Source organism: Bradyrhizobium forestalis (assembly GCF_002795245.1).
In the GTDB taxonomy this organism is placed as follows: domain Bacteria; phylum Pseudomonadota; class Alphaproteobacteria; order Rhizobiales; family Xanthobacteraceae; genus Bradyrhizobium; species Bradyrhizobium forestalis.
This window is the reverse complement of sequence record NZ_PGVG01000009.1, coordinates 1-55,986: the sequence shown is the minus strand read 5'-3', so window position 1 is coordinate 55,986 and position 55,986 is coordinate 1. Positions and strand designations below refer to the sequence as shown.

At 65.0% G+C, this 55,986-nt stretch carries 55 protein-coding genes (1 of these 55 only partly in view); 38 read left to right on the top strand and 17 right to left on the bottom strand.

Annotated elements, in window-relative coordinates; all coding sequences use genetic code 11:
• Positions 1-397: the 3' portion of an acyl-CoA dehydrogenase gene (locus tag CVM73_RS13200; RefSeq protein ID WP_100232570.1), read on the top strand. Its footprint begins 848 nt before the window's first position; 397 of the gene's 1,245 nt are visible here — the last part of the coding sequence; its start codon lies beyond the left edge, outside the window; the stop codon is at positions 395-397.
• 131 nt (positions 398-528) lie between these two features.
• On the top strand, positions 529-1,242 hold the full coding sequence (locus CVM73_RS13195) for a nitroreductase (protein ID WP_100232419.1): 714 nt from the start codon (positions 529-531) through the stop codon (positions 1,240-1,242).
• 91 nt (positions 1,243-1,333) lie between these two features.
• Here CVM73_RS13195 and CVM73_RS13190 read toward each other — a convergent pair whose 3' ends face one another.
• Entirely contained in the window at positions 1,334-1,882 is a 549-nt protein-coding gene (locus CVM73_RS13190) for a sigma-70 family RNA polymerase sigma factor (RefSeq protein ID WP_018316216.1), read from the bottom strand.
• The gene (locus CVM73_RS13185) at positions 1,882-2,115 is read right to left on the bottom strand and encodes a NepR family anti-sigma factor (RefSeq protein ID WP_024337325.1); all 234 of its coding nucleotides are present in this window, start codon (positions 2,113-2,115) and stop codon (positions 1,882-1,884) included. Before CVM73_RS13185 ends, CVM73_RS13190 begins: the two co-directional genes overlap by 1 nt.
• A gap of 212 nt (positions 2,116-2,327) precedes the next feature.
• Between CVM73_RS13185 and CVM73_RS13180 the strand changes: the two genes are divergently transcribed.
• The 13 genes from CVM73_RS13180 to CVM73_RS13120 all read left to right on the top strand — a co-directional run bounded on the left by CVM73_RS13180 (position 2,328) and on the right by CVM73_RS13120 (position 15,838).
• Positions 2,328-3,134 (top strand): response regulator, encoded by an 807-nt coding sequence (locus CVM73_RS13180; protein WP_100232418.1) that lies wholly within the window; start codon positions 2,328-2,330, stop codon positions 3,132-3,134.
• A gap of 140 nt (positions 3,135-3,274) precedes the next feature.
• Positions 3,275-3,889, top strand: coding sequence for a nuclear transport factor 2 family protein (locus tag CVM73_RS13175; protein ID WP_100232569.1), 615 nt, complete (start codon positions 3,275-3,277; stop codon positions 3,887-3,889).
• A gap of 454 nt (positions 3,890-4,343) precedes the next feature.
• Positions 4,344-5,483 (top strand): patatin-like phospholipase family protein, encoded by a 1,140-nt coding sequence (locus CVM73_RS13170; RefSeq protein ID WP_100232568.1) that lies wholly within the window; start codon positions 4,344-4,346, stop codon positions 5,481-5,483.
• Between the two features lie 57 nt (positions 5,484-5,540).
• Positions 5,541-7,622, top strand: coding sequence for a tetratricopeptide repeat-containing protein (locus CVM73_RS13165; protein ID WP_100232417.1), 2,082 nt, complete (start codon positions 5,541-5,543; stop codon positions 7,620-7,622).
• Between the two features lie 271 nt (positions 7,623-7,893).
• Complete coding sequence (locus tag CVM73_RS13160) at positions 7,894-8,301, top strand: hypothetical protein (protein ID WP_100232416.1); 408 nt, start codon at positions 7,894-7,896, stop codon at positions 8,299-8,301.
• A 115-nt stretch (positions 8,302-8,416) separates the two neighbouring features.
• Positions 8,417-10,294 carry a molecular chaperone HtpG gene (gene htpG / locus CVM73_RS13155; RefSeq protein ID WP_100232415.1) on the top strand — a complete coding sequence of 626 codons (1,878 nt, stop codon included), beginning with the start codon at positions 8,417-8,419 and terminating at the stop codon, positions 10,292-10,294.
• 118 nt (positions 10,295-10,412) lie between these two features.
• Positions 10,413-10,691 carry a DUF3551 domain-containing protein gene (locus CVM73_RS13150; RefSeq protein WP_100232567.1) on the top strand — a complete coding sequence of 93 codons (279 nt, stop codon included), beginning with the start codon at positions 10,413-10,415 and terminating at the stop codon, positions 10,689-10,691.
• Between the two features lie 57 nt (positions 10,692-10,748).
• Complete coding sequence (locus CVM73_RS13145; protein ID WP_208639200.1) at positions 10,749-10,991, top strand: DUF3551 domain-containing protein; 243 nt, start codon at positions 10,749-10,751, stop codon at positions 10,989-10,991.
• A 224-nt stretch (positions 10,992-11,215) separates the two neighbouring features.
• Positions 11,216-13,030, top strand: coding sequence for a long-chain-acyl-CoA synthetase (locus CVM73_RS13140; protein WP_100232413.1), 1,815 nt, complete (start codon positions 11,216-11,218; stop codon positions 13,028-13,030).
• 142 nt (positions 13,031-13,172) lie between these two features.
• Complete coding sequence (locus CVM73_RS13135; protein ID WP_015688794.1) at positions 13,173-13,418, top strand: acyl carrier protein; 246 nt, start codon at positions 13,173-13,175, stop codon at positions 13,416-13,418.
• Positions 13,405-14,787, top strand: a complete 1,383-nt coding sequence (locus CVM73_RS13130; RefSeq protein ID WP_167406816.1) for a class I adenylate-forming enzyme family protein — start codon at positions 13,405-13,407, stop codon at positions 14,785-14,787. Before CVM73_RS13135 ends, CVM73_RS13130 begins: the two co-directional genes overlap by 14 nt.
• Entirely contained in the window at positions 14,780-15,502 is a 723-nt protein-coding gene (locus CVM73_RS13125) for an SDR family NAD(P)-dependent oxidoreductase (protein WP_100232412.1), read from the top strand. The genes CVM73_RS13130 and CVM73_RS13125 overlap by 8 nt, the downstream gene beginning before the upstream one ends.
• A 126-nt stretch (positions 15,503-15,628) precedes the next feature.
• Positions 15,629-15,838 (top strand): hypothetical protein, encoded by a 210-nt coding sequence (locus tag CVM73_RS13120; RefSeq protein WP_100232565.1) that lies wholly within the window; start codon positions 15,629-15,631, stop codon positions 15,836-15,838.
• Between the two features lie 8 nt (positions 15,839-15,846).
• Here the strand turns inward: CVM73_RS13120 and CVM73_RS13115 are convergent, their stop codons facing one another.
• On the bottom strand, positions 15,847-16,245 hold the full coding sequence (locus CVM73_RS13115) for a ribbon-helix-helix domain-containing protein (RefSeq protein ID WP_100232411.1): 399 nt from the start codon (positions 16,243-16,245) through the stop codon (positions 15,847-15,849).
• Between the two features lie 209 nt (positions 16,246-16,454).
• Here CVM73_RS13115 and CVM73_RS13105 point away from each other — a divergent pair, with 209 nt between their 5' ends.
• Positions 16,455-17,606, top strand: a complete 1,152-nt coding sequence (locus CVM73_RS13105; protein ID WP_100232410.1) for a DUF3095 domain-containing protein — start codon at positions 16,455-16,457, stop codon at positions 17,604-17,606.
• On the opposite strand, the gene CVM73_RS13100 is transcribed toward CVM73_RS13105, so the two are convergent.
• The 3 genes from CVM73_RS13100 to CVM73_RS13090 form a co-directional block, all read right to left on the bottom strand.
• Entirely contained in the window at positions 17,603-18,037 is a 435-nt protein-coding gene (locus CVM73_RS13100; RefSeq protein WP_100232409.1) for a DUF2147 domain-containing protein, read from the bottom strand. The genes CVM73_RS13105 and CVM73_RS13100 overlap by 4 nt on opposite strands.
• 106 nt (positions 18,038-18,143) lie before the next feature.
• Entirely contained in the window at positions 18,144-19,526 is a 1,383-nt protein-coding gene (locus tag CVM73_RS13095; RefSeq protein WP_167406815.1) for an MATE family efflux transporter, read from the bottom strand.
• An 80-nt stretch (positions 19,527-19,606) separates the two neighbouring features.
• Positions 19,607-20,134, bottom strand: coding sequence for a GNAT family N-acetyltransferase (locus CVM73_RS13090; RefSeq protein ID WP_100232407.1), 528 nt, complete (start codon positions 20,132-20,134; stop codon positions 19,607-19,609).
• A gap of 245 nt (positions 20,135-20,379) precedes the next feature.
• On the opposite strand from CVM73_RS13090, the gene CVM73_RS13085 reads away from it, so the two are divergent.
• The 11 genes from CVM73_RS13085 to CVM73_RS40305 all read left to right on the top strand — a co-directional run bounded on the left by CVM73_RS13085 (position 20,380) and on the right by CVM73_RS40305 (position 28,558).
• Entirely contained in the window at positions 20,380-20,976 is a 597-nt protein-coding gene (locus tag CVM73_RS13085) for a superoxide dismutase (protein ID WP_026312923.1), read from the top strand.
• A gap of 260 nt (positions 20,977-21,236) precedes the next feature.
• Positions 21,237-21,848: a permease gene (locus tag CVM73_RS13080; protein WP_100232406.1), complete on the top strand. Its 612-nt coding sequence runs from the start codon at positions 21,237-21,239 to the stop codon at positions 21,846-21,848.
• Entirely contained in the window at positions 21,845-22,345 is a 501-nt protein-coding gene (locus tag CVM73_RS13075; protein ID WP_100232405.1) for a hypothetical protein, read from the top strand. The genes CVM73_RS13080 and CVM73_RS13075 overlap by 4 nt, the downstream gene beginning before the upstream one ends.
• Positions 22,346-22,515: 170 nt before the next feature.
• Positions 22,516-22,752, top strand: a complete 237-nt coding sequence (locus CVM73_RS13065) for a hypothetical protein (protein WP_100232404.1) — start codon at positions 22,516-22,518, stop codon at positions 22,750-22,752.
• A 2-nt stretch (positions 22,753-22,754) separates the two neighbouring features.
• Entirely contained in the window at positions 22,755-23,510 is a 756-nt protein-coding gene (locus CVM73_RS13060; protein ID WP_167406814.1) for a metal ABC transporter ATP-binding protein, read from the top strand.
• 6 nt (positions 23,511-23,516) lie between these two features.
• On the top strand, positions 23,517-24,386 hold the full coding sequence (locus CVM73_RS13055; protein ID WP_100232402.1) for a metal ABC transporter permease: 870 nt from the start codon (positions 23,517-23,519) through the stop codon (positions 24,384-24,386).
• Between the two features lie 2 nt (positions 24,387-24,388).
• Positions 24,389-25,252, top strand: coding sequence for a metal ABC transporter substrate-binding protein (locus CVM73_RS13050; protein ID WP_100232401.1), 864 nt, complete (start codon positions 24,389-24,391; stop codon positions 25,250-25,252).
• A 50-nt stretch (positions 25,253-25,302) separates the two neighbouring features.
• Complete coding sequence (locus CVM73_RS13045) at positions 25,303-26,352, top strand: CobW family GTP-binding protein (protein WP_100232400.1); 1,050 nt, start codon at positions 25,303-25,305, stop codon at positions 26,350-26,352.
• Positions 26,352-27,371 (top strand): WD40 repeat domain-containing protein, encoded by a 1,020-nt coding sequence (locus CVM73_RS13040; protein ID WP_167406813.1) that lies wholly within the window; start codon positions 26,352-26,354, stop codon positions 27,369-27,371. Before CVM73_RS13045 ends, CVM73_RS13040 begins: the two co-directional genes overlap by 1 nt.
• A gap of 30 nt (positions 27,372-27,401) precedes the next feature.
• The gene (locus CVM73_RS13035) at positions 27,402-28,118 is read left to right on the top strand and encodes an MgtC/SapB family protein (protein ID WP_100232398.1); all 717 of its coding nucleotides are present in this window, start codon (positions 27,402-27,404) and stop codon (positions 28,116-28,118) included.
• Positions 28,119-28,219: 101 nt separating this feature from the next.
• Entirely contained in the window at positions 28,220-28,558 is a 339-nt protein-coding gene (locus CVM73_RS40305; RefSeq protein WP_167406827.1) for a hypothetical protein, read from the top strand.
• Between the two features lie 165 nt (positions 28,559-28,723).
• Here CVM73_RS40305 and CVM73_RS13025 read toward each other — a convergent pair whose 3' ends face one another.
• From CVM73_RS13025 to CVM73_RS13000, 5 genes are all read right to left on the bottom strand, one after another.
• Positions 28,724-30,166 carry a homospermidine synthase gene (locus CVM73_RS13025; protein ID WP_100232397.1) on the bottom strand — a complete coding sequence of 481 codons (1,443 nt, stop codon included), beginning with the start codon at positions 30,164-30,166 and terminating at the stop codon, positions 28,724-28,726.
• 64 nt (positions 30,167-30,230) lie between these two features.
• Entirely contained in the window at positions 30,231-30,620 is a 390-nt protein-coding gene (locus CVM73_RS13020) for a RidA family protein (RefSeq protein ID WP_100232396.1), read from the bottom strand.
• Positions 30,621-30,766: 146 nt separating this feature from the next.
• The gene (locus CVM73_RS13015) at positions 30,767-31,354 is read right to left on the bottom strand and encodes a GNAT family N-acetyltransferase (RefSeq protein WP_100232395.1); all 588 of its coding nucleotides are present in this window, start codon (positions 31,352-31,354) and stop codon (positions 30,767-30,769) included.
• Between the two features lie 130 nt (positions 31,355-31,484).
• On the bottom strand, positions 31,485-32,627 hold the full coding sequence (locus CVM73_RS13010; RefSeq protein WP_100232394.1) for a type III PLP-dependent enzyme: 1,143 nt from the start codon (positions 32,625-32,627) through the stop codon (positions 31,485-31,487).
• Positions 32,628-33,300: 673 nt separating this feature from the next.
• A complete protein-coding gene (locus CVM73_RS13000; protein WP_100232393.1) occupies positions 33,301-33,555 on the bottom strand; it encodes a hypothetical protein in 255 nt (84 codons plus the stop codon).
• A gap of 136 nt (positions 33,556-33,691) precedes the next feature.
• Between CVM73_RS13000 and CVM73_RS12995 the strand changes: the two genes are divergently transcribed.
• Genes CVM73_RS12995 through CVM73_RS12985 form a run of 3 tightly spaced genes read left to right on the top strand, consistent with a single transcriptional unit; the run spans position 33,692 to position 37,529 of the window.
• Positions 33,692-35,773 carry a M3 family metallopeptidase gene (locus tag CVM73_RS12995; RefSeq protein ID WP_100232392.1) on the top strand — a complete coding sequence of 694 codons (2,082 nt, stop codon included), beginning with the start codon at positions 33,692-33,694 and terminating at the stop codon, positions 35,771-35,773.
• Positions 35,773-36,411, top strand: coding sequence for a DUF1007 family protein (locus tag CVM73_RS12990; protein WP_100232391.1), 639 nt, complete (start codon positions 35,773-35,775; stop codon positions 36,409-36,411). Before CVM73_RS12995 ends, CVM73_RS12990 begins: the two co-directional genes overlap by 1 nt.
• Positions 36,408-37,529, top strand: a complete 1,122-nt coding sequence (locus CVM73_RS12985) for a nickel/cobalt transporter (RefSeq protein ID WP_208639196.1) — start codon at positions 36,408-36,410, stop codon at positions 37,527-37,529. The genes CVM73_RS12990 and CVM73_RS12985 overlap by 4 nt, the downstream gene beginning before the upstream one ends.
• A gap of 156 nt (positions 37,530-37,685) precedes the next feature.
• Here the strand turns inward: CVM73_RS12985 and CVM73_RS12980 are convergent, their stop codons facing one another.
• Positions 37,686-38,084 (bottom strand): MAPEG family protein, encoded by a 399-nt coding sequence (locus CVM73_RS12980; protein WP_100232389.1) that lies wholly within the window; start codon positions 38,082-38,084, stop codon positions 37,686-37,688.
• Positions 38,085-38,167: 83 nt separating this feature from the next.
• On the opposite strand from CVM73_RS12980, the gene hemH reads away from it, so the two are divergent.
• The 4 genes from hemH (at position 38,168) to CVM73_RS12960 (ending at position 41,990) form a co-directional block, all read left to right on the top strand.
• A complete protein-coding gene (gene hemH / locus CVM73_RS12975) occupies positions 38,168-39,205 on the top strand; it encodes a ferrochelatase (RefSeq protein ID WP_100232388.1) in 1,038 nt (345 codons plus the stop codon).
• A gap of 10 nt (positions 39,206-39,215) precedes the next feature.
• On the top strand, positions 39,216-40,193 hold the full coding sequence (locus CVM73_RS12970) for an ABC transporter substrate-binding protein (protein WP_100232387.1): 978 nt from the start codon (positions 39,216-39,218) through the stop codon (positions 40,191-40,193).
• 331 nt (positions 40,194-40,524) lie between these two features.
• Positions 40,525-41,523: an SPFH domain-containing protein gene (locus tag CVM73_RS12965; RefSeq protein ID WP_100232386.1), complete on the top strand. Its 999-nt coding sequence runs from the start codon at positions 40,525-40,527 to the stop codon at positions 41,521-41,523.
• Between the two features lie 23 nt (positions 41,524-41,546).
• The gene (locus CVM73_RS12960) at positions 41,547-41,990 is read left to right on the top strand and encodes an NfeD family protein (protein ID WP_100232385.1); all 444 of its coding nucleotides are present in this window, start codon (positions 41,547-41,549) and stop codon (positions 41,988-41,990) included.
• Positions 41,991-42,177: 187 nt separating this feature from the next.
• On the opposite strand, the gene CVM73_RS12955 is transcribed toward CVM73_RS12960, so the two are convergent.
• Positions 42,178-42,504, bottom strand: coding sequence for a winged helix-turn-helix transcriptional regulator (locus tag CVM73_RS12955; protein WP_100232384.1), 327 nt, complete (start codon positions 42,502-42,504; stop codon positions 42,178-42,180).
• An 83-nt stretch (positions 42,505-42,587) separates the two neighbouring features.
• On the opposite strand from CVM73_RS12955, the gene CVM73_RS12950 reads away from it, so the two are divergent.
• Positions 42,588-43,139 (top strand): carboxymuconolactone decarboxylase family protein, encoded by a 552-nt coding sequence (locus CVM73_RS12950; protein WP_100232383.1) that lies wholly within the window; start codon positions 42,588-42,590, stop codon positions 43,137-43,139.
• Between the two features lie 125 nt (positions 43,140-43,264).
• Here CVM73_RS12950 and CVM73_RS12945 read toward each other — a convergent pair whose 3' ends face one another.
• Positions 43,265-44,272, bottom strand: a complete 1,008-nt coding sequence (locus tag CVM73_RS12945; RefSeq protein WP_167406812.1) for a KpsF/GutQ family sugar-phosphate isomerase — start codon at positions 44,270-44,272, stop codon at positions 43,265-43,267.
• Between the two features lie 192 nt (positions 44,273-44,464).
• Between CVM73_RS12945 and CVM73_RS12940 the strand changes: the two genes are divergently transcribed.
• A complete protein-coding gene (locus CVM73_RS12940; RefSeq protein ID WP_100232381.1) occupies positions 44,465-46,207 on the top strand; it encodes an outer membrane beta-barrel protein in 1,743 nt (580 codons plus the stop codon).
• A gap of 176 nt (positions 46,208-46,383) precedes the next feature.
• Here the strand turns inward: CVM73_RS12940 and CVM73_RS12935 are convergent, their stop codons facing one another.
• Both CVM73_RS12935 and gltB read right to left on the bottom strand, forming a co-directional pair.
• Positions 46,384-47,835, bottom strand: a complete 1,452-nt coding sequence (locus CVM73_RS12935) for a glutamate synthase subunit beta (RefSeq protein WP_100232380.1) — start codon at positions 47,833-47,835, stop codon at positions 46,384-46,386.
• A 156-nt stretch (positions 47,836-47,991) separates the two neighbouring features.
• The gene (gltB, locus tag CVM73_RS12930) at positions 47,992-52,722 is read right to left on the bottom strand and encodes a glutamate synthase large subunit (RefSeq protein WP_100232379.1); all 4,731 of its coding nucleotides are present in this window, start codon (positions 52,720-52,722) and stop codon (positions 47,992-47,994) included.
• Between the two features lie 491 nt (positions 52,723-53,213).
• Here gltB and CVM73_RS12925 point away from each other — a divergent pair, with 491 nt between their 5' ends.
• On the top strand, positions 53,214-53,966 hold the full coding sequence (locus CVM73_RS12925; RefSeq protein ID WP_100232378.1) for a hypothetical protein: 753 nt from the start codon (positions 53,214-53,216) through the stop codon (positions 53,964-53,966).
• A gap of 195 nt (positions 53,967-54,161) precedes the next feature.
• Here the strand turns inward: CVM73_RS12925 and CVM73_RS12920 are convergent, their stop codons facing one another.
• Positions 54,162-54,626: an Hsp20 family protein gene (locus CVM73_RS12920; protein WP_025032242.1), complete on the bottom strand. Its 465-nt coding sequence runs from the start codon at positions 54,624-54,626 to the stop codon at positions 54,162-54,164.
• 206 nt (positions 54,627-54,832) lie between these two features.
• On the opposite strand from CVM73_RS12920, the gene CVM73_RS12915 reads away from it, so the two are divergent.
• The gene (locus CVM73_RS12915) at positions 54,833-55,780 is read left to right on the top strand and encodes an alpha/beta fold hydrolase (RefSeq protein ID WP_100232376.1); all 948 of its coding nucleotides are present in this window, start codon (positions 54,833-54,835) and stop codon (positions 55,778-55,780) included.
• The last annotated feature ends 206 nt before the right edge of the window (positions 55,781-55,986 follow it).

The window sequence follows — 55,986 nt, the reverse complement described above, 5'->3', positions numbered from 1 at the left end:
CGACGATCCCGCCGTTCGCTCGAAGCTTGCGAGCTGGGCGGCGAAGTCGAGCGGGCTGAAATACACCAGCTACCGCACGATCTCGGCGCTGTCGAAGGGCGAGCGGCCGGGCCCGGAGAACTCGATCGGCAAGCTGGTGTCGGGCATGATGCTCCAGGATATCGCGACCTACGCCATGGACCTCCAGGGCGCGGCCGGCGTTCTCACGGGCAATGACGAGGAGACGGTGCAGGGCCAGTTCCAACAGATGCTGCTGTCCTCGCCCTCGATGCGCATCGCCGGCGGCACCGACGAGATCCTGCGCAACATCATCGCCGAGCGCGTGCTGGGCTTGCCGGGCGACATTCGCGTTGACAAGGACGTGCCGTACAACAAGATCCCGACCAAGGGACGATAATCTCTCTCGTGTCCCGGACGCGGCGCAACGCGCCGCAGAGCCGGGACCCAGGGCCCCAATGGGCCCCGGCTCAGCAGCGCATCGCTGAAGAAGCGCTGCGCTGCGTCCGGGGCACGAAAGCGAGACAAGCGATGGACGCCAAAACATCCAACTCACGCCATTCCACCGAAGATCGCATCGGCGTGCTCGAAGAGCTGCTCAACGAGCGCTACTCGGCTCGTGCCTTCCTCCCAAAGGAAGTCGATCGCGCCACCATCGAGCACGTGCTGACCACCGCGCAGCGCACCGCGTCCTGGTGCAACAGCCAGCCCTGGCAGGTCATCATCGCCAGCGGCGAGGCCAAGGATCGTTTTCGCAAGGCGATCTACGCCGAGGCCTCAAAAGGCCTTGGCGACGACTACGATTTCACCCCGCCGCGTGAATATGTCGGGATCTACCTCGAGCGCCGCCGCGAGAGCGGCTTCCAGCTCTACAATACGCTTGGCATCGCCCGCGGCGACAAGGCCGCCTACGCCAAGCAGGCGCTGGAGAACTACAATTTCTTCGGCGCGCCGCATGTCGCCATCATCCACACCAACGAGCCGCTCGGCATCTACGGTGCGATCGATTGCGGCGCCTATGTCTCCAACTTCATGCTGGCGGCGCAGGCGCTCGGGCTAGGGACGATTCCGCAGGCAGCGCTGGCGCGGCATTCCGGCCTGATCCGTCGCCACTTCAATCTGCCCGACGACCGCCGCGTCATCTGCGGCATTTCGTTCGGCTATGCGGACAATGCGCACAAGGTCAACAGCTACCGCACCTCGCGTGCGAGCGTGGCCGAGACCGTAACCTTCGTGGACGTCTGATCGAGTGTTGTGAGCTCGGCGTCAGACGCGCGCCAAGACGGCCGTGGAAACGGCCGTCTTGGTCTCGTCCCGGTCCGATTGACGCCGGCTGTCAGCCGCCGCTGCCGCCGATCACGGCCCGCACGGTCTCGTCGGGTCCGAAATCCTCGGCGCCGTCGACATAGAGCAGCGCGGCAAGCTTCGAGCGGGCGCGGTTCACGCGGCTCTTGATCGTGCCGACGGCACAGCCGCAGATCGAGGCCGCGTCCTCATAGGAGAAGCCCGACGCGCCGACCAGGATCAACGCTTCACGCTGATCCTGCGGAAGCTTGTCCAGCGCCGTGCGAAACTCCTCGAACTCGAGATGCGCGTTCTGCGAAGGCTGTGTCTTCAGCGTCTTGGCGTAGTTGCCTTCGGCATCCTCGACCTCGCGCCGACGCTTGCGATAGTCGGAGCGAAACAGGTTGCGCAGAATCGTGAACAGCCAGGCCGGCAGGTTGGAGCCGGGCTGGAACGAGTCGATGTTGGCGAGCGCTCGCAGCAGCGTCTCCTGGACCAAATCGTCGGCGCGGTCCGCATTGCCGCTGAGCGAGATGGCGAAGGCGCGCAGACTGGGCACGGCCGCCAAGATGTCGTTACGCAGGGAGTCCGTGAGAGGCATTAATCCCTCCCATTGTTGTTGTCGTTGGATCCGCCCTCATTTTCCACGTGGGGTGTCGCTCCCGGCGCATCAAGCTTCTTGATCAGTTCTGCGAACCGATCCGGAACCCCTTGACGCACGACATCGTCGTACATGGCGCGCAACTGGTGCCCGATCCGGGATTGAATCTCCGGAGTAAGGCCTCCCTTGCCGGGGGTCGTGCTTCTGCTGGCTTGAGACTTGAGATCTTTCATGACCTGTTCCACGTTTCCCCGAGTTAAGTGACTGTAAAATCGAGAGGTTTTCTCAACCGGGAGCCGTTCCCTGGATAGGCACAATTCCAGCTGCGCGAAAAAGTTCCCAGCGCGGCGGAACTTTTCTTGACGTGATGCGTAATCAGCCCAGCAGGGGAACCCGGGCCCCCCGCGTGACGCTTGACGTTGGCCCGGAGACGAATGGAGTGGGGATGTCCCGTTCACAGCTTGTTGCTGAACACTTGCCGTTGTTGCGCCGATACGCGCGCGCCCTGACGGGCAGCCAGGCCTCCGGTGACGCCTATGTCGCAGCCATGTTGGAAGCCATGCTGGGAGATCCGTCGGTGCTCGACGAGAGCCGTGGGCCACGGGCCGGCCTGTTTCGGCTGTTCACCCAGATCTGGAATTCGGTCTCCGTCAACGACGACGCCGAGGTCACGACCCTGCCGATGCCGCCGGAGCGGCGGCTGTCGAACATCACGCCGCTGCCGCGTCAGGCCTTCCTGCTGCTGTCGCTCGAGGGCTTTTCGGAAGAGGAAGTCGCCTTCATTCTCGGCACCGACGTCGCGGAGACGCGGCGGCTTGCGGACGCTGCCGGACGCGAGATGGCGGCCGAGATCGCGACCGACGTGCTGATCATCGAGGACGAGACCTTCATCGCCATGGACCTCGAGAGCCTGGTGAAGAATCTCGGCCATAACGTCGTCGGCGTCGCGCGCACACATGCCGACGCGGTGGCGCTGGCCAAGAACAGGCGGCCCGGCCTGATCCTGGCCGACATTCAGCTCGCCGACGGCTCGTCGGGGCTGGACGCGGTCAACGAACTGCTGCGCACCTTCGAGGTGCCGGTGGTGTTCATCACCGCCTATCCGGAGCGCTTCCTCACCGGCGAGCGTCCCGAGCCGGCGTTCCTGATCTCAAAGCCGTTCCAGCCCGCGATGGTGTCGGCGGTGGCGAGCCAGGCGCTGTTCTTCCAGCGCAACTCGCGCAACCGCACGCCGAAAGCGCCGGCGGCTTAAGGGAAGCGCCATTTCGCGAAACAATCTGATCCGGCGTGCCGCAAGGCACGCCGGATTTTTCGTATCGGCCTTCCGCGCTTGACGCGCATCCACTTCGCCGCTCATACCTCATGCGTCTATCCCAGTCGGAGATGTGCCTCATGGACCAGCAACTCCCCGATCGCCTCGCCATTCGCGACCTCGTCGAGAACTGGGCGGTGTGGCGCGACGCCGGCGATTGGGAGCGCTTTGCCACGGTGTGGCATGACGAGGGCTGGATGTCCGCCACCTGGTTTCAGGGACCGGCGCGGGATTTCATGCGCGTCAGCCAGGAGGGCTTTGCCAGGGGCGTGCGCATCCTGCACTTCCTCGGCGGCACCAGCATCGATCTCGCGGGAGCGCGGGCCATCGCCCAGACCAAGATGACGATCTCGCAGCGCGCCCTCGTGCACGACGTGCTCTGCGACGTCGTCTGTACCGGCCGCTTCTACGATTTCCTGGAGAAGCGGCAGGACCAATCAGGAATTGGCAATTGGGGCATCGTCCGCCGCCAGCCGATCTACGAGAAGGACCGGATCGATCCGGTCGATCCCGCCGCGACACTCCGCCTCGACCAGAAGGCGCTCGCCGCGCTGCCTGAAGGCTACCGCCACCTCGCCTACATGCAGGAGCTGATCGGCTACAAGGTCAAGCGCGACATGCCGGGCCTCACCGGCGCCGAGGTCGAGAAGCTGTATGGCGAGGGACGGATATGGCTGGCAGGGAAGGTGTCTTGACGCATCGAGCGATGGGAGCGTGCTGTCGTGTTTGACGGCCAACGGCGCCATGCCGCCTGATCCTGTTTAGCGTGGACACCCCTTCAGCCGGCAATCACCGGACGTAACTGCTCGGCTCTGTTTTGATTGGCGACAGGAAGCTGCTTCATGAATTTCTTGCTTCGCCTCAGCCAAGGCTCCAGCGTCTGCCGCACACCGTCTGGTGATTTTTCTGCATTCCCAGCGCGATGCCACGAACGATGGCGAGGGCGGTCTGACCTTCTCGGTCGGTAATCTCGACCACTATACTTTAGGATGTGTTTCGTGCATGATGGTCATCTTGAAGCGACCGATCTTGAAGGTCGGATGAATTTGAAGCCGCGGCACATTTCGTAGCCGTCGAATACGAGAATTTTGAACTATCGAATTGCTGCAGCCGGCATCGCCGGCAGCCTTTGCCGCCTGGGAGGGTCGGATGCCCAAGACCAAGCAACAACATCTGGACGCGACGAACGGACCAAAGCGGATACTGGCGCTCGATGGTGGTGGGATACGCGGCATTCTCACCCTCGAATATCTTGAAGTCATGGAGCGCGAGTTCAGGAAACGCTTCAATGACCCGAAATTCCTGCTCTGCGACTATTTCGACCTCATCGGGGGGACATCGACCGGGTCGATCATTGCGGCCGGTCTGGCCTGCGGATTGACGGTGGAGCAACTCAAGAAGCTCTACACCGGGATCGGGACGGATGTTTTCCAGGCCGAGTTCTGGAGGCTCGGGCTGCTGGCGCCAAAGTTCAAATCTGAACCACTTCAAGCTGCGCTCGATGCGCAGCTCGGGGCAGATACAACGCTCGACAGCGAGCGCATCCGCACCGGCCTGATGATCATGACGAAGCGCCTCGACACGGGCAGTCCCTGGCCGCTGCACAACCATCCCGCCGCTCGATATGCCGCGCAGGACGGCAAGTTGCATTTGACCAAGGTGGTCCGGGCGAGCACGGCAGCACCGACCTATTTCAAGCCTCAGGAGATCGACATCTCCTCGCGTCAGGGAAACGTCGTCGCCGGCGCGTTCGTCGACGGCGGTGTGAGCCCTTTCAACGACCCGTCGTTGCAACTGCTGATGCTGGCCGCGCTCGATGGCCATGGTTTTCACTGGCCAACCGGCAGAGACAAGTTGTTGCTGGTCTCGGTCGGCACCGGCGCGTTCAAGAAGACTTTCACGACGGGACAGATCACGGGCATGGCGGCGGCCGAGCAGGGCCTGCGATCGCTGCAATCGCTCATGGATGATTGCGGGCGCGTCAATCAGGCAATGCTGCAATGGCTGACGAACTGCCTGACGCCATGGGCGATCGACAGCGCGGTGGGGGATATGAAGCTGGACAGCAAGAGCGGCCCGCAACTGGCCACCTATGCACGCTATAACGTGCTCCTGGAGCCCGACTGGCTGAAGACCACGGTCAAGCTCGACCTGGCGCCGGAAGCTGTCGCGAAGATCGCGGCGATGGATGATCCCAACAATATCGCGGCCCTTGCCGACATCGGGAAGCTTGCCGCGAAGGAGCAGGTCAAGCCGGAACACTTCCCGCCCTGCTTCGATGTGAGCTGATCCGGCGGCGGCCGTGCTCAGACGCAGGCTTCCGATCCAGACCTGAGGATCTCAATTATGGAAGTAACGCGCGCTTTCATCGTTCGTCCCTTCGGTACGCAGGACGGCATCGATTTCGATCGGGTGGAAAGGGATCTGATCGGACCTGCGCTCACGCTGGCCGGGATTGAAGGCCGCACCACGCTCGAGATCACGCGGCAGGGCAATATTCGGGAGGATATGTTCCGGCTGCTGGTGCTCTCCGATCTGGTGATCGCCGACGTCTCCATCCACAACGCCAACGTATTCTACGAGCTTGGTATCCGGCACGGTCTGCGCGATCGGCACACCCTGCTGATGCGCGCCAAGGACACACAGGACAAGTATCCGTTTGATCTTCAAACCGATCGATATGGCCAATACGACCCGGCGAACCCCGCCGCCGCGCTCCCCGGCTTTCTCGAGTCGCTCAAGGCGACGCTTGCGGACACCAACAAGGACAGCCCGGTCTTCAAGTTGCTCCCGCGTCTGACGCCGCACGACCGGGCTGCGCTCATGGTCGTGCCGTTCGATTTCCAGGAAGAGGTCGAGATCGCGCAAAAGGCGGGCCGCGCCGGCGACCTGCGGCTGCTCGCTCAGGAGGTCCGCGGTTTCGAATGGGGGAGCGCGGGATTGCGGATTGTCGGCGACGCGCAATTTCGGATCAAGGCCTTCGCCGGAGCCAAGGAGACGTTCGAACTGCTTCGGGGCCTGGACAGCAACGATTTTCAGGCCAATTACCGGCTGGGCACGATCTATCAGAAGCTGGCGGCCAGGGCCCTTGGTCCCGATTCAAAGCTCGACTGCATCACGCGTTCGGAGCTGGCGATCAATCGGGTGCTCGCCCGCACGATGCCGCCGAATGATCGCGATGAGACGCCCAAGGAATCGGCGGAGCGGCGGTTTCACCGCGCCGAAGGACATTCACTGCTGGGAAGCAACGCCAAGACGCGATGGATCGACGATTGGCAGGCCGCAGCGTCCCCCGACGCGCAACGCGAGGCGGCTCTCCGCTCGCCACATCTTGCCTCCGCCATCCAGCATTATCTCGATGGCTTCGCCGAAGATCTGGACAGCTTCTATGCGGGGATCAACGCGCTTGCGATGCTGACGATCCAGATCAGTCTCGCCAAGGCGCTTCCCGACGTCTGGGCTGAAACTTTCGATGACGGGGACGCGGCGATCGTTGCTCTCAAGACCAGCGAACGCCGCGCCGGTCGTCTCGCTGCGGCGTTACACCTCGCCGTCGGCAACGATGACAAGGTGGTGCGGAAGGGCGAGAAGTTCGACGTCTGGAAGGAAATCAGCCGTGCGGACCTGACATTCCTGACTGCCGAGAAGCCGGCACAAGCCGGGACCGCCTATCGAAGGGGCCTGGCAAATGCGGGCCCCTTCGAAATCGACGCGGCGCGGCGCAATCTCCTGCTGTTTCGCGCGCTCGGGGTGCTGTCGGCAAATGTCGAAGCCGCGCTGAAGGAGATGAACCAGGCTGCGCCGGATAAACCAGCGGCCCTACCCGTGCGGGTCATCCTGTTCACGGGTCATATGCTGGACACGCCCCGCCGGGACAAGAACGACCCGCGTTTTCCCAACACGCCCGAGGCCGTGGCCGCGGCGCGCAAGATGATCGAAAAGGCGGTCAAGGACGAGATGAACGAGAATGGCGGCGTCGCCTTCGGCATCGCAGGCGGGGCTTGCGGCAGTGATATCCTGTTCCACGAGGTCTGCAACGAGCTCGGCATCCCGACACAGCTCTTGCTGGCCTTGCCGGAGGCCCAGTTCCAGGCCGAATCGGTCAATCATGGAGGGGTCGATTGGGTGATGCGATACCAGCAACTCTGCCAACGGGTGGCGCCTCGCGTGCTCGCCGAATCCAAGGACTTGCCGCGCTGGCTCTCCGGCAGGAAGGGTTACGATATCTGGCAGCGGAATAATCTCTGGATGATGTTCAACGCCCTCGCCACGCAAGCGCGTTACCTGACGCTGGTCGCGCTCTACAATCGCGAGAAGGACCCCGACGGCCCCGGGGGCACGGCGCATCTCGTGACCGTCGCGGCGGACTGGGGATTCAAGACGGTCGAGCTCGACGCGCGGCAATTGCTGAAGGCCGGCGGGTCGTGAGTCGAAGCCGGGCAGCGGCAATGGGCGAAAAAAAGTAAGGCGCGACTGGCATCACCACAGTCGCGCCCTACGTCGCCGGCTTATGGGGCAGGGGGGAATAGCCGGCTGCTGAGACGACTCCCGACTGGCAGAGTCGTTCCACGGCTTGCGAAATATTTTGCCGACCCTGCGGCATTTTTCGCACACGGTTAAGTGATCGTAGCGGTCGAGAACCCCCGATCCTCCGGCGGCGTTGTTCCCGCGATCGCCATGGGGCGAGGGATCGACAGCCATGTCACAGATTCAAAAGGTATTTTTGAGCGCCGTCGCTATTGTCGCCACGCTCGGCGCCGTGCAATTAGCCTCCGGCCACGATCTGGCCGACCGCTGGCAAGCGGTCGCCGACAAGGCTGACAAGCCGAGCCACGACGTCAATCGCGCCGCGAAGGCGGACCGGCTCGCGGAGATCAAGCCGGCAGCAGTTCCTACCCGCACGGTGTCGATGCGGCTGAACGACCTCGCCGATACGTCGGTGCTGCTGCGGGTCCCCGCGGTGATCGAGAGCGGCAACGCCAAGCCGCCGGTGCTGCTCCAGAACCAGAAGAAGCCTCGCAGCAAGCCGACGATCGCCTGTGAGCCGATGGTCAGCTCCCTGACCGAGGTCGCAAGGCTGCTCCAGCCCGGCCGCTGCGTGACCTGATCCGCGGCCTGTTGTGGCGGTGTCCCCGCCGGGCGGATGCTTCACATCCTCTTGATCCGCCGTCGCCTCGCGCTATATCCGGGTTCCTCTCTTTTTGTTTTGACCGGGTAAGCGCATGACGACGTCAGATACGGCTGTGCATTCGCAGCCTTTCCAGGCCGAAGTTTCCGAATTGCTGCACCTGATGGTGCACTCCGTTTACTCGGAAACCGACATCTTCCTCCGCGAACTCATCTCCAATGCCTCAGATGCCTGCGACAAGCTGCGCTACGAGGCTATCGCGAGTCCAGCTCTGCTGGGAGAGGGCGACGCGCTCAAGATCCGTATCATCCCGAACAAGGCGGCCAAAACGCTCACGATCGCCGACAACGGCATCGGCATGGAGCGGCAGGAGCTGATCGACCACCTCGGCACCATCGCCCGTTCCGGCACCAAGGCGTTCGTGTCCAAGCTGAAAGAGGCCAAGGACGGGCTCGGCCTGATCGGCCAGTTCGGCGTCGGCTTCTATTCCGCATTCATGGTCGCCGAGAAGATCGTCGTGATCAGCCGCCGTGCCGGTGAGAGCGATGTCTGGACCTGGACGTCCTCCGGCGGCTCCGGCTTCGAAATCGCCCGTGCCAGCGACGAGGAGGCGGCGCGCGTGACGCGCGGCACCGAGATCGTCGTGCATCTGAAGGACGACGCGAAAAAGTATCTCGAGACCTACGAGATCGAGCGCATCGTCACGGCCTATTCGGACAACATCCTGTTTCCGATCGAGCTGGTGCCGGAAGAAGGCGAGCCGCGCCAGATCAATTCGGCGAGCGCGCTGTGGCAGCGCTCCAAATCCGAGCTGACGGCAGACGACTACAAGAAGGCCTATCAGCAGATCGCCTCCGCCTTCGACGATCCCGCGATGACGCTGCACTACCGCGCGGAAGGGCGCTACTCCTACGCCGTGCTGCTGTTCGCGCCCTCGACCAAGCCGTTCGACCTGTTCGAGCCGAACCGCAAGGGTCGGGTGAAGCTCTACGTCCGGCGCGTCTTCATCACCGATGATGCCGATCTGCTGCCGGGGTATCTGCGCTTCATCCGCGGCGTCGTCGACAGCGAGGATCTCCCGCTCAACATCTCGCGCGAGATGCTCCAGAACAATCCGCAGCTCGCGCAGATCCGCAAAGCCGTGGCGACCCGGGTCGTCTCCGAGCTCGAAAGCCTTGCCGACAAGGATCCGGAGAATTTCGCCAAGATCTGGGACGCCTTCGGCGCGGTGCTGAAGGAAGGTATCTACGAGGATTTCGAGCGGCGCGAAAAGCTGCTCGCGCTGTCGCGCTTCACCACCACGTCGGGCGACAAGCGGTCGCTGAAGCAGGTCATCGCCGATTTCAAGCCGAACCAGACCGAGATCTATTATCTCGTCGGCGACAGCATCGAGCGGCTGAAGTCCAATCCGCGGCTGGAAGCTGCGACCGCGCGCGGCATCGAGGTGCTGCTGCTGTCCGATCCTGTCGATGCTTTCTGGACCTCGATGCCGTCGGAGTTCGAAGGCAAGCCGCTGAGGTCACTGAGCCAGGGCGATCTCAATCTCGACCTGATTCCGCGCCTTGACGAGGCGGACGAGACGAAGAAGGACGAGCCGGCCGCGGATGAAGCGGCCACCATCGCCGTGATCAAGGCCGCGCTCGGCGAGCGCGTCAGCGACGTCAAGGCCTCGACGCGCCTCACCAGCTCGGCTTCCTGCCTCGTTGCCGACAGCCAGGGCCCCAGCCGCGAGCTCGAGCGCATCTTGGCACAGCAGAACCGCGGCATGAAGACCAAGCCGATCCTCGAGATCAATTTGCGCCATCCGCTGGTCACCGCGGTCACCAAGGCGCAAGCTGGCTCGAAGGTCGTCGACGATCTCAGCCTGCTCCTGCTCGAACAGGCGCAGATCCTGGACGGCGAATTGCCGGAAGACCCGGCGGCGTTCGCGGCAAGGCTGAACCGGCTCGTGCTGCAGGGGCTGGGCGGCTAGCTCGTCCGCTCACCTTGCCGTCATTTGCCCTAGGAACAGTCGCCTCTTGCGTGGTGTTGTGCCATATGAGGCGGGCTGGCGTCCGCGCCGCCGCCGTGACCAACTCGAGGATTTCTCCATGCGTTTGCTGACTTTGACCCTCACGGCGGTTGCCGCGCTGTTCGTCGCGGCCGATGCCAGCGCGCAGACCTACGATCCACGCTATCCCGTGTGCATGCACGTCTACACGCCCGGTGGCTTCGCCGGTGGCGGCGGTGACTATTTCGATTGCTCCTTCACCTCGCTGCCGCAGTGCCGCGCCACGGCGTCGGGCCGTTCGGCGAGCTGCGACCTCAACCCCTATTACGCCTTCGACGAACCCCCGCCGCCGCGCCGGCGCCACAAGAAACAACACTAGCGGTCCGCAATGCCGTTTCCGCGGATATTCACGTTGCATCGTCCGCTCGGCCTGACCATGGCCGTCGGTGTCTTGCTCGCCGCCGCGCCGTCGCATGGGCAGACCTTCGATCCCCGCTATCCGGTCTGCATGCATGTCTATTCCGGCTCGAATGGCGGTGGCGGGGACTGGTACGACTGCTCCTTCACCTCTCTGCCGCAGTGCCGCGCCACCGCTTCGGGGCGTGCCGCGACCTGTGACCTCAATCCGTATTATCCGGTCAACGCGCCGCCGCGCCTGCGTTACAGGCGAAGCGATTAGCGCCGGGGGATCGCCGGCCGCAAGCGGGGCTGGGGGACACGCGCAGTGCGTCCGAATGAATGGAGTTTCTCTCGTAAGAATCTTAGGCCGCACGCCGATCGGACCGGCTCGGTAAAGGATCACTAGAGTTAATCGCGCACTAACCGGCTTTTACCTTGTCTCTTAACACCTGGGCAGGGCGCCGTGGACTAAGCTGCCGGGACCAGCAGACACGTTCCGAAAGCATGAACGGCATGACCACCGGCGTCATCGAGCAAACGAAAGCCGCGCGCGCGCCGTCGGCATCAAAGATCTGGCTGAAGGCCATCGAGCTCACCGCGCGGATCGAGACGCTGCCGGGCCGGCTGTTCGCCGACGTTGTCGACGATTGGACGCGGCGCCAGCCTGGTCGCATCGCGCTGGTCACGGATGACGCAGCGCTCGACTATGAAGGCCTGTCGAAGCGCATCAACCGCTATGCACGCTGGGCGCGCTCGGTCGGCGTGGCCAAGGGCGATACCGTTGCGCTGATCATGCCGAACCGCGCCGACTATGTTGCCGCCTGGCTCGGCATCAGCCGGATCGGCGGTGTGGTTGCGCTGATCAACACCAAGCTCGTCGGCCAATCGCTCGCGCATTGCCTCGATGTCGCAAGACCCCTGCATATCATCGTCGCGCACGATCTGATGGCGACGCTGGAGAGCGCGAAACCGCATCTGAAGACAGAGGCGAAGATCTGGACTCATGGCGATGCCCGTAGCGAGCGCTCCGTCGACGTCGCGCTCGCCGCGCTCGACGACGGTCCGCTGCTGAAGGAGGAGCGTGGCGACGTCACCATCGACGACCGCGCGCTGCTGATCTACACCTCCGGCACGACCGGCCTGCCCAAGGCGGCGAGCATCAGCCATCGCCGCATCCTCAACTGGGGCTTCTGGTTCGCCGGTCTCACCGGCGCGACGCCGCAGGACCGGCTCTACGATTGCCTGCCGCTATTCCACTCGGTCGGCGGCATCGTCGCGCCGTGCAGCATGCTGGCTGCCGGCGGCTCGGTGGTGATTGTCGAGAGGTTTTCGGCCTCGCATTTCTGGCCCGACATCGTGCGGCATGACTGCACGCTGTTCCAGTATATCGGCGAGCTCTGCCGCTACCTGCTGAAGGCCCCGCCGTCGGAATACGAGAACCGGCACCGCTTGCGGCTCGTCTGCGGCAATGGCCTGCGTGGCGACATCTGGGAGGATTTTCAGGCGCGCTTTTCCATTCCGCGCATCCTCGAATTCTACGCGGCGACGGAAGGCAATTTCTCACTGTTCAACGTCGAAGGACAGCCGGGCGCGATCGGGCGCATCCCGCCGCTGCTCGCGCACCGCTTTCCGGCGAGTCTCGTCAAGCTCGACCCCGACGGCGGCATGCCGCTACGCGGCGACGAAGGCTTTTGCATCGCCTGCGCGCGCGGCGAGGCCGGCGAGGCGATCGGCCGCATCGGCGCCGCGGAGGAGGGAGGCGGCCGCTTCGAGGGCTACACCGATGCCGGTGAGACCGAGAAGAAGATCCTGCGCGACGTCTTCGCCAAGGGCGATGCCTGGTTCCGTACCGGCGATCTGATGCGGATCGACGACAAGGGCTTTTTCCACTTCGTCGACCGCATCGGCGACACCTTCCGCTGGAAGGGCGAGAACGTCGCGACCTCGGAGGTCAACGACGCCGTGCGCGATTTCACCGGCGTGGTCGATGCCACCACCTACGGCGTCGGCATTCCCGGCACCGACGGCCGGGCCGGCATGAGCGCGATCGTCGTGAACGAGGGCTTTGACGTCACCGCGTTGCCCGCACATCTCGCGCAGCGCCTGCCGGCTTACGCCCGCCCGGTCTTCATCCGCATCTCGCGCGATCTCGATGCCACCGAGACCTTCAAGCAGAAGAAGGGGGATCTCGCGCGCGAGGGATTTGACCCGGCCGCGATCTCCGATCCGCTGTTCGTGCTCGATCCGAAGTCCGGTGCCTATGTGGGGCTGGACGGGGAGGCGTATGCGGCAATCTCGGACGGTACGATCAGGCTGTAGCGGCACCAAAATCGAGAGATAGGTCCAATTTTATCTGAATTGTCCAAGAAGCCATTTACTTCTGTCGGGTAAACAGACGGCCACGGGGAGGCGGTCATCAAGAGCCGCCACAACACGAACGATAACGAAAAGCGAGCCAGCCATGTCGGTAAGGTCTAAGGTCATTGAAGCGATCCAGCAGATCGCCAAGGAGCAGCACGTCACGCTTCCCGCACTCTCGGACGATCTGTCCCTGCACGAGACGGGCTTCGACTCGCTCGCCTTCGCGATTCTTGTGGCGCGCCTCGAGGACGAGACCGGCGTCGATCCCTTCACCATTTCCGAGGACGCCGCGTTCCCCGCCACGGTGGGCGATTTCGTGCGGGCCTACGAAAATGTCCCCGCGTGAGATCTTTGCGCTTCGCGACCATCTCGGCGCCGAGCTGAAAGGCCGCACGATCTCCGATGCGCACGATGTCGTTTCGCTGACGGACATCCTGTCGCACACGGTTTTGGGCGGCCGGCTGCACGAATTGTCCGGCCGTGCCGTGCTGCTCAAGCTGTCCGACCAGCTCCGGTCGGGCCTTGCCATGATCGAGCTCGACGGCATCGCCCGTCGCATGCTGCTGTGTCCGCCCGATCTTAACCCGGCGCATCTCGACACCTTGATCGCCGACGCCGGGATCGATGCCGTCGTCACCGACGAGCCCGATCGCCGGACCGAGACCGGCGTGTCGCTGGTCGTCGCCGCGCATTTGCCGCTTCAAGCCGCCGCGCCGGCCAAGACCGAGCGCGCCACCGAATGGCTGATGTTGACTTCGGGCACTTCAGGCGTGCCGAAAATCGCCGGCCATAGCCTGGAAGCGCTGACCGGCGCCATCGTTGCCGAAGGCCCTGCGCGCGGACCTGCGCCGGTCTGGGCCACGTTCTACGACATCCGCCGCTATGGTGGCCTGCAGATCTTCCTCCGCGCCATCCTCTCCGGCGGCTCGATGGTGCTTTCGGATCCGCATGAGGCGCTCGCCGCTCACGTCGCGCGGCTAAACGCGCGCGGCGTCTCGCATATCTCCGGCACGCCTTCGCATTGGCGCAAGCTCCTGATGAGCGGCTCGGCCGCGCAATTCGCCCCTCGCTACGTCCGTCTCTCCGGCGAGATCGCCGACCAGGCCGTGCTCGACGGCTTGAAGGCGGCATTTCCCAATTCCTCCGTCGGCCATGCCTACGCCTCGACCGAAGCCGGCGTCGGCTTCGCCGTGAATGACGGGCTGGAGGGCTTTCCGGCCGATTATCTCGGCAATCGCAACGGCGTCGAGATGAAGGTCGTCGACGGCTCGCTGCGGATCCGCTCGGCGCGCACTGCGCATGCCTATGTCGGCCGCAACGCGGCAGCGCTCACTGATGCAGACGGCTTCGTCGACAGCGGCGATATCGTCGAGCTGCGCGGCGACCGCTATTATTTCGTCGGCCGTCGCGGCGGCATCATCAATATCGGCGGGCTGAAGGTCCACCCCGAGGAGATCGAGGCGGTGATCAACCGTCATCCCGACGTGCGGATGTCACGCGCGAAGTCGCGCAAGAGCCCGATCACCGGCGGCATCGTCGTTGCCGATGTGATCCTCACTGAGGGCACCGATCCGGCACGCGCGAAAGAGATCCGCGACCAGATTCTGGAGCAGTGCCGCGCCCAGCTCACGTCCCACAAGGTGCCGGCGGTGATCCGCTTCGTCGAGACGCTCGACGTCACCCCGGCCGGAAAACTGGCGCGCACCGATGCATAACGTTCTGGTCACCGGCGGCAGCCGCGGCATCGGCCTTGCGATTGGCAGGCGCCTCGTTGGCGCCGGCTTCAACGTGATCGCGGCCGCGCGGCGCGAGAGCGACGAGCTCAAGGGTGCGATTGCCGAGGCCGAGGGGCGCCTGCATTTCCGTGCCTGCGATCTTGCCGTGATCGATGCGATCCCGGCCTTCGCAAAACTGGTGCGCGACGAATTCGGCCCGATCTATGGCCTCGTCAACAATGCCGGCCTCGGCACCGAAGGCCTGCTCGCAACCATGCACAATTCCGAGATTGCGGCACTGGTGCAGCTCAACGTGCTGTCGCCGATCATCCTCACCAAATATGTCGCGCGGCAGATGATGGCGGATGGCGCCGGCCGCATCATCAACATCTCCTCGATCATCGCGACCACGGGCTACAACGGCCTGTCGGTCTACGGCGCCACCAAGGCCGCCGCCACCGGCTTCACCCGCTCGCTCGCGCGCGAGGTCGGCAAGCTCGGCATCACCGTGAATGCGATCGCGCCCGGCTTCATCGACACCGAGCTCACCCACAATCTCTCCGACGAGGGACGCAAGCGCATCGCCGGCCGCAGCGCGCTGCGTCGCCTGCCGGAGACGGATGATGTCGCGCGCATGGTGGAATACCTGCTGGGGGAAGGTGGCCGTAACGTCACTGGGACGGTGTTCACGGTCGATGCGGGGAATACGGCATAAGCGGAACCCTGCGGTCATGATTGCGTTGATCCGGCACAATGACATCCAGCCGGATTTGGTCGTAAGATGCCCTACAATCGATTGGGTTACGTCAATCGATCTGCCCTAATCGACAGGGAGCAGTCCATGACCACACCTAACATGACCGCTTCAAATCAGGGCCACACGGAGCAATCCCGTGCGAAGCCGGACGATGTCCACTCCCCGCCGATGACGCATCAGAATTCCGGCGGTCACGGGCATGAAATGTACCCGCAGCAATTCGTTCGCCTGATCGGCTGCCATGATGCGTCTCTCGAAACCTTGCGCAAGGCCCAAGACGAGAAGCTGCACTAATTCAGCTATCACGTCTGCTGCGTCGGCAAGTCCTTCGGCAGATCAATTCGTTCATGCGAAAATTCCGGCGGCCCTTCGGTGAGGCGGCGGACGCGGCGCTCGCGTTCGTCGGCCGGCAGGGCGGGATCGAGCAGCGACTCGATCTCGTGTACTGCGATCTCTTCGATCCTGGTGGCGTCCGATGCGATCGGCTGCGCCGACGTGAGGGCCGTGGGCGCGATCTTCAGGCCCAGCTCGATCAGCTTGCGGATCGCATCCGAGCGGGTCAGGTAGTGTGCTTCCGCCCAGGCATCGACGGCTGCCGTCAGTCTTTCGGGCATCTTCACCGCGCTGATTGGGTCGATGCCCGTGCGCCGGCGGACCGGAGAAGTGGAGTCCTTGCTGCCGAAGTCGGACACCTCAATCATCCCATGCAACCCTTGAAGCCGAGCAACGATAGCCGCTCTCCCCGGGCGGTCGTTTGATGCCGATCAATGACCCCGCTGCGGCATTGCAACGCGGCCGCATCTTGTTGTCCGGGTCCGTTTCGGCCAATGATCGAAAGGGGCGCCGGCCAGCGAACCCGGATCGATCCTGCCACGTATTTGTTTCGCATTCCAACCATCCGGCATTCCCGATGACCTCAGGCGAATCTTTCTACAGCGGCATTCCGGTCTTCCGCGGCTTCACCAGCCTGATGGATCCGGTGCTGTATTCGCCGCTGCCGGACGACTGGAGCATCGGCGTTGCCGATATCGTCGATTCGACCAAGGCGATCGCGGCGCAGCGCTACAAGGCGGTGAACATGGCCGGCGCCGCCGTGATCGCGGCGGTGACCAATGCGCTGGAGGGGCGGGAATTCCCCTTCGTGTTCGGCGGCGACGGCGCCAGCTTCGCGGTTGCGCCAGACGATGTCGAGCTCGCCCGCGAGGCGCTGGCTGCGACCGCGACCTGGGTGCGGGAAGATCTCGATCTGACCATGCGCGTCGCACTGGTGCCGGTCAGCGTCATTCGCGCTCAGGGCCTCGACGTGCGCGTCGCCCGCTTCGGGCCGTCGCCAAACCTGTCCTACGCGATGTTCTCGGGCGGCGGGCTTGCCTGGGCCGACGCCGCGATGAAGCGCGGCGAGTTTGCGGTCGAGGAGGCGCCCGCCGGCACACAGCCGGACCTCTCGGGCCTGTCGTGCCGCTTCGAGGTGATGCCGGCCGCGCGCGGCCTGATCCTGTCGGTGCTGGTGATGCCGGCGCGCGGCGTCGATCCGCACGCCTTCCGCAAGGTGATCGAGGACGTCATCCATCTCGTCGAGCGCAGCCCGGAGGGCGGCCGCCCGGTGCCGCCGCAGGGGCCGCCTTTGAAGTGGCCGCCGCAGGGACTGGAATTCGAAGCCCGCACCAAGCGCGGCGGTCCGCTGCTGGCGCGCAGAGCCAGCGTGCTGGCCTATACGCTGTTCGTCTATCTGATCATGCGCTTCGACATCAAGATCGGCGGTTTCGTGCCGAACGTCTACAAACGCCAGGTCGTCGAGAACTCGGACTTCCGCAAGTATGACGACGGTCTGCGCATGATTCTCGACTGCACTCCGCAGCTCGCGCGCGCGTTGAGCGATCGTCTCGCGGCCGCCGCGCGCGACGGCATCGTGCGCTACGGCCTCTATCAACAGGATGCCGCGATGATGACCTGTTTCACGCCGTCAGCGCTGCGCAGCGATCACGTCCACTTCATCGACGGCGCGCGGGGCGGCTATGCCTCGGCGGCAACGGCATTGAAGGCGATGATGGCAGCGAGTTAGCGCCCCGCGCGCGTCCAGGTTTCACCGCCGCAGAGCGCGCCGACGCAGCCTTCGACCCGCAGCGAGTCCGCGCCACTTAGGCTGATGCTGCTCGCATAGGTGCTACCATCGTCGGCATTGTAGATCTGGCCCGCCCATTTGTTCGGCCCCGCGGGCTCCATGCCGCTGAACAATGGCAATCCGATCATCGGACGCCTGGTGAGTGCGGGATTGGGATTCTTGCTGTCGGTGGCGGGCTGGCCGGTTGAGGTGTCATAGGGCTCGCGCAACCAGACGATATGGCCGCAGATGCCGCCGCCGCATTTGCTGATCTTGACGCGTGCATCACCCGCCTGGGTGAGCCAGGTCCCGTCGGCATTCTGCGCATGGGCGTTCGTTGCGCCAAGCAGCGCGGCGAGCAGGACGATGAGAGCTGCGAATCTGGAAGTCATGGAGAAGGCCCCGAAAATAGAGCGCCTCCATAGCAGCCCGGCAGGATAGTGCAACGCCGGCTGGAATCACATTCCTGCGTTTAATTGCCTGAATGTTTGCCTGCGATCATTTGCCCCATCGCACGAACGCGACCGAGGCCGCGGTCGACAGCCCGAACACGACCATGGCGCCGCCGACCAGCGCGAACAGGGTCCAGGACGGCGCCTGTGCCATCATCAGGGCCACGCCGCCGATCGCGACTATCAGCAGCCGTGCGGTGGAAGCGAGCACGGGGCCGCCGACACGTGCGGCGCCTTGCGAGGAGAAGTACAGCGACACGCCCATGCCGAAGAACACGAAGGCCGGACCTGCCCAGTGGAGATAGCTGTGTGCGGCGGCGGTGACGCCGGAATCCCGCGTGAACAGCGCGACCCACAGCGACGGAGCAAGTGCGACGGCGAGGCCGATCAGGCCGACCGTGAGTCCGGAGGCCGCAGCCGCCGTCCAGGCCACATGCCGCGCGCGCGTCACATGTCCGGCGCCGATCGCGATGCCGACCATCGGCACCGAGGCGATGCCGAAGGCGAAGGTGATCGGGATCAGCAAGAACTCCAGCCGCGATCCGATGCCGTAGCCGGCCAGCATCTCGGTGCCGAAGGTCGCGAGGATTTTTGTGAAGATCAGAATGGTGAGCACGGTCTGGAGTGGTGACAAACAGGCCACCGCGCCGACTTTGAGGATGTCCAGGAACATCGCGCGTTCGAAATGGAAGGCGCGGAAATCGAGTTGCAACCGGCTGCGGCCGGACAAAAGATACCAGAGCAAGAAGATCGCGGCGCAGCTGAACGCGATCAGCTGGCCGCTTGCGACGCCCGGCATGCCGAATTGCGGCATTCCGAACAGGCCGAGCCCCAGCGTGCCGCCAAGCGCGATCTGGAGCACGCTCGCCCCGATCAGCGTCATCGAGGGCAGGCGCATGTCGCCGGTACCGCGGATCACCGAGGCCAGCGTATTGACGAGCCAGATCGCGACCGCACCGGAGAACAGCACTTGCGAATAGCCGCTGGCCTCCTCGAGCACGCGCTCGCGTCCCCCAAGCAGCGCGAAGAAGGAGCGGCCGAAGACGAGCATCATCACCGTGAAGAACAGCCCGCCGCAGAGGCCGATGATGGCGGCATGCAGCGCCAGCGTCGCGGCGCGGTCGCGATTCCCGGCGCCGAGCGCGCGGCTGATCGCGGAGGAGACGCCGCCGCCCATCGCGCCTGCGCTCATCATCTGCGTCAGCATCGCGAACGGAAACACCAGCGCGATCGCGGCGAGCGGAATGGTGCCGAGCCGGCCGATATAGGAGGTCTCGGCCACCGCAACCAGCGTGCTGCCGACCATCGCAATCATGTTGGGGATCGCGAGCCGCAGCAGCGTCGGCAGGATCGGCGCGGTCAGGAGGCTGGCGATGGGAGAGGCGACCGCAACCGGCGGGACGGCGTCTAAGGGGGCGTCGATCGTCATGTTCACCGGGTGGAATTTAGATGATGATCGACATATTATAGGGCGTGAGACGGCCGGCGCAGCCCTTGCTCACGCAGGGCTCACCACGGCAGGCCGCATAGGTCGATGGTGCCCAGCGTCGGCGCGCGGACGATGTTGAAGACATAGGGCGACATGTAGTCGAAGCGGATCCGCCCCTCCGGCTGCTGGCAATAGACCTCGCCCTTGAAGGGCTGCCATTTGCGGGCCTCGTAGAACGCGAAATTGTGCGGTTCGCAGAACAGCAGCCCGAAGCGGACCGCCTCGTTGGCGCGCATGGTATGCACCGCCGCGTCGATGGCGATCGTCGCGTAGCCGCGGCCGCGCCGGTCCTCACGCGTGCAGACGCCGCCGAGGCCGCCGACGTGAACCTTCTGTCCGTTCCAGGTGACGGTGCGGAAGTAGATGCCGACATGGCAGACGAGGCCGTCCTCGGGCGTTTCGAGCAGCACGCGCAGATGGGCGTTTTCCCATTTGATGTGAGCCCAGGGCTTATTCGCGACCATATGCGGTCCCCAGACCGCCTGATGCAGCGGCTCCGCAATCGGCCACGAGGCGTCGCCGTTCAAAATGTCGATCTCGATGCTCATGGCTCTGTCTTTCGCAGGGTCGGTGCGTAGGGCATTCGTTCTGTCATAAGCGCCTCAAAGGCAATGATATTTTGCATCAAGGCGCAACGACCGCGCGGACGTCCGCGTGCTGCGAAGATTTTATGCAATCGTGCCAAGCGTCGCCGTCACGCGTTTTCGAAATTCTGAGGTATTTAATGCCGCAGGAACCTTCTATAAGGGGTGACCGTTAGAACTCGTTCCCCACCAGTTGCGGACAAGAACCCATGACCTTTACGCTGCCCCCACTCCCTTACGCCTATGACGCCCTCGGCCAGTACATGTCGAAGGAGACGCTGGAATATCACCACGACAAGCATCATCAGGCCTACGTCACCAACGGCAACAACGCGCTCAAGGGGACCGAATGGGAAGGCAAGTCCCTTGAAGAGATCGTCAAGGGCTCGTTCGGCAAGAACCCCGCGGTGTTCAACAATGCCGGCCAGCACTACAACCACATCCACTTCTGGAGCTGGATGAAGCCCAATGGCGGCGGCACCAAGCTGCCGGGCAAGCTCGAGAAGAAGATCAACGAGGACCTCGGTGGCTTCGAGAAGTTCAAGACCGACTTCCAGGCGGCCGGCGTCGGCCAGTTCGGCTCCGGCTGGTGCTGGCTCCAGGTCAAGAACGGCAAGCTCGAGATCTCCAAGACCCCGAACGGCGAGAATCCGCTTGTGCACGGCGCCACCCCGATCCTCGGCTGCGACGTCTGGGAGCACTCCTACTACATCGACTATCGCAACCGCCGCCCGGACTATCTCAAGGCGTTCGTGGAAAACCTCGTGAACTGGGAATACGTCGAGTCCCTGTTCGATAAGGCCTGAGTTCTCACTCGTCATTCCGGGGCGATGCGCCAGCATCGAACCCGGAATCCATCGGGCGTCAGTCCGTGTGGACGAATGGATTCCGGGTTCGGCTTCGCCGCCCCGGAATGACAGACAAGGCGGTCGCGTGCGCGGCCGCCTTTTTTGCTGTGCGGAATTGCCCTGCGTGGTGCGCGCATGGGTCTGTCATCACACCGTTTGCATCACCTCGGCGGTACCCTTAATCAGGACGGGCATCCCCTCGATCCGACCCGAGCCCGTTGTTAGAACCTTCCCCGAAAGACCCGGCGCCTGCCGAGGACGCGGAGTCCGAGCCGCGGCCGGGGCGTGTGCGCAAGCCGATCGGCTGGTCGACCATCATCATCGCGGTCCTGGTGGCGGTGAGCGCAGGTCTGGTCTGGCGGCGTGACGGCACCGACGGCGTTCTCGACATCCTCACCCACGATCTCTCGCTGTTCTCAGGCATCCTGCCGCGCGTGCTGGCCGGCTGTCTGCTTGGCGCCTTCATCTCCGAGATCCTGCCGCACGAGAAAGTCTCGCGCTCGCTCGGACCGAAATCCGGCCTGATGGGGCTTCTGATCGGCACCGCCTTCGGCGCGATCCTGCCGGGCGGGCCCTTCACCGCCTATCCCGTGGCGAGCGCGCTGCTCGCGGTCGGCGCCGATTTCGGCGCCACCATCGCCATGGTCGTGAGCTGGACGCTGATCGGCTACGGCCGGGCTGTCGCCTGGGAAATTCCGATCATGGGCACCGATTTCACGCTGTGGCGGATCGTGATTTCGCTGCCGCTGCCGGTGCTCGCCGGCGCCCTCGGCCGCTTCGTCTATATCAGGCTCTATCCGAAGCCGCTCGCGAAGGACGACGAGAGTTGAGCGCGGCGCTCCTAATCGACATCCTGTTGTGGGGCTCGGTGCTCGGCGTCGGCCTGATCGCGTTCCGCCGCGGCCCGCCGGTGTTCAAGGCATCCCTGCGCGAGGGCTCGATGGACTTCATCAACATCGTGCCGCGGATCGCGCTGGGGGTGATCGGCTCCGGCTACATCGCCGCCATCATCCCGCAGGAGGTGATCACCGGCTGGCTCGGGCCGGACAGCGGCTGGCCTGGAGTCGCGACCGCCGTGATCGCCGGCGCGGCCACGCCCGGCGGCCCCGTGGTCGGCTTCTCCATCGGCACCGTGGCGCTGAAGTCGGGCGGTGGGGTGCCGCAAGTGGTCGCGTATGTCGTCGCCTGGGCGCTATTCGCCTTCCAGCGGGTGATTCTGTGGGAAATCCCGTTCATGCCGGCTCGCTTCGTCTGGTTCCGCTGCGCCGTTTCGGTGCCGTTCCCGTTCGTGGCGGCTGCCATCGCCATGGTGATCGGCAAGCCCTGAGCCCGGGCGTGACGCCTTGGGACGTCATTCCGGGGCGGCTCAAAGAGCCGAACTCTGGTGCGCAATTGCGCACCTGAGAATCTCGAGATCCCGGGTTCTATGCTCCGCATAGCCCCGGGATGACGCCTAGAAGCGTGGACAGGGGTAATGTTATAATATAACGTTTCGGGATGGTTCCTACCGCGTCACACGCTCACCATCACGACCATGCCCATGGCCACTCCCATGGCCACGGGCATTCGCATGGGCACGACCACATCCACGCCCATGTTCACGATGTGGCGTCACCGCATCCGGCCCAGGCGGCGCCCTGGTCGATCCTGCGCATGACCATGGCGGGCCGTCTCGCGGCCGCGCTCGCCGTCTGCGCCGTGCTCTGGGGCATCGTCTTCCTGGCGATGAGGTGACCATGGCGGCGCTGCATTTTCACAACGTCACGCTCGGCTATGACCGGCATCCCGCCGTGCACCATCTCAACGGCGAGGTCGCGCGCGGCGCGCTGGTCGCCGTGATCGGTCCGAACGGCGCCGGCAAGTCGACGCTGCTGCGCGGCATCGTCGGCATCCTCAAACCGCTCGACGGCAGCATCCATCTCGGCGGGCTCGACAGCCGAGACATCGCCTATCTGCCGCAAAGCGCGGAGGTCGACCGCAGCTTCCCGATCTCGGTGTTCGATTTCGTCAGCACCGGGCTGTGGCGCGGGGCCGGCCTGTTTGGCGGCATCGGCAAGGCCGCGCGCGACAAGATTCTCCGCGCGATCGGCGCCGTTGGCCTCAGCGGTTTCGAGAACCGTCCGATCGGCACACTCTCTGGCGGCCAGATGCAGCGCGTGCTGTTCGCGCGCGTGCTGCTCCAGGATGCGAGCCTGATCGTGCTCGACGAGCCCTTCAACGCCATCGATGCTAAGACCACGGCCGATCTGCTCGCGCTGGTGAAGCGCTGGCATGGCGAGGGCCGCACCGTGCTCGCCGCGCTGCACGACATGGAGATGGTGCGCAACCATTTCACCGAGACGCTGGTGCTGGCGCGGGGCCCAGTCGCGTGGGGCCCGACGGCGGAGGTGCTGACGCCGGAAAACCTGCTGGTCGCGATGCGGATGTGCGAAGCGTTCGACGACACCGCCGCGGCCTGCGCGGCCGATGATATCAGCTCGCGGGCGGCCTGATATCCGATGATCTATGATGCGCTGATCGGTCCGTTCACCGAATTCGAGTTCATGCGGCGGGCGCTTGCTGCCGTGATCGCGCTGGCGCTGGCCGGCGCGCCGATCGGCGTGTTCCTGATGCTGCGGCGGATGAGCCTCGTCGGCGATGCCATGGCGCATGCAATCCTGCCCGGCGCCGCCGTCGGATTTCTGCTCTCCGGTCTCAACCTGTTCGCGATGACGGCCGGCGGTCTCGTCGCCGGCTTTGCGGTCGCAATTCTCGCCGGTGTGGTCGCGCGCTCGACCGGGCTGAAGGAGGACGCTTCGCTCGCGACCTTCTATCTGGCCTCGCTCGCGCTCGGCGTCACCATCGTCTCGATCAAGGGCACCAATATCGATCTACTCCACGTGCTGTTTGGCAACATCCTCGCGATGGACGATCAGACGCTGCTGGTGGTGGCTTTCAACGCCACGGTCACACTGCTGGTGCTCGCGGTGATCTACCGCCCGCTGGTGATCGAGAGCGTCGATCCGCTGTTCCTGCGCACCGTCAGCCGCGCGGGGGGGCCTGCGCATCTCGCCTTCCTCGCGCTCGTCGTCATCAACCTCGTCAACGGATTTCAGGCGCTCGGAACGCTGCTTGCTGTCGGCCTCATGATATTGCCCGCCGGCATCGCGCGGTTCTGGTCGCGCGATCTCACCGCCATGATCTGCATCGCCGTCGTTGCTGCCGCGGTCTCGGGCTATGCGGGCCTCGTGCTGTCGTTCCAGACCCGGGTGCCATCAGGCCCTGCGGTCATTCTCGTCGCGACGGTGCTCTACGTCGTTTCCGTCCTGTTCGGCCGCATCGGCGGTATCGTCCGGCAGCTGTTTCCCGGCCGGCATCTGGAAGCGTGACGATGCGGCTCATCCTGTTTTGTGCGCTGTTGCTGATTGGCTCGCCGCTGCATGCCGCGGAGCGGCTCAACGTGGTCGCGAGCTTCTCGATCCTCGGCGACTTCGTCCGCAATGTCGGTGGTGACCGTATCAGCCTGACGACACTGGTCGGCCCCGACAGCGACGTCCACGTCTATCCGCCGCCCCCCGCCGATGCGAAGCGAGTCGCGGAGGCGAAGCTCGTCATCGTCAACGGGCTCGGCCTCGAGGGCTGGCTGCCGCGCCTCGTGCAGTCCGCGGGCAGCAAGGCGCAGGTGGTCACGGCAAGCGCCGGCATCGCGCCGCTGAAACTCGGCTCCGCCGCAGATCCCCATGCCTGGCAGTCCATCCCCAACGCCAAGATCTACGTCACCGACATCGCCAATGCGTTGGCCGCCGCGGTCCCGGGTGAGGCGGACTTCTTCCGCGCCCAGGCCAAGGCCTATCTGGAAAAGCTCGAAACACTGGATCGCGAGGTCCGCGACGCCGTGGCGAAACTCCCACCGGGGCGGCGCAAGGTGATCTCCACCCACGACGCCTTCGGCTATTTTTCCGCCGAATACGGTATCCAGTTCATCGCCCCCCTCGGCGTCTCCACGGAAACCGAACCGAGCGCGCGCGACATCGCCGCCATCATCGGCCAGATCAAGGCCCAGAAGATCCCGGCCGTGTTCCTGGAAAATATCAGCGACGACCGCCTGATCCGGCGGATCGCGGCCGAGACCGGGGCAAAGGTCGGCGGGACCCTGATTTCGGACGGTTTGACCGGCGAAAAGGGGCCTGCACCCACTTACATTGACATGGTCAGGCACAATATAAAGGCCCTGACCAGCGCGCTTGACCATTAGGCAGGGGCCGCCTCGCGTCGCGCGAATAAGCCTTAAAGTCCGGAGTTGTTATGTCTGAAGCGACGTCCCAAAAGATTCCCGTGACCGTCCTGACCGGCTATCTCGGTGCCGGCAAGACCACGCTCCTGAACCGCATCCTGTCGGAAAACCACGGCAAGAAATACGCCGTCATCGTCAACGAATTCGGCGAGATCGGCATCGACAACGACCTCATCATCGGCGCCGATGAGGAAGTGTTCGAGATGAACAATGGTTGCATCTGCTGCACCGTGCGCGGCGACCTCGTCCGCATCATGGACGGCCTGATGAAGCGCAAGGGCAAGTTCGACGCCATCATCGTCGAGACCACCGGTCTCGCCGACCCGGCGCCGGTCGCCCAGACCTTCTTCGTCGACGAGGACGTGCAGAAGAACGCGCGGCTCGATGCGGTCGTCACGGTCGCCGACGCAAAGTGGCTGTCCGACCGTTTGAAGGATGCACCCGAGGCCAAGAACCAGATCGCCTTTGCCGACGTGATCGTGCTGAACAAGACCGACCTCGTCAACAAGGGCGAGCTTGCCGAGGTCGAGGCCCGCATTCGCGGCATCAACCCCTATGCGAAACTGCACCGCACCGAGCGCTGCTCGGTGGCGCTGGCCGACGTGCTCGACCGCGGCGCGTTCGATCTCGACCGCATCCTCGACATCGAGCCGGATTTCCTGGAAGCCGACGATCATGACCACGACCATGATCATCACCACCATCACGGCCACGATCATCATCACCATGATCACGGCAATGGCCTGAAGCATTATCACGACGAGGAGATGCAGTCGCTGTCGCTCAAGACCGACAAGCCGCTCGATCCCAACGTGTTCATGCCTTGGCTGCAGAACCTGGTGCAGATCGAGGGCGGCAAGATCCTGCGCTCCAAGGGCATCCTCGCCTTCCACGACGACGAGGACCGTTATGTCTTCCAGGGCGTCCACATGATGCTGGAGGGTAACCACCAGCGGAAGTGGAAGGACGGCGAGCCGCGCGAGAGCCGCCTCATCTTCATCGGCCGCGAATTGCCGGAAGAGGCGATCCGCAAGGGCTTCGAGAGCTGCATCGTCTCGTGATGAAAGAGTTTACGCCGGCTTCCGATTCCGCCTCGATCGTCTCCGTCACCGACCGCGTCAAGCCGGTCGCGCTGGGGATGGCCGTGACCTCGGTGCATTTCCTCGGGCCTCGCGCCGCTTTCGTCGGCGGCGAGGAGAACGTCGCGTTCGTCGACGCGCAGGGTGAGATCGCCACGGTCGCCGTGCACAGCGGCGGCATTCTCTCGGTCGCTTCCGACGGCAAGCGCCTCGTGATGGGCGGCGACGACGGCAAGGTCGTGTCGCTCGATGCCAAGGGCGAGGTGACACTGCTTGCCACCGATCCCAAGCGGCGCTGGATCGACGCAGTGGCGCTGCACGCCGACGGCGCCTTCGCCTGGTCGGCCGGCAAGACCGCGACCGTCAAGAGCGGCAAGACTGAAGAGAAGTCGATCGAAGTGCCCTCGACCGTCGGCGGACTTGCGTTCGCGCCGAAGGGTCTGCGGCTCGCGATCGCGCATTATAACGGCGTGACGCTGTGGTTTCCGAATATGGCGGGATCGGCCGAATTCCTGCCCTGGGCCGGCTCGCATCACGCGGTCACCTTCAGCCCCGACAACAAGTTTCTCGTCACCGCGATGCACGAGCCGGCGCTGCATGGCTGGCGGCTCGCTGATAACCGGCACATGCGCATGACCGGCTATCCCGGCCGGGTCCGCTCGATGTCCTGGAGCGCGGGCGGCAAGGGGCTCGCAACCTCGGGCGCCGACACCGTCATCATCTGGCCGTTCGGCAGCAAGGACGGTCCGATGGGCAAGGAGCCCGCGATGCTTGCCCCGCTACAGGCGCGCGTGTCCGTGGTCGCCTGCCATCCGAAGAACGATATCCTCGCCGCCGGCTACAGCGACGGCACCGTGCTGATGGTGCGGCTGGAGGACGGCGCGGAGATCCTTGTACGCCGCAATGGCACGCCGCCCGTGGCCGCGATCGCCTGGAATGCGAAGGGCACGCTGCTGGCTTTCGCCGACGAAAATGGGGACGGCGGCCTGCTGGAGCTTTAATTCGTCATGGTTCCGGCCGTATAGGAAAACATGCGGTTCCTGACGACCTTCCAGCTTGCGGATTTCGCCGACACGCTGGTCAGCCTGACCACAGCCTTCGTGCTGGGCACGCTGATCGGTGCCGAGCGGCAATACCGCCAGCGCACCGCCGGCCTGCGCACCAACGTGCTGGTCGCGGTCGGCGCTGCCGCCTTCGTCGATCTCGCCATGAATTTGGCAGGCGCGGACGGCGCGGTGCGTGTGATCGCTTATGTCGTGTCCGGCATCGGCTTCCTGGGAGCCGGCGTCATCATGAAGCAGGGCATGGACGTCCGCGGCCTCAACACCGCGGCGACGCTGTGGGCGTCGGCTGCGGTCGGCTCCTGCGCCGGCGCCGACATGATCGCGCAGGCGGCCGCGCTCACCGTGTTCGTGATTGCCGGCAACACCATGCTGCGCCCGCTGGTCAATGCGATCAACCGCATCCCGCTCAATGAGAAGGCACTGGAGGCAACCTACTATTTCAAGCTTGCGGTTGCGGCCGATGCTCTTCCGGACATGCGCGACCGGCTCGTCGAGAAGCTCGAGATCGCGAAATATTCGGTGGCTGATATCGACGTGGCCGAAATCGGCGACGACATCCTGGAGATCGCCGCAAAGCTGGTCGCGACCGCGGTCGACCCGAATGAGCTGAACGCGGTGGCGACTGATCTCCAGCATTTGCCGGGCGTGCGCCACGCGACCTGGGAGGTCAGCACGACCGAGTGAGGGCGGCGTTTTGGCGCGCGAGGAGGCGGTTCCTGCCCTGTCCGTTCGGAACCGGCGCGCCCCAGTTTCGTTGATCCCGGTGGACAAAGGCGGTGATCGATATGCCCGGCCGGGATGACAAGCGCAGACTGAAGCTCGATCTGGCAATTGCCGCTGCGCTGTTCGCAGCAGGCGTCGTGGTGTCGGTGATATCGCTCGCGCAAATCCGCGCCGAAAGCCGGATGGAGATGGCGCAGGGGACGCCGCCGCTTCAGGGCACCCCGTCCGACGATCAAGGTAAGACACCCGCGGAGTCCAAGCCCGGCGGCGACCGGCCGACCACCCCGGCGCCTGAGCCCGCGCGGCCCGATTCCCAGACGCAGGGCGCGGCGGGTGCCGCTAAGCCGGCATTGCCGCAGGCGCCGCCCGAGAAGATCGCGCCGCCGATCGAGAAGAAGTAGGGCGGTCGGCGCACGCTCCCAGCCACACACTCAGTGTCATCGTCCGCGAAGGCGGACGATCCAGTAATCACCAGCATCTCGGTTCAATCACGACCGCCGCGGCGTACTGGATGCCCCGCCTGCGCGGGGCATGACGGCGGTGGGTGAGGCGAGACGTGTCGCGCCTCACCGCACCAGAATATTCCGGAACTGCCAGGGATCGCTCGTATCGATGTCCTCCGGAAACAGTCCCGGACGATCGGTCAGCGGCGTCCAGTCGGTGTAGAAGCCCTTCACCGGGCCGAGATACGGCAGCTGGATTTCCAAGAGGCGATCGAAGTCCATCTCGTCGGCTTCGACGATGCCTTCGTTCGGGTTCTCCAGCGCCCACACCATGCCGCCGAGCACGGCGGAGGTCACCTGCAGGCCGGTGGCGTTCTGATAGGGCGCGAGCTCGCGGGTCTCCTCGATGGAGAGCTGCGAGCCGTACCAATAGGCATTCTTGTCATGGCCGAACAGCAGCACGCCGAGCTCGTCGATGCCGTCGACGATCTCGTTCTCGTCGAGGATGTGGTGCTTCTCCTGCATCTTCCCGGCGCGGCCGAACATTTCATGCAGGGACAGCACGGCATCATCGGCCGGATGATAGGCATAGTGGCAGGTCGGCCGGTAGATCGCCTTGCCCGACGCGTCGCGCACGGTGAAATAATCGGCGATCGAGATCGACTCATTGTGGGTGACGAGGAAGCCATACTGGGCCCCGCGGGTCGGGCACCAGGTGCGCACGCGCGTGTTGGCGCCGGGCTGCATCAGATAGATGGCGGCGCCGCAGCCGGCCTCGTGGGTCCGCGCATTCTCGGGCATCCATTTTTCATGGGTGCCCCAGCCGAGCTCGGACGGCTGCACGCCTTCCGACAGAAAACCTTCCACCGACCAGGTGTTGACGAAGACATCGGGCTCCTTCGGCTTCTTCGAGCGCTGGGTGTCGCGTTCGGCGATGTGGATGCCCTTGATGCCGGCCTGCCGCATCAAATCCGCCCATTCGGCCTTGGTCTTTGGCCTGGGGGCATTGAGCTTCAGATCAGCGGCGACATTGAGCAGCGCCTGCTTGACGAAGAAGGAGACCATGCCGGGATTGGCGCCGCAGCAGGAGACGGCCGTGGTCGAGCCGGCGGAGCGGGCCTTCTTGGCGGCCAGCGTCACTTCGCGCAGCGCGTAGTTGGAGCGCGCTTCCGGGCCCTTCGACGCGTCGAAATAGAAGCCGAGCCAGGGCTCGTTGACGGTGTCGATGTAGAGCGCGCCGAGCTCGTTGCAGAGCTCCATGATGTCGGTTGAGCCGGTATCGACCGAGAGATTGACGCAAAAGCCCTGGCCGCCGCCCTCGGTGAGCAGCGGGGTCAGCACCTCGCGATAATTGTCCTTGGTCAGGCCCTTCTGGATGAAGCGGACATTGTGCTTCTCGCAAAGCGCCTTGCGGCCCTCGTCCTTGGGATCGAGCACGGTGATGCGCGACTTGTCATAGTCGAGATGCCGCTCGATTAGCGGCAGCGTGCCTTTGCCGATGGAGCCGAAGCCGACCATGACGATGGGGCCGGTGATCTTCGCGTAGATCTGCGAGGGAGGGCTCATGGGATGGTTTCTCCGGAACGTGCTGGCGGACAAAGGGTGTGTGGATCAGGCGCTGCGGCGCTTGTCAGATGCTGCGGCGCTTGGCGGTGACTTCGATCTCGACCTTCATCTCGGGCTTGGCGAGGGCGCTGACGACCAGCAAGGTCGCAGCCGGCCTGATGTCACCGAGAACCTCGCCGCAGACGGCGAAGTGGGCATCGATGTAGCTGGCGTCGGTGACGTAGTAGGTCGCGCGGACGATATCGGCCATCTCGAATCCGCCCTCCTTCAGGGCGGCTGCGATGGTCTTGAAGCAGTTGCGTGACTGGCTCGTGACATCGGCCGGCATCGTCATCGTGGTGTAGTCGTAGCCGGTTGTTCCCGCGACGAAGGCGAACTCGCCGTCGATCACGGCGCGGCTATAGCCGACCGTCTTCTCGAGGGGAGAGCCGGTGGAGATCAGGCGACGGGACATGGTCAGGGACCTCGACAGAAGGGTGTTTTGCGGGGTTAAAGGGCGTTTCCGGCGCCTGTGCAACCCCAAAGGAAAGGGCTTGGCGCAGGCGCAGCGGAGCGTTGCCGCTCCATGCGGCCTTCGGCCTTCGCTATCAGAGCGATCCGTTAGGCCGCGTGCGCCTGGAGGGCGCGAACCGACCTCCGTTTGGGCAAGGCCGCACCGGTCGGCACGATCATCCCTGCGGCCCCATCCAGCGCACCTTCGGCGAACTCGATCGCCAGCAGGCGGTCGCGCTCGAATGGGCCGGGCAGCGACAGCTCGGCCGTCTTCTCGGTCGAGAAGCCGAAGCGCGCGTAATAGGGGGCATCGCCGAGCAGGATCACGGCTTCATGCCCGCGCGCCCGGGCGGCGGCCAGCGCTTGATGCATCAGCGCGGCGCCGATCCCGAGCTCGCGGCAGGCAGGGTCCACCGCCAGCGGTCCAAGGACCAGAGCGGGCCTGCCTCCGGCGCTGACATGCCACAGCCGCACGGTTCCCACGAGCTTGCCCTCACGCATCGCCGACAGGGCAAGGCCTGCGGCAGGTGCACGTCCGTCGCGCAGGCGCTGGCAGGTGCGGTCATGGCGGTTTTCGCCAAAGCAGGCATCCAGCAGCGCTTCACGGACGGCGACGTCGACAGCACGTTCCGCACGGATCGCGAACGGAGCGGCTTTCGAGGTGAGGGCGAGTTGTGGCTTCCGAGGAGCAGTCATGGCACGTCAGTCCCCGCTTGAATCCGTGCGCCAAGGGCACGCGGACTCGAGCGTCGTCAGAATGGCAATGTCGGGAAGGGAGCCGGCAAGCCGGCTCCCGGGTTCGTCAGGCCTCAGACAGAGAGGCGGATCAGATGTGGTAGGTCTTCAGCGGCGGAATGCCGTTGAACGCCACCGACGAGTAGGTCGACGTATAGGCCCCGGTGCCTTCGATCAGCACCTTGTCGCCGATCTCGAGCGTCACGGGAAGCGGATACGGGGTCTTCTCGTACAGCACGTCGGCGCTGTCGCAGGTCGGACCTGCGAGCACGCACGGCGTCATGTCCGCGCCGTCGTGACGGGTGCGGATGGCGTAGCGGATCGACTCGTCCATGGTCTCGGCGAGACCGCCGAACTTGCCGATGTCCAGGTACACCCAGCGCACCTCGTCCTCGTCGCTCTTCTTCGAGATCAGCACGACCTCGGATTCGATGACGCCGGCGTTGCCCACCATGCCGCGGCCCGGCTCGATGATGGTCTCCGGGATCTGGTTGCCGAAGTGCTTGCGCAGCGCGCGGAAGATCGAGCGGCCGTAGGTCACCACCGGCGGCACGTCCTTCAGGTACTTGGTCGGGAAGCCGCCCCCCATGTTGACCATGGTGAGGTTGATGCCGCGCTCGGCGCAGTCGCGGAACACCTGCGAGGCCATCGCCAGCGCGCGGTCCCACGCCTTCACCTTGCGCTGCTGCGAGCCGACATGGAAGGAGATGCCGCACGGCTCCAGGCCCAGGCGCTTGGCAGCGTCGAGCACCTCGACCGCCATTTCCGGGTCGCAGCCGAACTTGCGCGACAGCGGCCACTCGGCGCCGGCGCAGTCATAGAGGATGCGGCAGAACACCTTCGCAGCCGGCGCGGCACGGGCGACCTTCTCGACCTCGGCGGCGCAGTCGACCGCGAACAGCCGGATGCCGAGCGCGAAGGCGCGCGCGATGTCGCGCTCCTTCTTGATCGTGTTGCCGAAGGAGATGCGGTCGGGCGTCGCACCCGCGGCCAGCGCCATCTCGATCTCCGCGACGGTCGCGGTGTCGAAGCAGGAGCCCATGGACGCGAGCAGGGCCAGCACTTCCGGCGCCGGGTTCGCCTTGACGGCGTAGAACACGCGGCTGTCGGGCAGCGCCTTGGCGAAGCTCTGGTAATTGTCGCGCACGACCTCGAGGTCGACGACGAGGCACGGCTCGGTGTCGAGGCCATCCTTGCGGCGGTTGCGCAGGAATTCCTGGATACGTTCGGTCATGGCACTCTCCAACGGTCCCAGCGACGGGAGCCGTATCAACGTGACGTCTGATGAGAGCGCTTCGGCCACACCGCGCGATGGAGGCGCGTTGAGGACAAAAAACTCAAACCAGACTGTGCTGCCGTGGATTGGTTGGGAGAGATTCCCGCCCGCACACCTGGCAATGAAGGACAAGCCTTTTCAGTAGCCCGCGCCGGCGTTGGACTGCCGGTAGAGACCAAAAAAGCCCGATCCGTCGTTGCTTTAAGTCGCGTCCCCCGTTGAGAGCGGGGTGCGCCGGTTCGCCTCCGGCTGCCAGTCACGGTTGCAAAGAGCGAAGTCACCTTCGACATGGCATCTCTTTGAGAGAGATGCTGGACGCTTCGGGTTTGCTTCGGTCGCTCGACTCTGCAGTCTCGACTTCCGCACTTCCGAAGAGCCCCTCGGCTTCTTCACCCCTTGGCGGCTGTCCGGCCTCTTGTCCGGATACCTACCGACTGACACACGACCACAGGCACGTGCGAAATTGGGCAAGTCCGCACATAAGCGTTTTGACTCTGGTTCGCAAGAATTTTTTTAGGCTGAGAACAGAATTGCCTAACATCTGCTTGCGCAGTGTTGCGCGAGCGACGCGGAAGATGAACGCGCGTTAAGTTTTCAATGCACAGCGCGTGTTGCTCGCGCGCGAGAAGCGTCAGCCGCGCTTCGTGAAGGGCTCGACGCGCTGAGCGCCGCGGATGAAGGCGGTCATCACGAGCACGCCGAGTGTGAACAACACGGCTTGGAGGATGTGCGCGCCCTGGTCTCCGAGACCGAACAGGATCGCGAGCGCCCAGCCGCCGGCAAACGCCGCGCCGAACACCTCGGCGCCGATCAGGATGGCGGCGCTGATGACGGTGATGACGCTGGGCCAGACGATCTGGCGGGACGAGGAAGAAGGCGCGTTCATGGGGCTCAGGGGTCCTGACTTCGAGGGCCGCAATCTCCCCGAAAAGGCGGCCGGGAGCAAGGGCAAATGGCCCAAAAAAGCCCCATCGCGTGCTATAGCTGGCCGCAACAATCGAGCCACGAAAACCGGACTTGTGATGTCAGAATCCCGCCAAATTACCGACGCCGAGACCAACCCGCTGCTGAAGGCCTGGGTGAAGCCGTTTGCGACCCCGCCCTTCGACGAGATCAAGCCCGAGCACTTCCTGCCGGCGTTCGAGCAGGCCTTTGCGGACCATGCCGCCGAGATCACGGCGATCACCAGTGATCCGGCGGCGCCCGACTTCGCCAACACCATCACGGCGCTGGAGCGCTCGGGCAAGCTGCTGAGCAAGGTTGCGGCGGTGTTCTACGACCTCGTCTCGGCGCATTCCAACCCGGCCATCCTGGAGATCGACAAGGAGGTCTCCTTACGGATGGCGCGGCACTGGAATCCGATCATGATGAACGCCGTGCTGTTCGGCCGCATCGCCCAGCTGCACGAGAACCGCGCCTCGCTCTGTCTTTCGCCCGAGCAGCTCCGCCTGCTGGAGCGCACCTACACCCGCTTCCACCGTGCCGGCGCCGGCCTCTCCGAAGAAGCCAAGGCGCGGATGGCCGAGATCAACGAGAGGCTGGCCCAGCTCGGCACCGGCTTCAGCCACCATCTGCTCGGCGACGAGCAGGACTGGGTCATGGAGCTCGGGGAGGCCGACCGCCAGGGCCTGCCGGAGAGCTTTGTCGCCGCTGCCAAGGCTGCGGCGGAAGAGCGCGGCATGGCCGGCAAGGCCATCGTCACGCTGTCGCGCTCCTCGGTCGAGACGTTCCTGAAGAGCTCGGCACGGCGTGACCTCCGCGAGAAGGTCTACAAGGCCTTCATCGCGCGTGGCGACAACGGCAACGCCAATGACAACAATGGAACCATCGTCGAGATCCTGAAGCTGCGCGAGGAGAGCGCCAAGCTTCTGGGCTACCCGACTTTCGCCGCCTACCGGCTCGAAGATTCCATGGCCAAGACGCCGGAAGCGGTGCGGGGCCTCTTGGAGCGGGTCTGGAAGCCGGCGAGGGCACGCGCGCTCGCCGACCGCGACGAGATGCAGGCGCTGATCACGGAAGAGGGCGGCAATTTCAAGCTCGCGCCCTGGGACTGGCGCTTCTACGCCGAGAAACTGCGCCTTCAGCGCGCCAATTTCGACGACGCCGCGATCAAGCCCTATCTTTCGCTCGACCACATGATTGCCGCCGCCTTCGACTGCGCCACGCGCCTGTTCGGCATTACCTTCGAGGAGCGCAAGGACATTCCGGTCTGGCATCCCGACGTCCGGGTCTGGGAGGTGAAGGGGCCGGACGGCAAGCACAAGGCGCTGTTCTATGGCGACTACTTCGCCCGGCCGTCGAAGCGCTCCGGCGCCTGGATGACCTCGCTGCGCGACCAGCAGAAGCTCGACGGCGACGTCGCGCCGCTGGTGCTCAACATCTGCAATTTCGCCAAGGGCGCCGGCGGCGAGCCCTCGCTGCTGTCGCCCGACGATGCCCGCACCCTGTTCCACGAGTTCGGCCACGGCCTGCACGGCATGCTCTCCAACGTGACCTATCCCTCGCTGTCGGGCACGTCAGTGTTCACCGACTTCGTCGAGCTGCCGTCGCAGCTCTACGAGCACTGGCAGGAGCGGCCCGAGGTGCTGCAGAAGTTCGCCTGCCACTACCAGACCGGTGAGCCGCTGCCCGACGATCTGCTGCAACGCTTCCTTGCCGCGCGAAAATTCAACCAGGGCTTTGCCACGGTCGAGTTCGTCTCCTCGGCGCTGATCGACCTCGAATTCCACACCCAGCCGGCCGAGGCTGCCGCGGACGTCCGCGCCTTCGAGAAGAAGGAGTTGGAGAAGATCGGCATGCCCGAGGAGATCGCGCTGCGTCACCGGCCCACACAGTTCGGCCACATCTTCACCGGTGACCACTATGCCGCGGGCTATTACAGCTACATGTGGTCGGAGGTGATGGACGCCGATGCCTTCGGCGCGTTCGAGGAGGCCGGCGACATTTTCGATCCGGCCGTGGCCAAGCGCCTGCACGACGACATCTACTCTTCCGGCGGATCGGTCGATCCGGAGGCCGCTTACGAGGCCTTCCGCGGCCGCCCGCCCGAGCCGGACGCGCTGCTGCGCCGCCGCGGCCTGCTCGAAACGGCGAAGGCCGCCTGATGGGCATGCGCGCCATGTTCGGATGGCTGCTCGTCGCTGGCCTGTTGCTCGCCGCGGGCACGGCGAGCGCGCATCCGCATGTCTGGATCACCGCGACCAGCGAATTGCTCTACGCGGCCGACGGCTCGATCACCGGCGTGCGCCACGCCTGGACCTTCGACGACATGTTCTCGGCCTATGCGGTGCAGGGGCTCGAGAGCAAGACCAAGGGCGCCTACACAAGCGAGGAGCTCAAGCCGCTGGCACAGACCAACGTCGAGTCGCTCAAGGAATACGCCTACTTCACCTTTGCGCGAGCCGACGGCAAGAAGGAGCGATTCCAGGAGCCGGTCGACTACTTCCTCGACTACAAGGATACGGTGCTGACCCTCCATTTCACGCTGCCGCTGAAGAACCCGGTCAAGCCCAGGCAGCTGGTGCTCGAAGTGTTCGACCGCTCCTTCTTCATCGACTTCCAGATGGCCAAGGACAGTCCGATCAAGCTGGTCGGTGCGCCCGCGGGCTGCCAGATGAAGCTGGAACGGCCGAACGACGGCACCGCGAGCGCGCAGAAGCTCAACGAGCAGACCTTCCTGAACGGCGAGAACTCGAATTTCGGCATGATGTTCGCCAACAAGATCACGGTGGATTGTCCTTGAGGCCGCAACTCTCTCCGCTCGGGCGCGGGCTGCTCGCTGGCGCCGCAATTGTCCTCGTGCTCGGCGTGGCGGACGCCGCACTTCACGATCTGCTCGCGCAAAATCCGTTTGGCGCGCCGCGGCCCGCGCAGGCGGCCGAACCCGAGGCCAGCGGCCTCGTCGGCTGGCTGCTGGCAAAGCAGTCGGAGTTCTATCGCCAGATGTCGGCGACGATCCGGGCCGCGAAGTCCGATGGCTCGGCGGTGTGGACGCTGCTGTTCATCTCCTTCGCCTACGGCATCTTCCACGCCGCCGGTCCCGGCCACGGCAAGGCGGTGATCGCCTCCTATCTCGTCGCCAACCGCGAGACCGCGCGCCGCGGCATCGCGCTGTCGTTTGCCTCCGCGCTGATGCAGTCGCTGGTCGCGATCCTCATCGTCGGCATTTCGGCCTGGGTGCTGAATGCGACGGCGAAAACCATGTGCAAGGCGGAAGGGGTGATCGAGATCGCGAGCTACGCCCTGATCGCGCTGTTCGGCCTGCGCCTGGTCTGGGTCAAGGGCGGCGCCTTCATCCGCGCACTCCAGACGAGCCAGCCGGTGCCGGCGATTGCGGGCGTGCCGCACGATCATGACCACGATCACCACCATCATCATGATGCGCATGATCATCACGGCCATGATCATCATCACCACGATCATCACGGTCACGACCACGCCCACCACCACGCGCACGCTCACGTCCATGATGAGCATTGCGGCCACTCCCATGGCCCCACCCCCAGCGAGCTCGCCGGCCCCGGCGGCTGGCGGCGCGGCTTTGCGGCGATCCTCACCGTCGGCATCCGCCCCTGCTCCGGCGCCATCCTGGTGCTGGTGTTCGCGCTGGCGCAGGGCCTGTTCTGGGCCGGCATCGCCGCGACCTTCCTGATGGGATTGGGCACCGCGATCACGGTCGCGGCCATCGCGGTCGTCGCCGTCTCCGCCAAGGACATCGCCGCCCGCCTCAGCGCCGGACACGACGGCGGCGGCGCGCTGTTCATGCGCGGCATCGAGTTCGGCGCCGCCGGCCTGGTCCTGCTGTTCGGCGTCGGCCTGCTGTTCGGTTACATCGCCGCCGAGCGGACAACGTGCTTCTAGGGATACTCGTGCCCCGGACGCAGCGCAGCGTCCCTTCGACGGTGCGCTGCAGAGCCGGGGCCCACCTCTCCGCACGCTCGGTGGCGTCCTCTGGTTCCCGGCTCTGCGGAGCAGCGCAAGGGCGCTGCACCGCGTCCGGGACACGGTCTCACGACCTCACCCCGGCAGAAACCGCTTCAGCATCGGCATGAAGAAGATCCCTAGATTGATCGCAAAGCCGATGGTCCAGAGGATCGAGCGCAGCGTCGGGCGGTTGCCGAGATAGGTCAGCACATAGGCGATCCGCACGATCAGGAACAGCGCGGCGAGCTCGTCGATCAGCCGCTGCGGCGAATCCCTGTATTCGGCGAGCAGCACCGCGAAGGCGAAGAACGGGAACGTCTCGATGCCGTTCTGGTGCGCGCCGAGCGCGCGTTGCGAGAGGGCGTCCTCGTAGAACGCGGGGTCGCGTGGCCGGGAATTGTCGAAGCGGCGAAACCTGATCCATTTGATCGAGGCGATCGTCAAGAGATAGAGCAGCAGCGCTCCGAAGACGCACCATTCCGCGAGTGTCATCTTTCCTCCCCCCGCTTGGGTGCGACCCTAGCGAACCCCGGCTCATCTTGACAAGTTCGGACCAACGCGCGACCCACAGAGCCATGACCAGCGTCGTCCCCATCGAAAGCGCGAATCCGGCGGCCGATTCCGCCTTGCCGCGCGTTGGCGTGCTCCTGATCAATCTCGGAACGCCGGATACGGCCGATGCGCCGGGCGTGCGGGTCTATCTCAAGGAGTTCCTCAGTGACGCCCGTGTCATCGAGGACCAGGGCCTGATCTGGAAGCTGGTGCTGAACGGGATCATCCTGCGCCGTCGTCCCCGCACCAAGGCCCTCGACTACCTCAAGATATGGAACACTGAGCGGGATGAGTCGCCGCTGAAAACCATCACGCGCTCGCAACGCGACAAGCTCGCAGCCGCCTTGTCGGACCGCGACCACGTCGTTGTCGATTGGGCGATGCGCTACGGCAATCCCTCGATCAAATCGGGCATCGACGCGCTGATCGCGAAAGGCTGCGAGCGTATCCTCGCCGTGCCGCTCTATCCGCAATATTCGGCCTCGACCTCGGCGACCGTCTGCGACGAGGTGTTCCGCGTGCTCGCGCAGCTGCGCAACCAGCCGACGCTGCGGGTGACGCCGCCCTACTATGACGATGCGGCCTATATCGAGGCGCTCGCGACCTCGATCGAGGCGCATCTGGCGACGCTGTCCTTCAAGCCGGAGCTGATCGTGGCGTCCTTCCACGGCATGCCGAAATCCTATGTCGAGAAGGGCGATCCCTATCAGCAGCACTGCATCGCGACGACAGAGGCGCTGCGCCGCCGGCTCGGCATGGATGAGACAAGACTGCTGCTGACCTTCCAGTCCCGCTTCGGCAATGACGAGTGGCTCCAGCCCTACACCGACAAGACGATGGAGCGGCTCGCCAAGCAAGGCGTGCGCCGCATCGCGGTGGTGACGCCGGGCTTTTCCGCCGATTGCCTGGAGACGCTGGAGGAGATCGCGCAGGAGAACGCCGAGATCTTCAAGCACAATGGCGGCGAGCAGTTTTCCGCGATCCCCTGCCTCAACGACAGCGCACCAGGCATGGACGTGATCCGCATCCTGGTGCTGCGCGAGCTTCAGGGCTGGATCTGATGGGCGCCCGATGAATCGCCGCGAGTGCCTGGCGCTTCTTGGGATGATCGTGGCGCTGCCAGCTCCGGTACTGGGGCAGCAGCCGAACGCGGCGCGGCGGCTCGGCGTGCTCTCGGTCACGGCTGCCGATGACGTGATCGGGCAGGCCCGCAGCACGATCCTGGTCGAGGCGCTCGCCGGCCAGGGCTGGAAGGAGCGCGACAACCTCACGATCGATTGGCGCAGCGGCGGCGGTGACCGCGCCCGCATCGCGGAGCTTGCGGACGAGTTGATCGCGCTCAAGCCTGACATCCTGCTCGCGGTCGGCACGCCCTCGGTCGAGGAGCTGCGTCGGCGCACGACGACGATCCCCATCGTGTTCGCCGTGGTCACCGATCCCGTCAGCCAGGGGTTTGTCGAAAATCTCGCGCATCCCGGTGGCAACATCACCGGCTTCACCGATTATGACGGTCCGCTCGCCGGCAAATGGCTGGAGATGCTGACCCAAGTCACGCCGCCTGTCCGCCGCGTGTTCGTCGTCTACAATCCCGCCACCGCGCCGTTCGCGCCGCTGATGCTGCGCACGATCGAGGCCGCCGCACGGACGCTGCGCCTGACCGTCGAGCCCGCGCCCGTCCATGACGCCGCCTCGATCGGGGCGCTGGCTTCCCGGAAAGACGGCGCCATCCTGGTCTTGCCGGACTTCTTCACCATGGCCAACCGCGCGCAACTGCTCTCGGCGATCGCGCAGGCGCGCGTGCCCGCGGTGTTCTGGAGCCGGACCTTCGTCGACGAGGGTGGGCTGATGTCCTACAGCACCGACAGCGCCGAGCAGCTCCGGCGCGCGGCTTCCTATATCGACCGCATTCTGAAGGGCGCGCACGCGGCCGACCTCCCGGTCCAGAACCCCACCAAGTTCGAGCTCGCGCTCAACCTGAAGACAGCCAGGGCGCTCGGCGTCACGCTGTCCCCGGGCCTGCTCGCAATTGCGAATGACGTGATCGAATGAAGCCGCGCGTGGCAGACGCTGGCCTGCTTCGTTAATTTCCGCTGCCAAAGCATGATCCGGAAAAGTGCGAAGCGGTTTTCCGAAAAAGATCATGCGTAAACAACGACCTAAAGCGCGGTGACGATTCATCCAGATTTTCATTGCGCTTTAGGTCTGCGCCCCCGCGCTTTCAAGAGCCGCTCGCAAATACATATCGAGATCGTTCTCTCCCGCGCCGTCTTGTGCAGAATTGCGCCTATACCGACGTGAATTGCGACCGCTGAACCGGTAGGGTCGTGATCCCGACCAATGACAGCGCCGGAAAGGGCCTTTTTCCCGGCTTGGAGGAGATATGAGCGGTTTCGACATTTTCGCGATTGTTCTGGTGTTGCTCGTCATCGTCACGCTGGTCGCCGGCGTGAAGACGGTGCCGCAGGGCTATGACTGGACCATCGAACGGTTCGGCAAATACACCCAGACGCTCAGCCCCGGGCTCAACCTGATCGTGCCCTATTTCGATCGCGTCGGACGCAAGATCAACATGATGGAGCAGGTGATCGACATCCCCGAGCAGGAGGTGATCACCAAGGACAACGCCACCGTGACGGTGGACGGCGTCGCCTTTTATCAGGTGTTCGACGCCGCGAAGGCGAGCTACGAGGTCGCCAACCTGAACCAGGCGATCACGGTGCTGACCATGACCAACATCCGCTCGGTGATGGGCTCGATGGACCTCGACCAGGTGCTGTCGCACCGCGACGAGATCAACGAGCGCCTCTTGCGCGTCGTCGATGCTGCGGTCTCGCCCTGGGGCGTCAAGGTCAACCGCATCGAGATCAAGGACATCGTGCCGCCGGCCGACCTCGTCGAGGCCATGGGCCGGCAGATGAAGGCCGAGCGCGTCAAGCGCGCCGACATCCTCGCCGCCGAAGGCCAGCGCCAGTCGGAGATCCTGCGCGCCGAGGGCGCCAAGCAGGGCCAGATCCTCCAGGCCGAAGGCCGCCGCGAGGCCGCCTTCCGCGACGCCGAGGCGCGCGAGCGTCTGGCCGAGGCCGAAGCCAAAGCGACGCAGGCGGTGTCGGAGGCCATCTCCAAGGGTGACGTCGCCGCGTTGAACTATTTCATCGCCGATAAATATATCAAGGCGTTCGGCCAGTTCGCGGATGCGCCGAACCAGAAGATCATCATGCTGCCGGTGGAAGCCGTGAGCATGCTTGGCTCGCTCGCCGGCATCGGCGAGATCGCCAAGGCAACGTTCGGCGAAAGTGCCGCATTGGCAGCTGCTGCCGCACGCCGCGGCGGATCGGTCCCGTCGTCGGGCCCGACGCCGCCCGTCGTGCCGCCGCAGTAACTGGGTATTTTAGAGGTCGTGTCATGACCGACATGTTCGTATCGCTGGGCAACTGGAATTGGCTGATCTTCGGCTTCATCCTGATGGCGCTCGAGGTGCTGGCGCCCGGCGTCTTCCTGTTCTGGCTCGGCTTGGCTGCGCTGCTCGTCGGGCTGATCTCGTTCGCTGTTGCCATGTCCTGGCAGATTCAGCTGGTGATGTTCGCGATCTTCGCAGCGGCAGCCGTGCCGGTGTGGCGCCGCCTCGCCCGGCCGAAGCCGGACGCAACCACGAGCCCGTTCCTGAACAAGCGCACCGAGGCGCTGCTCGGGCGCGAGTTCACGCTGGAGAAGCCGATCATCGACGGCACCGGCACCGTGCGCATCGGCGACACGATCTGGCGCGTCGCGGGCCCGGATACGCCGGCCGGCACGCGGGTGAAGGTGGTGCGCGTGGACGGCGCCAATCTGACGGTCGCGGCGGCGTAGCGGCCCTTACCCTCCCCTTGTGGGCCCCTGGAGGGGGAGGGTCGATCGCGCGCAGCGCGAGCGGGGTGGGGTGATCTCTCCACTCGGGCACCGCTTCTGTGGAGAGACTGTCACCCCACCCCGTCTCACATTTCGCTACGCTCCATGTGAGCCGACCCTCCCCCTCCAGGGGAGGGTAAAAGACGTCCTACCTCTTCCACCGCTCCGCAAACCGGTGCAGCGGCATGAACGTCTCGCACAATTCCCGCCCCAGCGGCGTCAGCCGGTAGCCGCCGGCGTCGCCCAGCTCGACGAATCCCGCCTCGCGCAGCTCGCTCAGCCGCGCTTGCAGCACCGTGGGCGAGGCTTCATCGCAGGCGGTGCGCAGTGCGCGCGAGGTGAGGGGCTCGCCACGCAATTCCCACAGGATCCGGAGGCTCCAGCGCCGGCCGAGCAGGTCGAGCAATGCCATGATCGGCCGCCCGGTGCGCGAGCCGCGGACGCTGCGTATCGTCGAGCCTGCCTGTTTCGCCATCGTCGCCTCTTGCGTCGTGCTACAAATAGTGTAGCGTGCTGCTACGATAATTGTAGCAACAGAGACCGCCAATGTCTTCCGCCATGTCCCAGCCGATGCCGCGCATCGCCCCGCTCATGCCGCCTTATCCCCCGGAGATCCAGGCGCAGTTCGACCGCATCATGCGCGGCGCGCCGCCGCTGATGCTGTTCCGGGTGCTGGCGGGTCACGGCCGCGCCTGGGACAAGTTTCGCGCCGGCGGCCTGCTCGATCCCGGCCCGCTGTCCTTGCGTGCGCGCGAGATCGTCATCGACCGCACCTGCGCGCTGAACAGATGCGAATACGAATGGGGTGTGCATGTCGCGATCTTTGCCGGGGCGGCAAAGCTCACCGAGGAGGAGGTGCGTGCGACGGTGCAGGGGGATGCAGCATCGACATGCTGGTCGCCGGCCGAGCAGGCGCTGATCGCCGCCGTCGACGCGCTGCACGCCCGCGCGACATTCACCGACGAGGAGTTCGCCGCGCTGTCGGCGCATTACGACGAGCCGCAGATTTTAGAGGTCATGCTGCTGTGCGGCTTTTATCGCACGGTGTCGTATCTGGCGAACGGCCTGCGACTGCCGTTGGAGGAGACGGCGGCGCGGTTTCCGGCGTAGCTGTCATTCCGGGGCGCGCGCAGCGCGAACCCGGAACCCATCGTGCCGCAACCTCGGAGATGAATGGATTCCGGGCTCGCGCCAAGTGGCGCGCCCCGGAATGACGACGCGGAGAGGAGGGCGTCCTACGCCACCCCCGCGCGCAGCAGATCGTGCAGATGCACGATCCCGACCACCTTGTTCGCCTCCGTCACCAGCAGCGTCGTGATCTTGCGGGTGTTCAGCACCTCGATCATCTCGGTCGCGAGCATCGAGGGCGGTACGGTCTTGGGCTGCTTCGTCATGATCTCGTCGACCATCACCGTCAAAAGGTCAGGCCGCATGTGGCGGCGCAGATCGCCGTCGGTGATGATGCCGACGGCCTCGCCCGCATCGTTGACGATGCAGACGCAGCCCAATCCCTTGGCCGACATCTCGACCACGGCCTCGGACATCTTGGTGCCTTCAGGCTTGACCGGAATCTCCACGCCCGTGCGCATGTAGTCGCGCACGAATTTCAGCATCGCACCCAGCTTGCCACCGGGGTGGAAATGCGCAAACTCCAGCGCAGTGAAGCCGCGGCCTTCGAGCAGCGCGATCGCGAGCGCGTCGCCGATCGCGGCCTGCATCAGCGTCGAGGTGGTCGGCGCAAGATTGTGCGGGCAGGCCTCGCGCGCCTTCGGCAGCTCGATCACGATGTCGGCGGCCTGGCCGAGCGAGGATGCCGCGTTCGAGGTCACCGCGATCATGGGGATCGCGAATCGCGCCGAATAGTTCACGAGGTTCTTCATCTCCGGCTGCTCGCCGGACCAGGACAGCGCCATGATGACGTCGTCGGCGGTGATCATGCCGAGGTCGCCATGGCCGGCTTCGGCGGCGTGCACGAAGAAGGCGGGCGTGCCGGTCGAGGCCAGCGTCGCCGCGATCTTGCGTCCCATGTGGCCGGACTTGCCGAGCCCGGTGACGATGACACGGCCCTTGGCCTGCCGGATCAGCTCGACCGCTTTGGCGAAGGTCGCCCCGAGCGGGCCGCGCAGGGCGGCGGCGAGCGCGTTGATGCCGCCGCTCTCCGTCTCCAGCGTGCGGAGCGCGGATTCGACGCTATCGGGAGTGGGGCCGGATGATGCGGTCATCAGCGGTTTCGAGCTCGGCATGGTCTGGTCCAGGGAAGAGGGGCGTTCGCCCGTTGGCGCCTGCTTAGCACGCCCCGACCAGCGAGGCGACGAGCGCCCCGACACCCTCAACGGGTCATTAACCATAATTGTTTTAACTCCATTAACGATGGTTCCCCGCCAGCCGGCGGGAACGATCGTGAAAGTATTTGATTTCGTTGGGGTAATTTCATCGTGGGGTCGTCTCCAGGCAGGGGCCGGAGCAAACGCGCGCATTTCCTGCGCGCCGCCTTGCCGTGCCTGGCGCTGACGGCCCTCGGAAGCGGCCCGGCGGCCGCCCAGAGCCTCACGCCCGACCTGTTCAATCCCAACCGCGGCGGCTTCGCCTCGCCCGACACGCTGCCGACGCGCCGCACGGCGGGCGTGCTGCAGGCGCCATCGGATGCATTGCCGACGTTGCCCGATCCCAATGCCGATCCGCGCAAGGCCCGCGAGAGGCCGGCGACCTCGCGCGTCGGCCAGGTCCCGACCTACGGCCTGCCCGCGGCCACCGGCGCGAGCAGCTCCGGCTACGATTCGCTCAACCGCAGACGGCAGCAGCCAAAGCTTTATCCTGGCCAGCCGAAGCCGAAGCGTCCCGTCGGCCCGGGTTCGCCGCCGCCACCAGCAACGCCGATCACGACGCTGGGCCCGCCGCGCATCGCGCCGCCGCCGTCCGAGACCGCGCACAAGACGCCGGTAGCCCCGGCGATGGCCGGCAACGTGCCCGGCCAGCCGCTGCGCCGCCGCCTCAAGCTCGATGAGGATTCGTTCGGCGCGGTCGGCGATTATGCCGGCAGCTTCCTGATCAAGGGCGGGCTCGAGCTCTCTGCCGGCTATGACACCAATCCGACGCGCCTCAACAAGCCGGTCGGTTCGCCGGCTTATGTGGTCGCGCCCGATCTCCTCGTGGTGTCCGATTGGGAGCGCCACGCGCTGGTCGCCGATTTGCGCGGCTCGTTCTCAGGCTACACCAACAACATGCCGGCGACCATCGACGGCTTCGCCTCGCCGTCGCCGGTCGAGGCCAATCGTCCCGATTTCACCGGCCATGTCGATGGCCGGCTCGACGTGACCCGCGATTTCAAGCTGACCTCGCAGCTGCGCCTGCGGCTCGCCACCGACAATCCCGGCAGCCCCAACGTGCAGGCTGGCCTGCAGAAATATCCTGTCTACGCCGCTTTTGGGACGACCGTCGGCTTCGACCAGACCTTCAATCGCTTCCAGGTCGCTGCCGGCGCCACTGTCGATCGCACCGCCTACACGGACTCGAAACTGACCGACGGCTCGACCTTCAGCAATAACGATCGCGACTTCAATCAGTATGGTGGCGTCGGACGCTTCTCCTACGATCTCAAGCCAGGCCTGAAGCCCTTCGTCGAGATCCAGGGCGACACCCGCGTCCACGACCAGGCCGCCGACCGCAACGGCTACTTCCGCGATTCGAACGGCGGCTATGCCAAGGTCGGCTCGTCATTCGAGTTCTCGCGCATTCTCACCGGCGAGATCTCGGTCGGCTATTCTGCGCGCAGCTATACCGATCCGCGCCTCAGCCAGCTCTCGGGCTTCCTCACCACGGGCTCGCTGATCTGGAACGCCAGCGGCCTCACCACGGTGAAATTCTTCACGGACACGCAGATCGCGGAGACCACCATCCCCGGCTCCTCCGGCGTCCTGGTGCGCACCTATGCCGCCGAAGTCGACCACGACTTCCGCCGCTGGCTCACCGCGGTCGGCAAGTTCACCTACGGCACGTATGACTACCAGAACCAGAACCGCAACGACAAAACCTACTCGCTCGAAGGCAATTTGATCTACAAGCTCAACCGCAACATCTGGATCAAGGGCACGCTGCGTCACGACATCTTGGATTCGAACCAGGCGGGATCGAGCTCGTCGGGGACGGTGGTGATGGTCGGGGTGAGGCTGCAGAATTAGGCGAGCCAGCTTGTGGCGCGAAGCTCGCGACTCACTCCGCTGTCATGCCCCGGCTTGACCGGGGCATCCAGTACGCCGCGGCTTGTCGATTCAATCACAACTGCCTCTGGAATACTGGATCGCCCGCTTTCGCGGGCGATGACAGTCTCAGTTGTGTCGATCAGCTCGCGCCTCACTCAGCGCGGCAGATCCGTCTTCCCCATCAGGAACGTATCAATCGACCGCGCACACAGCCGGCCTTCACGGATCGCCCACACCACCAGCGATTGCCCGCGCCGCATGTCGCCTGCTGTGAACACGTTCGGTCGCGAGGTCTGGTAGTCCAAGGTGTTGGCCTTGACGTTGCCGCGCGGGTCGAGCTCGACCGAGAGCATCTTGAGCAGGCCTTCGTGCACGGGGTGCACGAAACCCATCGCGAGCAGGATGAGCTCGGCGTCCAGCTCGAACTCGGTGCCGGTGATCGGCTTGAACTTGTCGTCGACGCGCACGCAGTGCAGCTTCTTGACCTTGCCGTTCTCGCCCGAGAACTTCTGGGTCAGCACGGCGTATTCGCGGATCGCGCCTTCGGCCTGGCTCGAGGACGTCCGCATCTTCAGCGGCCAGTTCGGCCAGGTCAGGCCCTTGTTCTCGCGCTCAGGCGGAGCGGGCATGATCTCGAGCTGGGTCACCGACAGCGCGCCCTGGCGCAGCGAGGTGCCGATGCAGTCCGAGCCGGTGTCGCCGCCGCCGATGACGACGACATGCTTGCCGCCGGCCAGGATCTCCTGGACGCCGTTCAGGGGCTCACTCGAGACGCGGCGGTTCTGCTGCGGCAGGAAGTCCATGGCGTAGTGGATGCCCTGGAGGTCGCGGCCGGGGATCGGCAGATCGCGCGGGGCTTCCGCGCCGCCGGTCAGCGCCACGGCGTCGTAGTCGTTGAGCAGCTCGCGCGGATCGACATTGCCGGCTGCGCCGACATGGCTGTTGTAGTGGAAGGTGACGCCTTCGGCTTCCATCTGCGCCACACGGCGGTCGATGACGCCCTTCTCCATCTTGAAGTCGGGGATGCCGTAGCGCAGCAGGCCGCCGGCCTTGGCGTACTTCTCGAAGAGGTGCACATCGTGGCCGGCGCGCGCCAGCTGCTGCGCGCAGGCCATGCCGGCCGGGCCCGAGCCGATCACGGCGACCTTCTTGCCGGTCTTCTCGGCGGCGATCTCTGGCTTCAGCCAGCCATTGTCCCAGGCGCGGTCGACGATCGCGCATTCGATGGTCTTGATGGTGACGGGGTTGTCGTCGATGTTGAGCGTGCAGGACGCTTCGCACGGCGCCGGACAAATGCGCCCCGTGAATTCCGGGAAATTGTTGGTCGAGTGCAGGTTGCGCGAGGCTTCTTCCCAATTGCCCTGATAGACGAGGTCGTTCCAGTCGGGGATCTGGTTGTTGACCGGGCAGCCGGGCGTGCCGGGCGCGACCGAGCCGGTGCCGTGGCAATAGGGAATGCCGCAATTCATGCAGCGCGCGGCCTGCTCGCGCACCTCCTTCTCGGAGAGCGGAACGACGAATTCCTTGTAATGCTGCACGCGCTCGGCGACCGGGGTGTACTTGCGGTCGTGCCGTTCGATTTCCAGAAAACCCGTGATCTTGCCCATCAAACCCGAAGTCCTGCCGCTTAGTCGTTTGTTCTCTCACCCCTCATCCTGAGGAGCGGCGCGCTTTTTGCGCCGCGTCTCGAAGGATGGAGGCCCGGATGGTGACCTCATGGTTCGAGACGCAGCTATCGCGCTCCTCACCATGAGGGCTTTTTCTTACGCCCCGATCGCGATTTTCGGCTCGGCGTCCGCGTTGGCGGCCAGTTCGCGCAGCGCGCGCCGGTACTCGACCGGCATCACCTTGCGGAACTTGGGCAGCCATTCCTTCCAGTTGGCGAGGATGTCGGCGGCGCGCTTGGAGCCGGTTGCCTTGGCATGGCGCGTGATCAGCACGTGCAGCCGCTCGACGTCGGAGGCGAGCAGGTTCTTGAACACGTCGACCCGGCCATGCGCCTCGAGGTCGCCGGAGGCGTGATAGGTGTCGGCATTGATCATCTCCTCCGACACCACCGGCTCGAGCTCGACCATGCTGAGGTTGCACAGCTTGTCGAAGTCGCCGGCCTCGTCCAGCACATAGGCGATGCCGCCGGACATGCCGGCCGCGAAGTTGCGTCCGGTCTTGCCGAGCACGACCACGATGCCGCCGGTCATGTATTCGCAGCAATGATCGCCCGCGCCCTCCACCACCGCCACGGCACCGGAATTGCGCACGGCAAAGCGTTCGCCGGCGATGCCGCGGAAGTAGCACTCGCCATCGATCGCGCCGTACATCACGGTGTTGCCGACGATGATGCTCTCTTCCGGCACGATGGCGGAGTTCTTCGGCGGCTTGACGATGATCTTGCCGCCCGAAAGGCCCTTGCCGACATAGTCGTTGCCTTCACCCTCGAGCTCGAAGGTGACGCCGTGGGCGAGCCACGCACCGAAGGCCTGGCCGGCGGTGCCCTTGAGGCTGACATGGATGGTGTCGTGCGGCAGGCCGGCGTGGCCGTAGATCTTGGCGACCGCGCCCGACAGCATCGCACCCGCAGAGCGGTTGGTGCTGTTGATCGCGGCCTCGATCTTCACCGGTGCGCCGCGGTCGAGCGCAGGCGTCGCCTGCTCGATCAGCGTGCGGTCGAGCACCGCCTCCAGATGATGGTTCTGGCGCTCGGAGTGATAGATCTTCTGGCCCCTCTCTTCCTTCTGCTTGACGAACAGTTTTGAGAAATCGAGGCCCTTGGCCTTCCAGTGCGCGACCAGCCTGGTCTGGTCGAGCAGCTGAACCTGGCCGACCATCTCGTTGAAGGTGCGGAAGCCGAGGCTTGCCATGATCTCGCGGACTTCCTCGGCGACGAAGAAGAAGTAGTTGATCACGTGCTCGGGCTGGCCGGTGAAGCGCTTGCGCAGCACCGGGTCCTGGGTCGCGACGCCGACCGGGCAGGTGTTGAGATGGCACTTGCGCATCATGATGCAGCCGGCCGCGATCAGCGGCGCGGTGGCGAAGCCGAACTCGTCGGCCCCGAGCAGCGCGCCGATCACGACGTCACGGCCGGTGCGGAAGCCGCCGTCGACCTGGACCACGATGCGGCTGCGCAGCCGCTCGCGCACCAGCGTCTGGTGGGTCTCGGCAAGGCCGATCTCCCACGGTGATCCCGCATGCTTGATCGAGGTCAGCGGCGATGCGCCCGTGCCGCCCTCGAAGCCCGCGATGGTGACATGGTCGGCGCGCGCCTTGGCGACGCCCGCGGCGACCGTGCCGACGCCGATCTCGGAGACGAGCTTGACCGAGACGTCACCCGTCGGGTTGACGTTCTTGAGGTCGTAGATGAGCTGCGCCAGGTCCTCGATCGAGTAGATGTCGTGGTGCGGCGGCGGCGAGATCAGGCCGACGCCCGGCGTCGAGTGCCGGACTCTTGCGATGGTCGCGTCGACCTTGTGGCCGGGCAGCTGGCCGCCTTCGCCGGGCTTGGCACCCTGCGCCATCTTGATCTGCATCATGTCGGAGTTGACGAGATACTCCGTGGTGACGCCGAAGCGGCCAGAGGCGACCTGCTTGATCGCCGAGCGCATGGAATCGCCGTTCGGCATCGGCTTGAAGCGATCGGCTTCCTCGCCGCCTTCGCCGGTGTTCGACTTGCCGCCGATCCGGTTCATGGCGATTGCGAGCGTGGTGTGCGCCTCGCGCGAGATCGAGCCGAAGCTCATCGCACCGGTGGCGAAGCGCCTGACGATGTCCTTGGCCGGCTCGACCTGGTCGAGCGGGATCGGCTTGCGCTTCTCCTCCTCGGCGTTCTTGATCCGGAACAGGCCGCGCAGCGTCAAAAGACGCTCCGACTGCTCGTTGAGGATCTTTGCGAAGGCGCGATAGCGCTCCTGCGAATTGCCGCGCGCGGCGTGCTGCAGCAGCGACACCGACTCGGCGGTCCAGGCATGGTCCTCGCCGCGGCTGCGATAGGCATATTCGCCGCCGACGTCGAGCGCGCTCTTGTAGACCTGCGCCTCGCCGAACGCGTCGGCATGGCGGCGCACGGCTTCTTCCGCGATCTCGGCAAGACCGACGCCCTCGACGCGGGTGTGCGTGCCGGCAAAGAATTTGGCGACGAAATCAGCCTTCAGACCGACCGCGTCGAAGATCTGCGCGCCGCAATAGGACTGGTAGGTCGAGATGCCCATCTTGGACATCACCTTGAGCAGGCCCTTGCCGATCGACTTGATGTAGCGCTTGACGATCTCGTAGTCGTCGAGCGAGCCGGGCAGGCGGTCCTTCATCGCGATGATGGTCTCGAACGCCAGATACGGATTGATCGCTTCGGCGCCGTAGCCGGCAAGGCACGCGAAGTGGTGCACTTCGCGCGGCTCGCCGGATTCGACGACGAGACCGACCGAGGTGCGCAGACCGACGCGGATCAGATGATGATGCACGGCGGCACAGGCCAGCAGTGCCGGGATCGGCACGCGGTCGGTGCCGATCATGCGGTCGGACAGGATGATGATGTTGACGCCCTCGCGCACCGCGCTTTCAGCGCGCGCGCAGAGCTCGTCCAGCACCTGGTCCATGCCGGCCGCGCCGAGACCGGCGTGGAAAGTGGTGTCCAGCGTGCGCGACTTGAAGTGCGACTCCACCTCCGAAATCGAGCGTATCTTCTCCAGATCCGCGTCGGTAAGGATCGGCTGGCGCACTTCGAGGCGCTTGGTGGTGGCAAGCCCTTGCAGGTCGAACAGGTTCGGCCTCGGCCCGATGATCGAGACGAGGCTCATCACCAGCTCCTCGCGGATCGGGTCGATCGGCGGGTTGGTGACCTGCGCGAAGTTCTGCTTGAAGTAGGTGAACAGCGGCTTGGCCTTGTCCGACAGCGCCGAGATCGGCGTGTCGTTGCCCATCGAGCCCGCGGCTTCCTCGCCGGTGGCCGCCATCGGCGTCATCAGGATGGTGATGTCTTCCTGGCTGTAGCCGAACGCCTGCTGGCGATCGAGCAGCGACAGGTTCGAGCGCACGCCTGTTGTCGGCACCTTCGGCAGCTCTTCCAGCACGATCTGGGTCCGCTCAAGCCATTCCTTGTAGGGATGGCTCCTGGCGAGCTCGGCCTTGATCTCGTCATCCGGGATGAGGCGGCCCTGATCGAGGTCGACCAGCAGCATCTTGCCGGGCTGCAGGCGCCACTTGGTGATGATCTGGTCCTCGGGGATGGTCAGCACGCCCATCTCGGACGCCATCACGATGCGATCGTCCTTGGTGACGAGATAGCGCGCCGGCCGCAGGCCGTTGCGGTCGAGCGTGGCGCCAATCTGGCGGCCATCGGTGAAGGCGATCGCGGCGGGGCCGTCCCACGGCTCCATCAGCGCGGCATGATATTCGTAGAAGGCGCGGCGCTTTTCGTCCATCAAGGGATTGCCGGCCCACGCCTCCGGAATCATCATCATGACGGCGTGCGGCAGCGAGTAGCCGCCCTGCACCAGGAATTCGAGCGCGTTGTCGAAGCAGGCGGTGTCCGACTGGCCTTCATAAGAGATCGGCCACAGCCGGTTGATGTCCTTGCCGTAGAGCTCGGAGCTCACCGAGGCCTGGCGCGCCGCCATCCAGTTGGTGTTGCCGCGCAACGTGTTGATCTCGCCGTTATGCGCGATCATGCGGTACGGGTGCGCCAGCGACCACGCCGGGAAGGTGTTGGTCGAGAAGCGCTGGTGCACCAGCGCCAGCGCGCTCTCGAAGTCCTTCTCGTGCAGGTCGGGATAGTACTTGCCGAGCTGGTCGGCGAGGAACATGCCCTTGTAGATCACGGTGCGGCAGGACATCGAGCAGGGGTAATAGCCGGCGAGGCCGCGGTCGCGGCGCTGGTAGATCGCCTGCGAGATCGACTTGCGCAGGATGTAGAGCCGGCGCTCGAACTCGTCCTCGGTCTTGGCGATGCCGTTGCGGCCGATGAACACCTGCATGCAGGCGGGCTCGGTCGGCTTCACGGTGACGCCGAGCGAGGAATTGTCGGTCGGCACGTCGCGCCAGCCGAGTAGGGTCAGGCCCTCTTCCTTGATCTGGTCGGCGATGATGCTCTTGATGACGTTGCGCCAGGCGGTGTCGCGCGGCATGAACAGCGCGCCGATGGCGTATTCGCCGGGATTAGGTAGCGCGAAGCCGAGCTCCTTCGCCTTGCGGCTGAAGAAGGCGTGCGGGATCTGCACCAGAATGCCGGCGCCGTCACCGGCGCGCGGGTCGGCGCCGACGGCGCCGCGGTGCTCGAGGTTGCAGAGGATGCTCAGCGCGTCCGAGACGATCTCGTGCGACTTCTGGCCCTTGATGTTGGCGATGAAGCCGACGCCGCAGGAATCCTTCTCGAGGGCGGGATCGTAGAGGCCCTCGGCTTTGGGCCGCGAATTGTGCTCCTGAATCGGATCGGTCGTTTTCGAGGCGACCGTCGCCGACAGCTCTTCTGCCACGATGTTTGCGCGCTCGAATTGCGACCCGTTCATTGTTCCTGTCCTCTCCATGCGGCAAGCTGCCTCACCGCCATCTTCGGCGCACCTTGGGCGTCCCGCGGCACCCGCTCCTGGGCCACCGCTCGTCCGCTGCGAGCCGCATTTTCTTAAATTCAGGCCTAGGCGTTCTTCGTCCCCGAGAACGGCTTTGCCCGTTGCCTTATGGTGCTCGAAAGCACCAGCTTTCGCTGCAATCCCTATGCCGGAACCGCAAGCAAAATTGAGACAGTCTTCCTGTCCTAACCATCACCTTGCCAAATTTTTGTCTAGCACACAAGCGCGCGAAAGTCCCGATTCCCGATAAGTCAATCAATCGCTTTCCAAAAGTTGCGCAGCCCCGGTTTTGAGGCAAACGCGCCCTGATCCGGCCCCGCCGGCGCCGAAATCCCGAATGAAGCTTCGGATCAACCCTTCGGAAGGCGCGCCACGCCGCAAGAAGCGAAAGAGGGCGGGTCACCGGAGGGCCTGACAGGAGCGTCTCGATCATGAAGTTTTTCACAGGATGTGTGGCGGCCGCCGCGTTGGCGCTGGCTGCAGGTGCGGGGCACGCCCAGGTTCCCGCGAGCGGTATCGCGAGAGGGGCCGTTGTCACGGTGTCGGATTTCGACGGGCCCTACGCGCCGCCGGAGGCCGCCCCGCCGCCGCGTTATGGTTATGGCTACGGCTACGAGGAACGCGGTCCGGCGCCGGTCTTGTTGCCGTCAACGGAGGTTTATGCGGTGCTGCGCGAAAACGGCTTCTCGCCGCTCGGCATCCCGCGCCTGCGCGGCAACGTCTACACCATCGCGGTGATCGACCATCGCGGCGACGATGGCCGGCTGGTGATCGACGCCCGCGACGGGCGGATCATCCGCTTCATGCCCGCCGCCGACGCCTATGGCATGGCACCCGCCTATGACGAACGCGCGGTCGCGCCTTACGGGCCGCAAAGCGCGCTGCCGCCGCCGACCGTGATCCGCAGCGGCCCGCCGCGCCCGCCGGCCCCGATTCCCCATGTCGCCAGCCGCGCTGTGCCGCTGCCCAAGGCCGCCCCGCGGCGCGGCGAGACGTCGGTCGCGGCGGCGAAGCCGGCCGAGCCGGTGGCGCAGCAGGCTCAGCCTGTGCAGCAGACCGCTGCCGTGCAGGCAAAGCCGGCCGAGGCCACACCGCAAGCCGCCGTGCCGACCCTCGCTCAGACCAAGCCTGCAGCGACGATTCTGCCGACGCAGGAGATGCCGGCGGCGCAGGGGCTGGATTAGCGCTTGTCGTTGATCGGCTCGCTGTGAAAGGCGAGCCGCGAGCCACACTGACGCTGTCGTCCCTGCGCACGCGACAGCGGGGAGACAGTTGAGCAAAACAAAGCGCCCGACACTTCCGCCGCTTCTTATGCGATGCAAAACGAAAAAAACGCCCCGGGGCACCGGGGCGTTTTCGCAACCTGGAAGTCGCGTGGCTTAGGCGGCTTGCGCGGCGGAGTTCTCGATCACCTGCGCCTTGGCGCCGGCGTTGATCGCGATCTGGCGAGGCTTCTTGGCCTCGGGAATCTCGCGGACGAGATCGACGTGAAGCAGGCCGTTCTCGAGCGAGGCGTCCTTCACCTGCACGAAGTCGGCAAGCTGGAAGGCGCGCTCGAACGCACGCGCGGCGATGCCGCGGTAGAGCACTTCGGATTTCGAGTTTTCGTTCGCGACCTTCTCGCCCTTGATCGTCAGCGTGTTTTCCTTCGCGACGATGGAGAGCTCATCCTTGGCAAAGCCCGAGACCGCGACGGTGATGCGGTAGGCGTTCTCGCCGGTACGCTCGATGTTGTAGGGGGGATAACCGGGGCTGCCGTCAGAGCTGGCCTGGTCGAGCAGGTTGAACAGACGGTCGAAGCCGACGGTGGAACGATAGAACGGGGTGAGATCGTAGGTACGCATGGTCAAGTCCTCCATTGAGCGACTGTTTGGGTAACCCGCCCGCCATCGGGCCGGGCTCATCTCTGTGTGCAGCCTGATGTTCCGGTTCCGAAACACTGGTAGCGGCCTGCACGAAAGTGATATGGGTGAAACGAGACGGCGTTCAAGAGGGCGGCATTTGCGCCTTTTCGGCGCTCTAGCCCCTTGATTTGCAGTACTTCCCGCCTATGACGCTGGTCTCGATCCCGTCCAATCCCGTTCCCGAAAACGTCGTCAGCGGCACCATCAAGACCCCCGACGGCGCCGAGCTGCGCTTTGCGCGGTGGGCGCCGCCGGCGAACCGCAAGGGCACCGTCTGCGTCTTCACCGGGCGCAGCGAGCAGATCGAGAAATATTTCGAGACCGTGCGCGACCTGCGTGACCGCGGCTTCGCGGTGGCGATGATCGACTGGCGCGGGCAGGGCCACTCGTCGCGCCGCCTGCGCGATCCGCGCAAGGGCTATGTGCGCGACTTCGCCGATTTCGAGATCGACGTTGAGACCTTCGTGCAGCAGGTGGTGCTGCCGGATTGCCCACCGCCGTTCTTCGCGCTCGCCCACTCCATGGGCGGCACGGTGCTGCTGCGGGTGGCGCATGCCGGCAAGCGCTGGTTCGACCGCATGGTGCTGTCGGCGCCCATGATCGACCTCCCCGGGCGCACCACCTCGTTCCCGGTGCGTGCGCTGCTCAAGACGATGCGTCTGCTCGGGCAGGGCGGCCGTTACGTTCCTGGCGGCAGCGACCGCCTCACCGGCCTCGATCCCTTCATCAACAATCCCCTGACCAGCGATCCGGTGCGCTATGCGCGGAATGCCGCGATCCTGGAGGAAGACCCGACGCTCGGGCTGGCGTCACCGACGGTTGCCTGGGCCGATACCGCCTTCCGCGCCATGCACACCTTCAAGCGCGTGAACTATCCCTCTCAGATCCGCCAGCCGATTCTGATGCTGGCGGCGTCCAACGATACCGTGGTCTCGACCGCGGCGATCGAGGAGTTCGCCTATCACTTGCGCGCCGGCTCCCATCTCGTGATCGCCGGCGCCAAGCACGAGATCCTCCAGGAGCAGGACCGCTACCGCTCCCAGTTCTGGGCCGCCTTCGACGCCTTCGTGCCGGGCACGCCGCTGTTCAAGTGAGAGAGTAGGCTCGGCCTTGCTTCACCTCTCCCGCTTGCGAGAGCTTTGCACAAAGGCGAATCAGCGATTCCATAGGGCCTAGGTTCGGAGGGGGCTCGGGATGGCATATCGACAGGTTGGGCAACCGAGTTTTGCGGACGCGCTGGTGTCGCGGCGAGGAAAAGGGAACCCGGTGCTGAGGCGGATTTGCGAGCTGGTCGACTGGG

Excerpts from the sequence above, each read along its gene's own strand:
- CVM73_RS13195 (WP_100232419.1), top strand. The coding sequence starts at position 529 with ATGGACGCCAAAACATCCAACTCACGCCATTCCACCGAAGATCGCATC.
- CVM73_RS13190 (WP_018316216.1), bottom strand. The coding sequence starts at position 1,882 with ATGCCTCTCACGGACTCCCTGCGTAACGACATCTTGGCGGCCGTGCCC.
- CVM73_RS13185 (WP_024337325.1), bottom strand. The coding sequence starts at position 2,115 with ATGAAAGATCTCAAGTCTCAAGCCAGCAGAAGCACGACCCCCGGCAAG.
- CVM73_RS13180 (WP_100232418.1), top strand. The coding sequence starts at position 2,328 with ATGTCCCGTTCACAGCTTGTTGCTGAACACTTGCCGTTGTTGCGCCGA.
- CVM73_RS13175 (WP_100232569.1), top strand. The coding sequence starts at position 3,275 with ATGGACCAGCAACTCCCCGATCGCCTCGCCATTCGCGACCTCGTCGAG.
- CVM73_RS13170 (WP_100232568.1), top strand. The coding sequence starts at position 4,344 with ATGCCCAAGACCAAGCAACAACATCTGGACGCGACGAACGGACCAAAG.
- CVM73_RS13165 (WP_100232417.1), top strand. The coding sequence starts at position 5,541 with ATGGAAGTAACGCGCGCTTTCATCGTTCGTCCCTTCGGTACGCAGGAC.
- CVM73_RS13160 (WP_100232416.1), top strand. The coding sequence starts at position 7,894 with ATGTCACAGATTCAAAAGGTATTTTTGAGCGCCGTCGCTATTGTCGCC.
- htpG (WP_100232415.1), top strand. The coding sequence starts at position 8,417 with ATGACGACGTCAGATACGGCTGTGCATTCGCAGCCTTTCCAGGCCGAA.
- CVM73_RS13150 (WP_100232567.1), top strand. The coding sequence starts at position 10,413 with ATGCGTTTGCTGACTTTGACCCTCACGGCGGTTGCCGCGCTGTTCGTC.
- CVM73_RS13145 (WP_208639200.1), top strand. The coding sequence starts at position 10,749 with ATGGCCGTCGGTGTCTTGCTCGCCGCCGCGCCGTCGCATGGGCAGACC.
- CVM73_RS13140 (WP_100232413.1), top strand. The coding sequence starts at position 11,216 with ATGAACGGCATGACCACCGGCGTCATCGAGCAAACGAAAGCCGCGCGC.
- CVM73_RS13135 (WP_015688794.1), top strand. The coding sequence starts at position 13,173 with ATGTCGGTAAGGTCTAAGGTCATTGAAGCGATCCAGCAGATCGCCAAG.
- CVM73_RS13130 (WP_167406816.1), top strand. The coding sequence starts at position 13,405 with ATGTCCCCGCGTGAGATCTTTGCGCTTCGCGACCATCTCGGCGCCGAG.
- CVM73_RS13125 (WP_100232412.1), top strand. The coding sequence starts at position 14,780 with ATGCATAACGTTCTGGTCACCGGCGGCAGCCGCGGCATCGGCCTTGCG.
- CVM73_RS13120 (WP_100232565.1), top strand. The coding sequence starts at position 15,629 with ATGACCACACCTAACATGACCGCTTCAAATCAGGGCCACACGGAGCAA.
- CVM73_RS13115 (WP_100232411.1), bottom strand. The coding sequence starts at position 16,245 with ATGATTGAGGTGTCCGACTTCGGCAGCAAGGACTCCACTTCTCCGGTC.
- CVM73_RS13105 (WP_100232410.1), top strand. The coding sequence starts at position 16,455 with ATGACCTCAGGCGAATCTTTCTACAGCGGCATTCCGGTCTTCCGCGGC.
- CVM73_RS13100 (WP_100232409.1), bottom strand. The coding sequence starts at position 18,037 with ATGACTTCCAGATTCGCAGCTCTCATCGTCCTGCTCGCCGCGCTGCTT.
- CVM73_RS13095 (WP_167406815.1), bottom strand. The coding sequence starts at position 19,526 with ATGACGATCGACGCCCCCTTAGACGCCGTCCCGCCGGTTGCGGTCGCC.
- CVM73_RS13090 (WP_100232407.1), bottom strand. The coding sequence starts at position 20,134 with ATGAGCATCGAGATCGACATTTTGAACGGCGACGCCTCGTGGCCGATT.
- CVM73_RS13085 (WP_026312923.1), top strand. The coding sequence starts at position 20,380 with ATGACCTTTACGCTGCCCCCACTCCCTTACGCCTATGACGCCCTCGGC.
- CVM73_RS13065 (WP_100232404.1), top strand. The coding sequence starts at position 22,516 with ATGGTTCCTACCGCGTCACACGCTCACCATCACGACCATGCCCATGGC.
- CVM73_RS13060 (WP_167406814.1), top strand. The coding sequence starts at position 22,755 with ATGGCGGCGCTGCATTTTCACAACGTCACGCTCGGCTATGACCGGCAT.
- CVM73_RS13055 (WP_100232402.1), top strand. The coding sequence starts at position 23,517 with ATGATCTATGATGCGCTGATCGGTCCGTTCACCGAATTCGAGTTCATG.
- CVM73_RS13050 (WP_100232401.1), top strand. The coding sequence starts at position 24,389 with ATGCGGCTCATCCTGTTTTGTGCGCTGTTGCTGATTGGCTCGCCGCTG.
- CVM73_RS13045 (WP_100232400.1), top strand. The coding sequence starts at position 25,303 with ATGTCTGAAGCGACGTCCCAAAAGATTCCCGTGACCGTCCTGACCGGC.
- CVM73_RS13040 (WP_167406813.1), top strand. The coding sequence starts at position 26,352 with ATGAAAGAGTTTACGCCGGCTTCCGATTCCGCCTCGATCGTCTCCGTC.
- CVM73_RS13035 (WP_100232398.1), top strand. The coding sequence starts at position 27,402 with ATGCGGTTCCTGACGACCTTCCAGCTTGCGGATTTCGCCGACACGCTG.
- CVM73_RS40305 (WP_167406827.1), top strand. The coding sequence starts at position 28,220 with ATGCCCGGCCGGGATGACAAGCGCAGACTGAAGCTCGATCTGGCAATT.
- CVM73_RS13025 (WP_100232397.1), bottom strand. The coding sequence starts at position 30,166 with ATGAGCCCTCCCTCGCAGATCTACGCGAAGATCACCGGCCCCATCGTC.
- CVM73_RS13020 (WP_100232396.1), bottom strand. The coding sequence starts at position 30,620 with ATGTCCCGTCGCCTGATCTCCACCGGCTCTCCCCTCGAGAAGACGGTC.
- CVM73_RS13015 (WP_100232395.1), bottom strand. The coding sequence starts at position 31,354 with ATGACTGCTCCTCGGAAGCCACAACTCGCCCTCACCTCGAAAGCCGCT.
- CVM73_RS13010 (WP_100232394.1), bottom strand. The coding sequence starts at position 32,627 with ATGACCGAACGTATCCAGGAATTCCTGCGCAACCGCCGCAAGGATGGC.
- CVM73_RS13000 (WP_100232393.1), bottom strand. The coding sequence starts at position 33,555 with ATGAACGCGCCTTCTTCCTCGTCCCGCCAGATCGTCTGGCCCAGCGTC.
- CVM73_RS12995 (WP_100232392.1), top strand. The coding sequence starts at position 33,692 with ATGTCAGAATCCCGCCAAATTACCGACGCCGAGACCAACCCGCTGCTG.
- CVM73_RS12990 (WP_100232391.1), top strand. The coding sequence starts at position 35,773 with ATGGGCATGCGCGCCATGTTCGGATGGCTGCTCGTCGCTGGCCTGTTG.
- CVM73_RS12980 (WP_100232389.1), bottom strand. The coding sequence starts at position 38,084 with ATGACACTCGCGGAATGGTGCGTCTTCGGAGCGCTGCTGCTCTATCTC.
- hemH (WP_100232388.1), top strand. The coding sequence starts at position 38,168 with ATGACCAGCGTCGTCCCCATCGAAAGCGCGAATCCGGCGGCCGATTCC.
- CVM73_RS12970 (WP_100232387.1), top strand. The coding sequence starts at position 39,216 with ATGAATCGCCGCGAGTGCCTGGCGCTTCTTGGGATGATCGTGGCGCTG.
- CVM73_RS12965 (WP_100232386.1), top strand. The coding sequence starts at position 40,525 with ATGAGCGGTTTCGACATTTTCGCGATTGTTCTGGTGTTGCTCGTCATC.
- CVM73_RS12960 (WP_100232385.1), top strand. The coding sequence starts at position 41,547 with ATGACCGACATGTTCGTATCGCTGGGCAACTGGAATTGGCTGATCTTC.
- CVM73_RS12955 (WP_100232384.1), bottom strand. The coding sequence starts at position 42,504 with ATGGCGAAACAGGCAGGCTCGACGATACGCAGCGTCCGCGGCTCGCGC.
- CVM73_RS12950 (WP_100232383.1), top strand. The coding sequence starts at position 42,588 with ATGTCCCAGCCGATGCCGCGCATCGCCCCGCTCATGCCGCCTTATCCC.
- CVM73_RS12945 (WP_167406812.1), bottom strand. The coding sequence starts at position 44,272 with ATGCCGAGCTCGAAACCGCTGATGACCGCATCATCCGGCCCCACTCCC.
- CVM73_RS12935 (WP_100232380.1), bottom strand. The coding sequence starts at position 47,835 with ATGGGCAAGATCACGGGTTTTCTGGAAATCGAACGGCACGACCGCAAG.
- gltB (WP_100232379.1), bottom strand. The coding sequence starts at position 52,722 with ATGAACGGGTCGCAATTCGAGCGCGCAAACATCGTGGCAGAAGAGCTG.
- CVM73_RS12925 (WP_100232378.1), top strand. The coding sequence starts at position 53,214 with ATGAAGTTTTTCACAGGATGTGTGGCGGCCGCCGCGTTGGCGCTGGCT.
- CVM73_RS12920 (WP_025032242.1), bottom strand. The coding sequence starts at position 54,626 with ATGCGTACCTACGATCTCACCCCGTTCTATCGTTCCACCGTCGGCTTC.
- CVM73_RS12915 (WP_100232376.1), top strand. The coding sequence starts at position 54,833 with ATGACGCTGGTCTCGATCCCGTCCAATCCCGTTCCCGAAAACGTCGTC.